Here is a 47,347-nt window from a genome sequence, read left to right on the forward strand (position 1 = left end):
GGGGTGGAGCAGCCCGGTAGCTCGTCAGGCTCATAACCTGAAGGCCGCAGGTTCAAATCCTGCCCCCGCAACCATCTTTACTTGCGATCCACCCCGCTCTCCGGCGGGGTTTTTCGTTTGCGTAGAAATCGTAAGGATTCCAGCAAGATCGCCTTGAACGTCGATCTCCACCTTGCCCTCAACAGGCGTCAGCACGATCTGATCTACCAACGAGCGAATGGTGTCCGCTGCCTCTACCCGCTTGCCCTCTTCTTCATCCTGAAGCGACTCGTAGAGCTGCTGGATGCGCTTGCGGTATTGCAGCGCCATGCTCGGGTGCAGCAGGGGCGGCGGCTCGTCAGCTTCGGCCAGGAACAGTTCCAGTTCCTTCTTCCGCTTTTCCAAGCTCACCATCTTCGCATTGAGAGCGTCGGCAGCGCCGCCTTTAAGGATCAGGTTGAGAAGGGTTTCGAGTTCCCGATCAATCTTCGCGATCTCGGCTTCCGCGGAGGCAATACCGACGCGGCCTTCCATTCGTAGGCGGTTCATCTCTTGCGTGAACACCTCGCAGAAATGGGCAAACAGCTCGGGGTCAACGAGTCTGGTGCGCAGCGCATTCAGCACGCGCGATTCCAACTCGTCGCGACGGATATTGACGCGGTTGTCGCAGGTGCCCTTGTTTCGAGCTGTAGAGCATCCGATCAGCGTTGCCGAGATCGCGGAGTACCCGCCACCACAGCATGAACATTTGGTGAGGCCCGAGAAGAGGTATTTGGGGCGCCGCCGATGATTGACGGTGCGGACATCCGTGCTTCCGTTGTCGTCGCGGGTGAGCTTGTTCTTCTCCTGCCGTGCCTTCACGGCATTCCAGAGATCGTCGTCGAGTATCCGGAGCTCTGGCGTCTCCTGGATGACCCATTCCGATTCCGGGTTGGGGCGCGCCTGCCGCTTTCCGGTGTTCGGGTCCTTTACGAAGCGCTGCCGGTTCCAGACGATCTTGCCGACATACATCTCATTATTGAGGATGCCGTTGCCACGCTTCGGGTTACCGTTGATCGTGCTGAAACCCCAGTCGCCGCCCGAAGGGGACGGAATGCCGTCCTTGTTCAGTGCAAAGGCGATGGTCTTGGCCGACTTGCCGGCGGCGTAGTCGTGGAAGATGCGGCGAACGACGGCGGCCTGGTTTTCGTTGATGGTGCGGTCGCCGCGAATGGGTTCGCCATTGGCGTCCAGCTTCTTGACCACATCGTAACCATAGGAATTGCCGCCACCCGATTTGCCAGCCTCGACACGGCCGCGCTGGCCGCGGCGGGTCTTGTCGGCAAGATCCTTGAGAAAGAGGGCATTCATTGTGCCCTTGAGGCCGACATGCAGATGGCTGACCTCGCCCTCCGACAGGGTGAACATCTTCACATCCGCATAGGACATGCGTTTGAAGATTCCGGCGATGTCTTCCTGATCACGCGAGAGGCGATCCATTGCCTCTGAGAGGATCACGTCGAAACGACCGGCCATGGCGTCGGTCATCAGAGCCTGGATACCCGGACGGATCAGCGAAGCGCCAGAGATTGCGTGGTCGGTATATTCTTCGACGACGTGCCAGCCTTGCTTTTCGGCGTGGAGGCGGCACATGCGAAGTTGGTCGGCGATGGAAGCGTCGCGTTGATTGTCGGAAGAATAACGGGCGTAGATCGCGACTTTCAAAACATGGCTCCTATCCGCATCAGGAGGTGCGCTTCCTCCTTTGCCTGGATAACGTCACTTCCTCTGCAAAGCATTCCCGTGCCGCCTGCTTTGCCAGGATGCCGACCAGACGCAGAAGGCGAGGGTCGGGAATGCCGCGCGGCGTAAACGTCAACTCCGGCTCGTCCAGCAGCAAAGATTCGAGCAGCGCTTCGCGCTCGGCTCCTGTAATCTTTGCTGTGTTTTGTGGGGCTCGCAAGGTCATAACTGACAGCATTCGTCCCATGCTCGGCATAAGCAATGGAATTTACAGGCGAACATTCGGCGGCGATCAGTATGCCGACGCGTGTCATGGCGTGCGGCGGCGTAGTCTGGCGAGCCGTGGCATAGTGAAATGACCTGTCGGAATCGATCGCTGTCGCCGTCATCTTTCGCCTCGATACTACCCCATCGGAAGCTGTTGCTTGTGGATGCGACTTTATCGTATTGTATTTAGAGATACAAGATGCCATCTTCCGACCAAGGAGAATCGCCATGGCCAACACTGCCGAACGCAAGGAATATCCGATCTCAATGCGTCTGCCCGAGGCCGATGTTGCCATGATCGATCGTGCTGCCAGCCTGCGCGGCCGCTCGCGCACCGATTTCGTGCGCGACGCCGCTGTGCGCGCGGCCGAGGAGGTCGTCATGGAGCAGGGCCTGATCCGGATGAGCCCGGAAGGCTTTGCCCAGTTCATGGATGTGCTGTCGCGTCCGGTTGCTCCTGTTCCGGAGATGGTTGAAGTGCTTAAGCGGCCTGCGCCGTGGGAGCCCGGCTACGCAGCGAAACAGTAATCCCTTGCTGCTTTCAGGACCCGAGCTGCTTTCCGCCGCCCACGATGTTTCCCAATTTTCCTGTGGCAAGCCGACGCTCGACCACTGGCTGAAGACCCGCGCGCTCTCCAATCAGCAGAAGGGCTTTACCGCCGTTCTCGTCGTGCATGAGGCAGGGCGTGTGGTGGGATATTACGGCCTTGCACCAACAGCCGTTGTGCCATCGGTGCTACCGCGCTCCATCCGGACGGGACAGCCGCCTAATCCAATTCCCTGCATGCTGCTTGGTCAGCTCGCGACCGATATCGGCTCGGCCGGGTTGGGTATCGGGACTGGCCTTGTGAAGCACGCCCTCCAACGGTGCGTTCAGGCCGCATCGCTGATCGGTGGGCGGGCATTGATGGTCAACGCCGTCGACGGGGAGGCTGCCGAATTCTGGCAGCGCCGAGGATTAGAGCCTACCAGAGATGATGAACTGGTCCTGTTTCGCTCGATCAGCGATATTGCTGCGTCGCTCCGTGAGGCTGGAAGGTGAATAGCCCCATGTTTGGTGGACGTCTTCCTTGCTAAATTGAGGCAAGGACCTGCGCCGGACATTCAAGACGGTGACCGGCAAGGCGAGGATCTCGAAGGAAATCCGCGACCGCCTCCAGAACCACGCGTTGCAGGATGCCAGCTGCGAGAAGCATGACTGCTAGGCACTACATGGTGGAAAAGCGCGCCGACATGACGAAAAGGGAAAAGTTCGTCTCCGCCACGCTTGCCAAGAAGTGCCGGAAGGGCATGCAATAGCCCGGCGTTCGACGGCACTCAGATCCTGTCTGAAAACCGATCATAAGCATCGATCCGCCGAACCGGGGGATCGACCTCATACCGATAGATTTCCGTTCTCAAGAACCGTAGTTCGGCCTCGCACTGAGCCTCGGGAACGTCAATATACCAGGCGCGCGGCTGCGGGCCGGGATCGCCGTTCCAGCGGTACCCCCGCGCTTTAAGGACATCCTTGAGGTCAAAGGGCGCGTTCTCCGCCCAGATTCGCCAAGAAACGGTACGAGCGCCGTCCAGGAGACGGCTGAGACCTGTAGCGCCAGATCGGGGCAGCCACATCGCCAACAACTCGACCGTAGCAAGACAGTCGTGCATCGCGCGGTGGCGGTCGTAGAAGAAGCCGGCGGCCTGAGCGAGATAGGCGAGTTTCGTGCCCTCGAACCCCTCTGCTGCCCAATCGATCTGGCTGAGCGAGCATGCCCACGGCTTCGTCGAGAACACGTCGTTGAATCGTTCGAGGAAGCGGCGGTCGAACGCCGCATTGTGCGCGATGACGAGCGAAGCCGGCGCTGCGAATGAGGCTACCGCTGCGGGATCAACAATCTGGCCGGCCACCATCTCGTTGGTGATGCCCGTGATCGCGGTGATTTCCGGGGCGATAGGCTTGCTCGGCTGACGCAGCCCTTGGAAGCTGTCGCCCACGCTGAAAATGGTGCCATCCAAGCCGTAGTTGAATGGTGTCATGGCGAGTTCGATGATCTCGTCGCGCTGAGGGTCGAGCCCCGTGGTCTCCACATCGACCACCAGGCCGAGGCGCAGCGGCGTGCCTGGCGGAGGAACGATGCGAGGGCGCGGTTTGAGACGCCGGATGACCCGGTAGTCTCCCGTGGCCTCCAGCGCCTGCGCCAGGGTCTCCAGATGGTCAGAAGATGTCATCGTCTGAAGCTTCGTTTACTGCCATCGGCTCCCCTCCAGCGGTATCGGCCGGAGCGAGTCGAATGTCGGCGGCTCGACCTTCTTCGTGGAACCACAAATCGACCACGGCGGTATCGTCGCTGCGCGGCCGCGGTGATGCCTCCCGCACCCTGAATGTCGTCGGGAGATTGACCGATGTTCCGAACACCAGCGCGTGCTGCCGAGGCAATGACGGCAAACGCTTCAAGACCGAATCCGAGATGAACGGCGTCATCTGCCGAATCTGAGAAAGATCGTCGGGGTTCTGGATGCGGTGAACCAGGAAATTGGAGCACTGGCTGAGAACCGTCTTGGACAGTTCACTCGGGCGTTGCGATGCCAAGAGCACGAACATGCCGTACTTGCGCCCTTCCTTGGCGATGCGCTCGAATATCTTGGTTGCGTCGATGGAAAACCGGGAGGGCGTTGAGGCAACGTACCTGTGAGCCTCTTCGAGGAGCAGATGTATCGGGAAACGGTTTCTTGGTTCCGCATGGCGAAGGAACCGAAAAAGCATGCGTGCGATGACCGCACTGACCAACTCAACGATTTCATCTTCGACGGAGTTCAGATCAATGATAATGACTTGATTGCGTTTGGTGAACGCTTCGCCAACAACCCTTCCCAGACCGACGATGTTGGTCAAGAATTCCAGATCGCTTACAGCCGCACCAACGTCAGCTCCTTCGTGACGTAAAAAGGCATATTCGGTCCTCTCCTGGAGAGATCTGAGCCGCGTGACCATGGAAGAGCAGTAATCTCGGATTTGGCGGTTGCCGTGAGCCTCCTCATAAAGGATCGCGAAATCCAGACATTCGTGCAGCTCATCGAAAGAGAACGGCGTCCGATTGTAGGCTGGTAAGGGAGCATCCTCCCGGAGCTTCTTCCTTACTTCATCCAGAAATGCCGATTGGTTGTTGCCAGAAAAATTTCCGTATTGAAAATTCGGATTGAAGCGGTTCAACAACGCCATATTCAGATCGTTCGTCGGATACTTCTGAAGAAGAGAAACGACGCGCTGAAACTTCGACACTGGGGAGTCGCCATCCGCACCTCGAAAGCACTCGATGATGCAAGTGGCGACAAAGTGCTCGCGCAGAGCCAGAGCGTCTGGCGTGTTGGCATGAAAGAGACTTGTCAGACCTAACGCCGTCCGAAGGACCGGCAGTTGCGTTCGCTCGCTCGCCTGCAAAAGCAGTTCCCACTCTGCCATTTCCAGGAACCAATGCGGCATCCGAAAGCCAGCGGTCGTCCCATCAAGGATTACGCGATGGACGCCGATGCCGCCGTCTTTTGCCAAAGGAGAAAGCGCCTCGTGATACTCGCCATTCACGTCGAAGACGATAAACGTCGCTCCGCGAGCGTGATGTTCGTCCGGTTTGCTGAAAAGGGACTGCAAGACCGAGGCGACCGTGCAGGATTTACCGCTGCCGGTATTGCCCAGGACCGCGACATGACCGCCGAAGAACTCGTTCAGACGAACTTTGACGTCGTAGTCCTCGAACACCACCGACTTGCCGATCGGTAGAACCCGATAGCGCGTGGCCCCTTCGGGTTGGCAAGCGCCGCCATCCGGGCCGACTGACGGCTCGACGGCGGTCTCGGTCTCAAAGATGCGATCGAGCTCGCCATCCAGCGCATACAGTGCGTCCGCATACAGAGACGGGAAAACCGACACACCGAAGCGGAACGCGCCGCCGCGCATCGGCAACATGCCGACGGGCACCACGTCCAGATATTTCGAGGAGCCGGCCCGGTCGAAATCGCCCCGCTCGGAAGGCGTGCTCGCATCGCGCTCACGCAGGCCAACAACCTCGACCACGACATATTCCGACTGCGACGGAATCATCAGGAATGAACCCAGTCGCGCCACATAATGCACGTCGTCGAAGCCGACGACCGTGAAGTTATCGGTGCCGACGTGCATCTCGACGACAAAGCGGTCGGCCGCAACCGAGACCACCTTGCCGATCGCCCGCTTGCGATCGTCGTGGCTCATGCTTCGCCATCCTTCGTCTCGTCGTCCCTTTTCGGCGCCAGCTCCGACAACACCTTGCGGACGGCATCATCAATCCTGTCGCTGGGGCGCTGGGGCATGAAATGCTCGACGATCATGTCGAAGTAGTGCGCCCTCGTCCCGTCGGAAGGGCCATTGCCTCCAATGATCCAAATGCGCGGATCGCGCAGCGCCCGCAGCTTGGCGATCTCTCCCTCCGTGTCGGGCGCCGCAAAGATCACCAAGCGGAAGGTCGGGATCGTCAGAGCCTGATAGATGATGTTGTTCAGGTGCTCGTCGCCGAAGGCGTAGCCGGCCGTGATGAGAACGCTCTGCTCGCGCACGATCCGGGACTGAAATTCCCGGAACAGGTCTGCGTAGGGCGAGCCGAGCGAAGAGTTCTGCTTCGCCGGCGTCGGATAGATCAGCAGCTGGTTTGAGGATTCCGGCGGCCAGACCTCCTTGATCGGGAACAGGCCATGATCGTCCTCGGTCCACGTGACCGAACCATGCAGTTTGCAGAGATAGACGAAGGCGTCGACGGCGGTCCATTTGCGGCTGGCGACGTCGAGCTGCTCGGCCAGAGCATAGCGGAAGATCGCCGGGTTGAAGCGGCGTTCCACGACGCCGGAAAAACCGTTGGCATAGGGAATGCCCAGGCGATCCATCGCCAATTCGCTGAAATGATCGTAGTTGGTCGTGAACACCCAGGGCCGGGGCAAGGACCGATCGCGTAGGACCAGTTTCTTGTAGAAACGCTCGTAGAGGTCGCGCACGGTCGTGTCGCCCTCCGTGGCGAAGGCCCCTTGGGTGACACGGGTCCATAGGAAGTCCTGGACCTTCTTGATGATGCCGTCGAGAACAGCGCGATAGGGGTGAAGATCGGGATTCTCGCTCTGGCGCAGCACGAACCGTTGCGCAAACAGGACTTCCATCAAGCGTTCCAGGTTACGGCTGTAGTCCTTCGCCAGGTCGACCCCGAGCGCATCGAGATAGTCGAGTTCGTCTTTGGTTAGCCGCCACGGCGCCGGTACAGCGCCGGCTGTTGGCGGATCGCTGTAGAATCCCGCCGCGCGTGCCTCGATGGTTTCGCCGCAAAACTCCTTGGCCAGCGGCGCCATGGTCGCAATGCCGAGTTCCTTTTTGTCCTTCATCAGGGAAGAACATCCGGCGCCGAGCAGAAATGCGATATTCTTGGCGTTCATGGCCTCGGAAATCGCCTTGCGGGCGCTCTCGATCCCCTTGTTCCAGTCTAGTTCAGATGGCTCGGCATCGCCGTCTCGCAGAAACTGGAATTTTCGCTCTTCTTCGACTTCGCTCATATACCCCCGGTCCTCCCAGTTTCTTACTTGGCTGCTCTGTTCGCGCGCGCGGCTATATCAGCGCACTGCGCCATGAGCGCTTCGAACGGCTCCTCGTCGTCGAAGAGCAGTCCATCCTCAACCATGCGGGCATAGTCATCCTCCAACGCCTTCGCGCCATCGCCGACCGGCACGAGTTGCAAGCCGCCGCTGACAGCCGCTGCATAGTCGATCGGCGTGCGGTCGGCGGCCTTCTCTGCGAAGAACATCGACTTGTGCCGAGCGACAGCGTTGGCCAGGTCGCGATCGGCAAAAGCGGCTTCCGCGAAGCCGGCTTCGTCCAGTCGGACAACATCGTGCCAATGTCGCGCGAAGCGGTCGCCGCGCAGCCGCTCCTGGAGGCAGAAGACGTGGATGGCGGTCGCCTTCTCCCAGAGCGTCCGCTCCGCGTGCATGACGCGCGGCCGCGCCGTCGGGAAGAGCAGCCCCTCGATCAGGCCGGCCGCGTCGCAGACGACGTCGCGCAAGCTCGCGGGTTCGCCCGTCGATCGCGCGCCGAACTCCAGCATGACACTTGGAGCCACATAGCCGGACCCGGCTGCGGTCGCCTCATAGTCGATGAAGAGCTTCTCATCCTCGACGCGGACGGCCGCCGCCAGACCTTCGGCGGCCAGTGCGGTCTCGATCACAGGCTGCACGGTTTCCGCGACCCATGCCGGTAACCGCCGACGGACCTCGCTGGACCAGCGCTTTTCCTCGCTTCGTGTCTTCGGCAGACCCTCGCCATTGTCCCCAACCAGATCGGGCGCAATCGCCCGAATGTCGTAGGTCAGATCCACATCCTCCGAAAACCGGCGAATGACCTGATAGGCTTTCGACAGCGACGTGCCGCCCTTGAACACCAGATGCTTGCCGAGCGGTGCCGCGTAGAGGGTCGCCAGCGCCCACACCACCCACACATCCTTTTCGAGAAGATGGGTGGGGCGACCCGAACGGTCGGCAGCGACGCCCAGTGCATCACGCCGATCCCCGGCCGAAAGCTGAAGAAAGACGTCAGCCATAGGCCGCCTTTCCGACGCTCTGTGCGAGCCATGTCGGAAACTGCGGCGCGGCGGCGACCAGTTCGCCGAACACGCCGGGCGGCATCTTCCGTTTCAATGTCGCGAGCGCGGCCTCCGCCCGTTCGGGGCCGAGCCAAGCCAGCGCCCGCACGGCCTCCCCTGCGGGGCGGTTGGCCAGGGCCAGTTGCCAGCGCGGCGCGTGCCGCAATTCGACGACCTGCTTGCCGAGGTGCATCTTTCGGCTGCGTCCGGAGGTCAGATAGACCGAGCGGACGGGCACCTGCGTCGTCAAGCCAAGCGCGTTCGCCGCGGCGGCGCCGTTCGAGACGATGATCTCCCCCTTTTGGGTCGCGAGGGCCTCGACAGCCTGCTCGACCGACGGTGCGCGCGTGCCAAACCGACTGGTGATGGGGCGCAGATAGACGCCACGACCGGCGCGGATGAGCTGCCCGCGCTCAGACAGACGCGACAATGCCTGATCCACGGCCGCCCGGTTTCCAAGGTGGAGCAGGCCCTTGGCGGACACGGGGACGCCTTCGGGCAGTCCCGTCGCATGGGCCAGAATTTGTTCGGTCAGCCGTGTCATCGTCTTTCTCCTGTCGGAAATATACGCAAGTTTCTGACAGTTTTCAAGGAAGTCCGGATAGGGGGAAGCCTTCCCCTGCGGCCGAGCCTTGGTCTCTGCCTACCCCTTCTGCGGGGAGATCCCCGCAACGCCCCCTTCAGAGTGAGAGTGCGGACGGATTTTCCGTGACGGGTTAAGGGCTGGAGGAGAGGCTTCCGGCGCCCGTCGCGGAGATCATCCCGATGGCCAGACACGATCGCAGCTCCGCGGAAGGTGGCGGACGCAGCAACTTTTACGACGACATCACCAACAAGATCATCGCCGAGTTGGAGCAAGGTCGGCTCCCCTGGGTCCAGCCCTGGGGTGCGTCGCCCGATACCGCCCCGCTGGGCCTGCCGAGAAATGCTTCAACCGGCCGGTCATACTCCGGTATCAATATTCTAATCCTCTGGGGTGCTGTCATCCAGCACGGCTTTCCCGGTCAGGCGTGGCTGACTTTCCGCCAGGCCCTTTCGCTTGGCGGCAATGTCCGGAAGGGTGAGCGCGGCACCACCGTTGTCTATGCAGATCGTTTCACCCCCGAGGACGAAAAGCGTCGTGCCCGCGAGACGGGTGAAGATGCGCATGCCATACCGTTTCTGAAGCGGTTCACAGTCTTCAATGCCGCACAATGCGATGGTCTGCCCGATGACATCACGGCAGTCGCGCCGCCACCGCCGCCGGGCCTGATCGAACCTCGGGTCGAGGCGCTGATCCGGGCCACCGGCATCGACTTTCGCATTGGCGGCGATCGCGCCTTCTACATGCCCTCGCTCGACTATGTGCAGGTGCCGCCTCCGCAAGCCTATTTCGAGCCTATCAACTGGCACCGCACAGCCCTGCACGAGCTGGGTCACGCCAGCGGCCATCACAGCCGCCTCAACCGCGATCTGACCGGCTCGTTCGGCTCTAAGAAATACGCCTTCGAGGAAATGATTGCCGAACAGACGGCAGCCTTCAGTTGCGCCGCGCTCGGGATCGTGCCGACCGTCCGCCATGCCGACTACATCGGGTCGTGGCTGGAGGTCATGCGCGAGGATTCCCGCGCCATTGTCCGCGCGGCCTCGCAGGCCAGCAAGGCGGCGGACTGGTTGCTGTCGCATCTGCCGGCCGACGACGCCGGGGAGCCCGATACGAGCGTAACCGACCGGACGGCTGCGGCATGATCCTCCTGACCACCATACAGCGCGACCGCCTGCTGGCAAATAGCCGCCAGCGCGATCAGGATCACATCCCGGTCGTGAAGTTCTTCACCCCCCTCGGCGAGGGCGTCTGGCTCGCCACCGAACTGGACGAGGACGGCGACATCATGTTCGGCTTGGCTGATCTCGGCCATCCCGAACTGGGGTCGTGGAGCCTTGGCGAGATGCAGTCAGCCCGGCTGCCCTTCGGCATGGGGATCGAGCGCGATCTGCCTTTCACCGGGGATTTCCCGATCTCGGTCTGGGCCGAGGCCGCCCATCAGACCGGCAGCATCCGCGCCGCCGAGCGTCTGCTCTACCGCGTCGGCGCGGGCCTTTCCCCTACATCCGCCGATACGGAAAACCGAAGTGCCTGATTTCCGGGTTTCAGGTTCTGCGGCTGGCGTCGCTCTCTTCAGAGGAAGAGGGCGGCGCTTCGCTTCGTGACGGGCTGATAGCCGGAGAGAGAGGCTCACCGGCGTCCGTCATGGAGTCACTGACATGGCCACTGCCGTTCAGAAGATCACCCTGTCGTCCTCGCGCGACATTCCCTTCAACAAGCTGGTGCTCAGCCAGTCCAATGTTCGGCGCGTCAAGGCCGGGATCTCGGTCGAGGAACTGGCCGAGTCCATCGCCCGTCGCGGCCTGATCCAGTCCCTGCATGTCCGCCCGGTCGTGGATGCTGAGGGCAAGGAAACCGGCATGTTCGAGGTTCCCGCCGGCGGTCGCCGTTTCCGGGCGCTGGAACTGCTGGTCAAGCAAAAGCGCCTCGCCAAAATCGCGCCGGTCCCCTGCGTCGTGTCGGAGGCCAGCGCCGATGTGCTGATCGATGAGGTTTCGCTCGCCGAGAATATCGAGCGCGCACCGCTGCATCCGCTCGACCAGTTCCGCGCCTTCCAGGCCATGCGCGAAAAGGGCATGACCGAGGAAGCCATCGCCGCTGCCTTCTTCGTGGATGCCAAGGTGGTGAAGCAACGCCTGCGTCTGGTTTCCGTCTCCCCGGCATTGCTCGACGTCTATGCCGAGGACGGCATGACGCTGGAGCAACTCATGGCCTTCAGCGTCAGTTCTGACCATGCCCGTCAGGAGCAGGTCTGGGAAGCGATCAAGGATGGCTGGCAGAAGGAACCTTACCACATCCGGCGCCTGCTGACCGAAACCACGGTCCGCGCCGCCGACAAGCGGGCAGTGTTTGTCGGTATTGCCGCCTATGAGGAGGCTGGCGGCTGCGTCTTGCGCGATCTCTTCCAGCAGGACGATGGTGGCTGGCTGCAAGATCCGGTGCTGCTCGACCGGCTGGTGGGCGAAAAGCTGAAGGCCGAGGCCGAAGCCATCGCCGCTGACGGCTGGAAGTGGATCGAGGTCGCCATCACCTTTCCCTATGGCCACGACCATGGGCTCCGCCAGATTGTCGGCACCACGGTCGATCTGAGCGAAGAGGAGCGCGCCACCCGCGAGGCATTGCGCGACGAATATGACGGGCTCGAAGCCGAATACGGCGAGGCTGATGAGCTGCCTGACGAGATCGACGGCCGCCTGGGTGAGATCGAACAGGCGCTGGAAACCTTCGAGCGCCGACCGATGACCTTCGAGCCGGAACAGATCGGCATAGCGGGTGTCTTCATCAGCATCGACGCTGATGGCTCCCTGATGGTCGAACGCGGCTATGTTCGCGCCGAGGATGAAACGCCTGCGGAGCCGGAGGTGGAGATCGTTGACCCGGAAACCGGCGAGGTGATCCAGCGCGCCGAACCGGAGGTAAGCCGCATGCGTGCGGTTATCACGCTGGGCGGCCAGCCGGTCGAAACGGAGGAGGAAGACGAGGCCGACACCATCAAGCCGCTGCCCGATCGTCTGGTCAGCGAGCTGACCGCCCATCGCACGCTGGCGCTGCGGGATGCGGTGGCGGTGAACCCGCATGTCGCCATGACGGCACTGCTGCACCGGCTGGTCATGGATTGCTTCATGCCGCATTCCAGCAAGGGATGCCTCGAAGCACAGGTCCGGGAGGTCCTTTTGCCCGCACAGGCCGAGGATCTGCGCGATAGCGCGTCGGCCAAGGCCATCGCTGACCGGCACGAACGCTGGGGCGATCATGTCCCGGCAGACGATGCCGCGCTCTGGGATTGGCTGACCGATCTGGACGATGGGTCGCGCATGGATCTGCTCGCCCATTGCGTCAGCTTCGGTGTCAACGCGCTCTATGAAAAGCCCAACCCTTACAGCGGCGCGGGCGTTAGTCAGCACGGGCTGGACATCCGCCTGTCGCAGGCTGACCGGCTCGCCCGTTCGACCGACCTTGACATGGTAGCCGTGGGCTGGCGGCCGACGGTTGGCAATTATCTCGGTCGCGTGACCAAGCCCCGTATCCTTGAAGCCGTGCGCGAAGGGGCCGGTGATCGGGCCGCCAATCTGATCGGGCATCTCAAGAAAGGCGACATGGCCAAGGAGGCCGAACGCCTGCTGGCGGAGACCGGCTGGCTGCCCGAGCCGCTGCGCATGATGGACGACGGTATCGAAGTCGATCCGGTATCGGGCGCTGCGGCGGAAGCCGACGATCTGCCCGATTTCCTTTCCGGCGATGGCGAGGACGACCCGGCTGACGACGAGGAAGATCAGCATATGGTCGCCGCAGAATAGCGCTCATGCGGGGCGGCTTCGGTCGCCTCGTTCCAACCGCCCCGTTTCCGTAACTCGCCCGGTCCTTGTGATCGGGCTTTTTCTTTGGAGAGCCGCCATGCCGATCAGCATCGACATCGATCAGATTTTTCTGGAAGACCGCGAACATCCCCCGTCGGATCGAACCTTACCGTGGACCGAAATCCGCGATGGCATCACTGTTGTCGTGGAGCCAAAGCCCCATTGGGCCGAAGACATGCGGGTTTTTCGGCTTAGTGCGCGTGAATATTGCCGCTACGCCGACTGGACGGCTCATGGCGCTCGTGCCCGTTTCTTCGGTCATGTCGACACATCAGGCGACGATCTGATGATGAATGCCCGCGTTATGATCGCGCGTGAGATCGCCGATGGGCTTTGGACCTGAAGACCCGATCGCGGGGTGTCGGGCCGTGAGGATGATAGCTGTTCACCCCACAGATCCACCTCCAGCTTCACTACAAAACCCGGCCATCCCTGCACATGGTCAAGCGACGGCCATTTCCAGCCTGATGGGAACACGATCCTGATGCCCGCATGGCGGCAAGGCTGGCGCGGCAGAGCATCTGCGGGCGGGTATCCGGCATCCTGTCAGATGCAAAGCACCACCCCCGCTTCCATTCGCAAACCTTGGTCCGATCCGTCTCTTTGACAATCAACCCGTAAAGGGTCGGCTTACGCGAGCGTGCCGCCCTCGGGGATTCGGAAAAAGTCCGAACGCCCGAGGGTGATTGCAGATCCGGTCAGACACTTCGGGCGCCTGTCGCGCGGGGGATGGTCCCCCGCCTCCAAAGACAGGAGCCGGAACCCATGTCCTATGCAGATGCCACCGCCTTCGCCGCCAGCCTCGCCGCCACGCTGATGGTCGAGATCGTCGTGTTCCAGGCCGGGGACGGCACCCACGCCGCTTGTCCCGCCGCCGAGTTCGACGGCGACGACGACATGGTGAAGCTGGAGCTGGATCCTTGGGGGTAAGGCGCGACAGCGCCTCATCCCCGACGGCCTAGCCGCGACAAGCTCGCGACCGGGCCTTCAGCGCGTCGCGGTGGTTGCCCATCGCCGACGGCGGAACCGGGCTGCCCCGGTCAGAGAGGAAGAGTGCGGGCCGTTCGGCCGTGACGGGTTGAGGGTCGGAGAGAGAGGCTCACCGGCGCCCGTCATGGAGTGATCCCGATGACCTTTGTCCGTTCCGAAACCTTCCGTTCCATCGGTCAGATTCTGGCTGTCGATGTTCTGCCCGCGCTTTATCGAGCGCAAAAGCTGCCGCTGCGCATCTCTTGCCTCGGCGTGGCCAGCTATGACGCCGCAGACGCGGCGAACAGCATTGACCGCGTGATCCCGCTTGGGGAATGCCCGTCACCGGAAGAGGCCATCCAGGCCGCAGCCTTGCGCGTCGCGCGCGGTGATATTTGCACGGGGCCGGACAGCTTCCCGTATTTTCAGCCGCGCATCATGCTCATTCAGGACCGAGATCAGCGCCTGGTCCTCGCCGGTGAAATCCGCGCCGGCATTATCCTTTGGCAACAGCCAGTCGCATCCGATGCCGAGGCACGCAGGATCGTGACCGAGGCCAGCCGCCTGCGCGGTATGGCATTCCGGGCCTCGGACCCCGGTGATGCGAGACGGCTGCGTTACCGCGCCGCTGCGCTGGAGGCCCGGTTGGTCGATCCCTTCTGGCGCGAAACCTCGGCCGATCTGCTCCGCTTGCCGCAGGCCGCCTGAGCTTCACCCTTTCCATCCCATTCGGCTCGGCCATACGCCGGGCCATGTCATGTCCGGAGACCGTCATGGCCGACTATTACACGCACTTTTCCTGCCTCCTCGACGTAGGCACCCCCGAAAACGCTGCCCGCGCGCTCAATCTCTACAACGCTCTGGCGGATGACAATGCCGCCGAAGATCCGCCCTCGGATGGCTTCCTGCTCTCCATCCAGCCAGAGCATGGCGGTACGCAACTCTGGATGCGCGATGATGTCACGGGTGACCCTGAGCATGTCATCCAATTCGTCAAACGCTGCGCTGCCGAATTTGGCCTGAGTGGATTGTGGGGTTTCCAGTACGCAAATAGCTGCTCGAAACCGCGCGTCGACGGATTTGGTGGTGGGGCGCATGCCCTTGATCTCGCCACCGGCGAGACAGTGGACTGGATCTATACCGATGGCTGGCTTTCCTCGGTTCTGGAAGGGAGAGATCCCTATGCCTGAGATCATCGAAACCACCGTGTATCGCCTGGGCGAATTGGCCGATGCGGCGAAGGAGAAGGCCCGCGCCTGGTATCGTGAGGGCGGCTTCGACTATGACTGGTACGATGCCGTCTATGAAGATTTCCAGCGTATCGCCGAAATCCTCGGGCTGAACCTCAAGACCCGCACCATCCGGTTGATGGGAGGCGGCACACGGCAAGACCCCTGCATCTGGTTCCGGGGCTTTTCTTCGCAGGGGGACGGTGCCTGCTTTGAATCCTGGTATTCCTACCGCAAACATGCACCGCGCCTGATCCGGGAATACGCCCCGCAGGACACCGAGCTGCACCGCATCGCCGATACACTTCAGGCGATCCAGCGCCGCAACTTCTACCAGCTTCGCGCCGATGCCAGCCATCGCGGCCATTATTATCACGAATACTGCATGTCGATCTCGGTCGAGCGCGATAGTCCGACATACCAGGACATGACCGGCGATGCCGAGGAGACGATCATCGAGGCGCTGCGCGATCTGGCCCGCTGGCTCTACCGCCAGCTTGAGCGCGAATATGCCTATCTGTCTTCGGACGAAGTGGTCGATGAAACCATCGCCGCCAACGAATACACTTTCACCGAAGCCGGTCGCCGCTTCGGCTGATGACGACAAGCGCCCCGCCATCCGGTCGGGGCGCTTTTTGCATGCTGCGCTTTGAGAGTCAGAGGCGGGCCGGAACGGGTTGAGTCCGGGCGGTCAAGAGAGCGCGCTGTCCCGGCTCTTCCATTTCTGCTCTCCTGAGGTTCTCGACATGAACATGGTTTTCCCCGTGACCGATCCGGTCACGCCGCTGGCGGCTGCGCCCGCGATCCTGGCTGCGGCCGATCATCTGCTCCCCTATCTCGAACGCGGTCAGCGCGTCGATGCCGTCACATTGCGCGGCGCTATGGAAACGGCCTTCGGCGCGTCCGATGCCACAGGCGCCTGGGACTGGAAGCTGGCCTATGAGGCCTGCGAAGTCGCTACCGTTCTCTTCCTGCGCAAATACGGAAAGGCGCTTTTCCGTAAAGCCGCGTCTCCGGCTACACGGGTTTCCGTGTTGGCAAAGATCGCGGGACTATTGCCCACGCAGACCCGGCGTTCCGAGGAAAGCCAGAACTTCCAGCAATTTTCGACGCCGATCCCCCTCGGCCTTGCCGCTCTGACAGCCGCCGCGATCACACCTGATGACAGGGTGCTGGAACCGTCCGCTGGCACCGGCCTTCTGGCGATCCTGGCGCAGACCATCGGCGGCTCGCTGATCCTCAACGAACTGGCCGATACCCGCGCTGAACTGCTTGCCGAGCTCTTTCCGGCCTTTGCCGTCAACCGGTTCGACGCCGCCCAGATCGACGATCATCTGGCCCCGGATGCCGTCCCGTCCGTGGTGCTGATGAACCCGCCATTCTCGGTCATGGCCAATGTCAGTGGGCGTGTCGCCGATGCCGCCTACCGCCATGTTGCCTCGGCGCTGGCCCGTCTTGCACCGGGCGGTCGGCTGGTGACGATCACCGGCGCAGGCTTTGGCCCCGAAGCTCCGGCATGGCGGGACGCCTTCATCCGCTTGCAGGCGCGTGGCCGTGTGGTGTTCAGCGCTGCCGTCGACGGCGCGGTCTATGCAAAGCACGGCACCACGATCGACACGCGGCTGACCGTTATCGACAAACTGCCCGCCGACGATCCGGGCATTTTTCCGGTATCGCTAGGGATCGCGCCCGATGTTGCCACGCTGATCGGCTGGATCGAGGCGCAGGTTCCGCCGCGCCTGCCAGTGTCATTGCCGAAGATCGTGGTTTCCGCTTCGGCCACCGCGCCGAAAACCGTGCGAGGCTATCTGGCCCGCTCGGCAGATGCGCGGCCTGCCGCTGCTCCGGCCAACGATCCCGAGGGCGTCGAACTCGCCTATGACACCGTGGACTGGGCACCGCCGGAAGGCGCTCGCCTGTCCGACGCCATCTATGAGGAATATGCGCTGCAATCGCTGCGCATCGCTGGCGCACAGCCGCATCCGACCAAACTCGTGCAATCCGCCGCCATGGCCTCGGTCGCACCGCCGAAGCCTTCCTACCGGCCCATGCTGCCCGCTGACATCTGCGCGCGTCTGTCGGACGCCCAGCTTGAAACGGTGATCTATGCCGGTGAAGCCCATGCCGATCATCTCGCGGGTGCATGGACCGTGGACGAGCATTTCGACAATGTGAGCGCTGCACCCGAGGATGCTGCCGGATCGATCCGCTTTCGCCGGGGCTTCATGCTCGGTGACGGAACCGGCGCTGGCAAAGGCCGCCAGTCCGCCGCCATCATTCTCGACAACTGGCTGCGCGGTCGGCGCAAGGCGATCTGGATCTCCAAGTCCGACAAGCTGATTGAGGACGCGCAGCGCGACTGGGCAGCGCTCGGCATGGAACGGCTGCTTGTCACGCCTTTGTCGCGCTTCCCTCAAGGCGCAAAGATCACGCTCTCGGAAGGCATCCTTTTTACCACCTATGCCACGCTGCGATCCGACGACAGGGGCGAGAAGGTTGCGCGCGTCAAACAGATCGTTGAATGGTTGGGGTCCGATTTCGATGGAGCCATCATATTCGACGAAAGCCATTCCATGCAGAATGCCGGTGGCGGAAAAGGCGAACGGGGCTATGTCGCGGCCTCACAGCAAGGACGTGCGGGCCTGCGGCTCCAGCACGCGCTGCCTGATGCCCGCGTGGTCTATGTCTCGGCGACCGGCGCCACTACCGTCCACAATCTCGCCTATGCGCAGCGCCTTGGCCTCTGGGGCGGTGAGGATTTTCCGTTCCAGACCCGCGCCGAGTTCGTCGAGGCGATCGAAGCCGGTGGCGTTGCGGCCATGGAAGTGTTGGCCCGCGACCTGCGATCACTCGGCCTCTATACCGCCCGCTCGCTCTCCTATGATGGCGTCGAATATGAACTGGTCGAACACCAGCTCACGGACGAACAGCGGCACATCTACGACTCATATGCTGCCGCCTTCGCTGTCATTCATGGGAACCTAGACGCGGCGATGGAAGCCGCCAACATCACCGGCAGCGAAGGGACGCTGAACCGGCAGGCCAAATCCGCCGCCCGCTCGGCTTTCGAGAGCACCAAGCAGCGCTTCTTCGGCCACCTCCTGACCTCCGTGAAAACCCCGACCCTGATCCGGTCCATCGAGGCCGATCTGGAAGCGGGTCATGCCGCTGTTATCCAGATCGTCTCGACCGGCGAAGCGCTGATGGAACGGCGGCTTTCCGAGATCCCGACCGAGGAATGGAACGATATTTCCGTCGACGTTACGCCGAGGGAATATGTCGGCTCGTATTTGCAGCATTCCTTCCCGGCACAGCTCTATGAGCCGTTTACCGATGGCGAAGGCAATCTCTCATCCCGCCCCGTCTTCCTCGATGGTCAGCCGGTGGAATGCCGCGAAGCTGTAGCGCGGCGCGACAAGATGCTGGAGCAGTTGGGTTCGCTTCCACCCATTCCGGGGGCGCTCGATCAGATCGTGCAGCGCTTCGGCACGGATATGGTGGCCGAGGTCACAGGACGTTCGCGCCGGATTGTGCGCAAGGGCGAAGGGGCATCGGCCCGTCTTGCGGTCGAAAACCGTGCGTCTTCTGCCAACCTTGCCGAGACGACGGCCTTCATGGATGACCAGAAGCGCATCCTGGTGTTCTCGGATGCCGGTGGCACAGGGCGCAGCTATCACGCCGAACTCTCGGCGCGAAACCAGCGGCTGCGCGTCCATTACCTGCTGGAACCGGGCTGGAAGGCCGATGCCGCGATTCAGGGGCTGGGCCGCACAAACCGGACCAATCAGGCGCAGCCGCCGCTGTTCCGGCCCGTCGCCACGGACGTCAAAGCCGAGAAGCGTTTCCTCTCGACCATCGCCCGCCGCCTCGACACGCTGGGCGCGATCACACGCGGCCAGCGCCAGACCGGCGGACAAGGGCTTTTCCGTCCCGAGGACAATCTGGAATCCGCCTTTGCCCGCGATGCGCTGCGCCAGCTCTATCTGCTGATCGTGCGCGGCAAGGTCGAGGGATGCTCGCTCGAACGGTTTGAATCCGCCACCGGACTGAAGCTGATGGACAGCAACGGTGTGAAGGATGACCCACCGCCGATCACCACCTTCCTGAACCGCCTGCTGGCACTGACCATCGAGTTGCAGGGCATCCTGTTCACCGCCTTCGAGCAGCTTCTGCAGGCCCGGATCGACGGGGCGATTGCATCGGGCACCTATGACATGGGGCTGGAAACGTTGAAGGCCGAAAGCTTCATCGTCACAGACCGGCAAGTGATCCATACCCATCCCGGCACCGGGGCGGAAACCCGGCTGCTGACGCTGACCGAGCGCAAGCGCAATCAGCCCATCACGCTCGATGCCGCCCTGGCCGAGTTGGATGATCCACGAGCAAGACTGCTCATCAACGAGCGATCCGGTCGCGCTGCCGTGCAGATCCCGACCACCAGCGTCATGCTGGATGACGGGGAGATCGAACGGCGCGTCCGGCTGATCCGGCCCATGGAGGCGATGAACATTCCGGTGCGGGCGATGGGCGAGACCCATTGGCTTGAGGCCGACCGTGCGGCCTTCACGATGGCCTGGAAGACGGAACTGGCCGAGGTGCCGGAGTTCACCGACAGCATCCTGCATATGGTGACGGGGCTGCTTCTGCCAATCTGGAAGCGCCTGCCGCAGGACTCCTCCCGCGTCTATCGCCTCCAGACCGACGAAGGCGAACGCGTCATCGGTCGCCGGGTCTCGCCGGCCTGGGCTGCCAATGCCTCGACCAGTGGCGTCACCAGCAGCCTGACACCGCATTCCGCCTATGCCGCGCTGATCGAAGGTCGCACGATCCTTGATCTCGCCGAGGGGCTTCAACTGCGCCGCGTCCGGGTCATGGGCACCAACCGGATCGAACTGACCGGTTTTACGGACGTGATGCGCGACCGGCTGCGGGCTTATGGTCTCTTCAGCGAGATCATCTCTTGGAAACTGCGCTTCTTCGTACCCGTTGATGCAACGGGACCGGCGATCATCGGCAAACTGCTTGACCGCTTCCCGGTCGAGCGGATCGGTGAGCGGGAGGCCGCGTAATGGCGCGTCTCAACGCTTCCGAACTGGCGCAGCGTCTCGGCCGACAGGCCGAGGCGGTGTGCCGCCACTATCTCTCCAATGGCCGCAAACAGGGCAATTACTGGCAGGTTGGCGATGTCCGAAACACAGCTGGCCGCTCCATGTTCGTCCGGCTGCACGACAGCGTGAAAGGCGTCGCCGGAAAGTGGCAGGACTCGGCCACGGGTGAATATGGCGATCTGCTCGATGTGATCAGGGACTCGCTTGGTCTGATCGATTTCGCAGACGTTGCCGAAGAAGCCCGGCGCTTCCTCAGCCTGCCGCATCCAGACCTTGACCTGCCACACCGTCCGCCCCGGACGCCAGCACCATCGGGTTCATCGGAGGCCGCACGCCGCCTCTGGCGCATGACGCAGCCGCTCATCGGCAGTACCGCAGAAGCGTATTTGCACGGACGCGGCATTACGGATTTACGCCAGACCGCAAATCTGCGCTTCCATCCGAACTGCTACTGGCGGCCCGACGGCGATGGGCCGACCGAAACATGGCCCGCCATGATCGCCGCCGTCACCGATCTCGATGGCAGGATTACCGGCGTGCACCGCACATGGCTGGCCCCGCACGGTTCCGGCAAGGCACCTGTCGATCCGTCAAGGAAGGCAATGGGCGACCTGCTCGGACATGCGGTTCGTTTCGGTGATGCGCAGGATGTCATGGCGGCGGGAGAAGGTATCGAAACCATCCTGTCGCTGCGGCAGGCTATGCCCACCATGCCGATGGTTTCCGCGCTCTCGGCCGGACATCTCGCCGCCATCCTGTTTCCGCCGCAACTGCGCAGGCTCTATATCGTCCGCGATAACGATCCGGCAGGGGACAGCGCGCGTGATAGTCTGGTGGACCGGGCGCATCGGGTCGGTATCGAGGCCATCGCACTCTCGCCTATGATGGGGGACTTCAACGAAGATCTCGCAGCGCGCGGGCTGGATGCCGTTCGGGCAGAAGTCCGGGTGCAAATCGCGCCCGAGGACGTCAACCGCTTCATGGCTTCGATAGCATAGGCGGTATGGGGGGCGTGATCGGGGCGTTCCGATCCTGTCATGTGCACGGGGTGCATCTGTCATCGGCAAGAGGTCCGCGCCTTGGCCTTCTGAGAGGGCGAGCGGCCCACAAACGGCCCGGTCAGGCAATGGCGGCGCCCGACTGATTTCCGTCGGCGGCAGAGCCGCCTTTACAGCGCGAAACAAATCAGCCGGGCTTTGCCATCAAGGCCTTCGCCAGGGCTCAGGCTGCCAGACCGTTCCGCCCGTGGGCTTTCGTCGCCACGAAGGCCGCGACGGTCGCGGTCCTGCCGAAGGACGCATCCCATGTACGCACATGACGATTTTGAACCCGATCACACCTCTTCACCGACCGGCCACGCCATCGAAGAGCTTCAGCTCTATGGCTATCGTCCCTCGGAAGACGAAGCCGATCCCCGGATCACGCCCGAAGATCACGTCATCCAGGGCGCAGTCTCCGATATCTTCGACGCCCTGATTTCCACCATGGTCGACACCAGCCTCGATTTCGACCTCGACGAAATCCTCTGGTCCACCGTCAACACCTTCCACCGCGCTGTAGAGCGGATCGAGACGAAACTCGACGATAACGAGCAGGTACAAAAGCGCCTTCAGCGCGAACAGGATGGCAGCGAGGTCAAATCCGTCCAGCTTGAAACCCTGATCGGCGCAGGCCAAAGCCTGATCGAGCGCCGCGACAGCATGGAAACCTTCCGCGATGCCGCCGCCGACATCTACCTGCGCACCACCGGAACGCCCTGGTCGCAACGCTCCGGTTCACGGGTCAACCATCGCCAGATGACCTCGGCCATGATCGACAGCCGCGACTTCATCGCCGCCAAACGCCGGGCTGACAACGAGGTGCTGCTGCCCGCCGGACCGAAAATCGCCTTCTCGGGCGGTGACACCACCGATCACCGGACGATCTGGGCCAAGCTCGATCAGGTCCACGCCAAGCACCCGGACATGGTGCTCATGCACGGCGGATCGCCCAAGGGTGCGGAACGCATCGCGGCCACCTGGGCCAATAACCGCAAGGTCGCACAGGTCGCCTTCAAACCCGACTGGGCAAAACATGCCAAGGCAGCACCTTTCAAGCGCAACGACCAGATGCTCGGCATTATGCCAATCGGGGTCATCATTTTCCCCGGCACGGGCATTCAGGACAACCTGGCCGATAAGGCCCGCAAGATGGGCATCCCGGTCTATCGCTTCGGGACCGGCAGCACGTAAGCGCTGCCTTCCCACCTCATCATGAGCATGACGATAGCGCCCGTCTATCATTCCGTGCCGCCCAGACAGGCATATTCATGCTATATGTCGTTCTGCGCTGTGGTGGTGGTGGAAGGCGCAACCGTCCAACTTTTTGCACGGAGACACCACCATGATCGTTCTCGGAATCCTCGTTTCCATCGCGGCCATCGGCACCATGTGCTGGTTGCTGTTCAATCTCGCCGTTTTCGTCCTGCCGTTCTTTATCGGTCTGAACGCAGGCATCTGGGCCTATGGCACAGGAGCTGGCTGGCTCGGCGGCATCGTCGTCGGTCTTCTCGCCGCCGGTTTGACACTGGCCGTCGGTCAGGGCCTGCTCATGCTGATTCGCCCGATCTGGGCGCGTCTGCTGATTGCTCTGGCCTTCGTGGCTCCGGCGGGGATGGCCGGGTTCTATGCCACGCTTGGTATCGTCAAGCACATGATGCCGTCTGAGACATGGCAGCTCATCTTCTCGGTGATCGGGGCGATTGCGGTGGGCGTGACGGCGTTCCTGCGCGTTGCAGGCACGGCGGAGATCGGGCCGGAGAACGAGGCCGTCGCGCGCGTGTAAAAATGCCTTGGGCGGTTACTTTGAGCCCAGACTCACCGATGCTGCGGGGCGCGCGAATGTCGGCTTTCGTCCGGCGCGTCGCACCATGATGGAGTTAGTCAGCTTCCACCAAGTCACTCCGGGCATCGCGGATGATCATCCACGACGAATGCAGGAAAAGCCCCGCGATCGCGAACGCGACGATCAGGTCGGGCCATGCACTGCCAAGCCACGCGACCAGCCCGGCGGCGATGACCACGGCGAGGTTGCCGATGGCGTCGTTGCGAGAGAACAGCCAGACGGCTCGCATATTGGCATCACCCTTGCGGTGCTTTAGCAGCGGCAGCACCGCGAGGATGTTTACGATCAGCGCACCTACCGCGAAGGCTCCCATCAACCCGGCTTCTGGCGTGGTCTGGTTGAGGACACGCCAGAGCGTGCTGCCGACAACGCCAAGGCCCAGAAGGCCCAGAAACACGCCTTGGATCATCGCCGCCCGCGCCCGCCATGTCAGGCTCCAGCCGATGGCGAGCAGGCCCAGAAACGTGATCGCACCATCGCCCAGAAAATCGAGCGCGTCTGCCTTCAGCGCCTGCGAACCGGACAAGAACCCGCCGAACATTTCGACCACGCCGTATCCGAGATTGAGCGCGACCACGATCCAGAGCGCGCGGCGATAGCTCGGGTCCTTGTAGGCCGGATCGGACGATGTATCGCCGTCCTCGATCTTCTCGAAACCGTAGCCGGTCGCGTCGAGCGCGGGCCGCACTTTCGGCAGATCGCCGTCCGCGATCCGCAATGTCATGATGTGGGTGGCGGCGGACACTTTCACGTCGCCTTCGGCCACGCCCGCAGACCGGGCCGCGCGCTCGATCTCGGCGGCATCTTTCGCGCAGTCCATGCCTTGCACCCGCATTCGGATCGGGGAGGAGGCTGTCGCCAACTTGCTGTTATCGGGCTGGCTCATGTGCGATCCTTTTTGTGGTGGCGGGCGAAAAGGTACGCTGCTAACGTATCAGTGGATAATGATATGACAGCGCAAACATTCAAGACGATCTTTCGGTATGATCGACACCTGTTGGAATCATTCACTGGAAGGATCGAAATCATGCCGAAGGGCTCGGACCTGTTTGTCGCTGCGTTGGAGAACGAGGGCGTCGACCGCATCTTCGGCGTGCCGGGCGAGGAGAACCTCGACCTCCTGGAGTCGCTGCGCACCTCCAGTATCGAGTTGGTCCTGACCCGTCATGAGCAGGCTGCGGCCTTCATGGCCGCGACGCATGGGCGGCTTACGGGCAAGCCCGGCGTCTGCCTGGCGACGCTCGGACCAGGCGCGCTCAATTTCTCGACCGGCGCGGCCTATGCGCATCTCGGCGCGATGCCGATGATTCTCATCACCGGCCAGAAGCCGGTGATGAGCGCCAGGCAGGCCCGCTTCCAGATCGTCGATATCGTTGCGTCGATGAAGCCGCTGACCAAGATGACGCGTCAGATCGTCAATCCGGCAGCCATCCCCGCGACGGTGCGCGACGCTTTCAGGGTCGCGATGGAAGAGCGGCCGGGGCCGGTGCATCTCGAACTGCCGGAAGATGTCGCGGGCGCGGAGGTCGAGAATGTCTCCGTCATTCCGCTCCACGCGCTGGAGCGACCGGTGCCCCATCCCGCCGCGCTCGACAGTGCAGCCGAGATGATCCGCACTGCAAAACGTCCGCTCGTCATGATCGGCGCGGCGGGAAACCGGCCTTCGCTGGTTGAGCCGCTCTCGACCTTCGTTGCACGGACCCGCCTGCCCTTTTTCAATACGCAGATGGGCAAAGGAGCCGTCACAGGCGGCTCCAACCTTTATATGGGAACCGCGGCGCTCTCGGAGGGCGACTACGTGCACGAGGCGGTCGACCGTGCTGACCTGATCGTCGCCATCGGTCACGACACTGTCGAGAAGCCGCCCTTCCTCATGAAAAGCGCGGGCGGACCGAAGGTCGTCCATGTCGGCTATCAATCCGCTACAGTCGAACAGGTCTACCATCCGGATTTTGAGGTGATCGGCGATATCGGGGCCGCGGTCGAGGCGCTTGCCGACCGGCTCGAAGGGAAACTTTCGTCCGACGACGGAATGCTCGAACTGCGTCAGCGAATTCTCGCCCGCATCAATGACCGCGCCGAGGAAGACCGCTTCCCGGTCACACCGCAGCGGCTCGTCCATGACGTTCGTAAGGTAATGCCCGAAGACGGCATCGTCTGCCTCGACAACGGAATGTACAAGATCTGGTTCGCCCGCAACTACCGCACCCATGTCGCCAACACGCTGCTTCTCGACAATGCGCTCGCCACGATGGGCGCCGGCCTGCCCTCGGCGATGATGGCGGCGATGTGCCATCCCGGTCGCCGCGTTATGGCGGTGTGCGGCGATGGCGGCTTCATGATGAACTCGCAGGAGATGGAAACCGCAGTGCGGCTTGGGCTGAACCTCGTCGTGGTCATCCTCAACGACAGCGCCTATGGCATGATCCGCTGGAAACAGGCCGTCGACGGCTTCCCGGATTTCGGCATGAGCTTCGGCAATCCCGATTTCGTGCGCTATGCCGAAGCCTATGGCGCGAAGGGTTCGCGTGTGACGGCGGTGGAGGACCTCGTGCCGACGCTCGAGGCTGCCTTCGCAGGCGGTGGCGTCCATCTGGTCGATGTGCCGATCGACTATTCCGAGAATACGCGCGTGCTGGTCGATGAGTTGCGCAACCGCACCCCCGATGTGGAATGCGCGTGATCGAGGTGGAAGGAGACCGGCAATGCTGAAGGTCGTGCAGGCATTCGATCGTGCGCCGATCGCGGAGATCGAGACCGACGACGCCACCGCACTGGAGCGCAAGCTGAAAGCCGCCGAGCGTGTCTTCAAGGATCGCGACGGCTGGCTCGAACCGCACCAGCGCATTGCGGTCCTGCGCAAGCTGGCCGCGCTGATGGAAGAAAAACGCGATCATCTCGCCATGCAGATCGCGCGCGAGGGCGGCAAGCCGCTGCCCGATGCCATCGTCGAGACGAACCGCGCCATCGACGGGGTCCACAACGCTGTCGACGAGCTGCGCAATTTCGCCGGACGCGAAATACCCATGGGCCTTTCTGCCGCAGCGGAGAACCGCTGGGCCTTCACGACCAAGGAGCCCATCGGCGTCGTCGCGGCGATCTCGGCCTTCAATCATCCACTGAACCTGATCGTCCATCAGGTCGCGCCGGCCATCGCGGTGGGCTGCCCGGTCATCGTCAAGCCGGCGATCACGACGCCGCTGTCCTGCATCGACTTCGTGGCGCTTGCCCACGAGGCAGGCCTGCCCGAACCCTGGTGCCAGAGCTTCATCACGCAGGACAACGATCTGGCCGAAAAGCTGGCGACCGACGGGCGGATCGCCTTCCTGAGCTTCATTGGTTCGACCAGGGTCGGCTGGTCGCTGCATGCCAAGCTGCCACATGGCGCGCGTTCGGCACTGGAGCATGGCGGCGCCGCGCCGGCCATCGTCGACCGCAGCGCCGATCTCGGCAAGGTGATCGAGCCGATCGTCAAGGGCGGCTACTACCATGCCGGGCAGGTCTGCGTGTCCACACAGCGCATCTTCGTCCACGACGACATCGCCGAGGATTTTACGCAGAAGCTCGTCGCCCGCGTCGAAAGACTGCGGACCGCCGACCCCATCTTGAAAGACACGGAGGTCGGGCCTCTAATTCTGCCGCGCGAGGTGGACAGGGTCGCGAGATGGATCGAGGAAGCAGTCGACGGCGGCGCCACGCTGGCGACCGGCGGCAAGCGCCTTTCCGAGACGACGTTGCAACCGGCGGTGCTGCTCGATCCCCCGGCCGAAGCGAAGATATCGACGCATGAGGTTTTCGGTCCTGTGGTCGCGGTCTATCGCTATGACGATCTCGACGACGCCATCCGTCAGGCCAACGCGTTGCCGACTGCCTTCCAGTCCAGCATCTTCGCGCAGGATATCGACATCGCAATGCGCGCGGCCAATCGGCTCGATGCCTCGGCCGTGATGATCAACGATCCCACCGCCTTCCGTACGGACTGGATGCCGTTCGCCGGCCGCAGGGAGTCCGGCTACGGCACCGGCGGAATCCCCTACACCATGCGCGACATGACGCAGGAGAAGATGATCCTGATGCGCAAAAGCTGAATACGGGGCGCTGTCGTTCAAGCCGTGAAGACGCGGCTACGCCATCCACCTCGAAACGAAGGAGGCACAGGATTTGGTTAGGCGATTTGACGTCATAGTCGTCGGAGCGGGACAAGCCGGGCCGTCGCTCGCCGAGCAAAAGCCGGACAGGTGACGGGAGCGACACGACTTCCGCTTGGGATCGAACTGACGCTCCTGAGCGCAACGGATCCAGGTGTTTATCGGTTCAGTTGCGAAAGCCACTGCGTCAGCATGGCTGCACCTGCGCGCTCGAGGCAGGGAGAGCATATCGTTGAGCATCAGCGCGCAATCAGGATGTGTTCGAGATCCTTCAGTGCGGCGGCAGCGGTGGCGCGCGGCTCGGTTCCGGATCCCATCGCAACCGTCTCGCCCATTTCCTCAATGGTGATGCGGATCGCTTTGTTCTTTCCTCGCACCCGATACACTGGAACTGCGGGCAAAGCTCTTCCGGGGCCTAAGCGATCCCAGCCGTCTGACGATCCTCGATGCGCTGGTGTCGGACGAACGCAACGTGCAGGAAATCGTCGGGCATACGGGTTTGGGTCAGCCCAACGTCTCGAACCATCTGCGCTGTCTGCTGGAATGCGGGCTGGTCAGTCGCCGCAGCAAAGGCCGCTTCGTTCGGTATCGTCTGGCGGACAGGCGGGTCGCCGATCTCATCCGTGATGCAGATCAGCTACTTGCCTCGACAGCCAACGGAGTTGATGCCTGCCAAAGCTATACGGACTAACCGGCGCGACCTGCTGCAATGTCCTATCGGTGCGCCAAACCTGAAGCAGCCATCTGCGCATCCGCAGCGAATGCACCCTTTGTCCGCAGAGCAGTCATTGCCTCTGTCATACCATAATTGCTTTCCTACCCGTAGCGGGCTTGACGGCAACCGGACCTGTGGACGGAAACTTTGCATCCACTTAAACCGCAATGATCCGTTGGTGGCGACCAGAAGCGGATGCGAATTATCTTCCATCTTCTTCAGGAAAATGGTGGCAGACAGCGACCAAGCATCGGATCAGCAAGCTTGAGGCACAGACGCGGCCCGTAAGTGCGCAGAACGGTCAGCTCCAGCGTTTGTGGACCGACCAGAATCCGGTTGGGCGATGCCGGAGGAACAGGCCAGGAAGAGAGATGCGCATGGCCTGAGACGCAGGGTGACAGGCAAGGCCGGTATTACCCGTCTAGTCATCATGATGGGCCTCAAGATTGCCACGTCTCCGTTCAGCCCCCGTGTCTCGACCGCTGCAAACGGCCTCTTCAATGGCCTGATCTGGCCGAAGAACAGCGCGATGCGCTTCGACCGCTTTAGCGCAACAGCGTCGTCACAACTTTCTTCCCCTGCCGGCAAAGCCGCCATTCCGCGCGGAACAAGAAAGTTTCTCCTGTGCTGTCCAGCCCCTTTGGGGTGCGCCAGCGTTCGTCTCCGGCCGGTCGATCGCCATAGAGGCCGCAATGGTGCGGGCTCGGAAACGGAAATCGGAGACTTAAAATGGCAACCATCGGCACCTTCAAGAAGACCGGCTCGAACGAATTCACCGGCGAAATCGTCACCCTCAGCGTCCAGGCCAAGGGCGTGCGCATCATCCCCGACCTGCGCGCCACCGGCGAGAACGCCCCCAGCCACCGCGTTCTGGTCGGTCGCGCCGAAATCGGCGCCGCCTGGTCCAAGCGCTCCAACGAGGGCCGTGACTATCTGGGCCTCAAGCTGGACGATCCAAGCTTCAACGCTCCGATCTACGCCAATCTCTTCGACGAAGAAGACGGCGAAACCTTCTCCCTCATCTGGTCCCGCCCCAACGGTCGCCGCGGCGACTGAGGCGCGGAACAAAGGCTCCGACCGCAAGGTCGGGGCCTTTCCCGTGCCCGCGGGAAAGCCGCCAGGCCCGGTGACCTGTCCGGGCTGGAACTGCTCAGCCGGTCAGGATCGGGATCATGGTTTTCACATGGGCGTCGATCCGTTCCAGCACGAGCGGGGGGATCACTTCGCGTTCCGGCAGGGTCCACCATTTTGCATCGATGCGTTTCACCGTCTCGACAACGGCCTTGAGCACGGCTGGCTCGGGAAGCCTTGCCCGATTGGCAAACGTCTTCCAGCGGGCCGGGGCCAAGCCCTTGAAGGCCCGCTCGCCGCCCAGAGACAGCGCCAGCCCATCTGCCGGAATATAGGGCACGGTCGAAAGCATGTCGTAGATCGGTGCAAGAACGGGCCTGTCGCCGTCGCCCGGATAGATCAGCGACCAGTTCTTGAGGTGCATGTCGCCATTGCCCATGACCACCGAGAAGGTCAGCCGCCGGACAAACTCCAGCGCGGCGAACGGCGAGATCGCAACATTCAGCACAGAGGCGATATCGTGGGAGGCGGCGCCATCATATTTGCGCGCCGGGTACAGGCCGAAAACCTGCGCGAAATCCTCGATATGGATGCGCTGCCCGTCTGCCCCGCGATCAAAACGCCGCACGAGCAGGACCAGCCCCTCGGCAAGTGTTTCAAACTCTTCGGGAATGCCCTCGAACTGGTCTCGGCTGACCAGCTCCCGCTCGGGCACATCCATGCCGATGGCTTCGGCAAGCGCGAGGTTCGCGAACTCGTTTTCCGACACGCCCGGAAAGGCGGTTGAGGGGAATTTCGCAATATATTGGCCCTCGTCATCCCCGAGCGGCAAGGTCAGCCCGCCGCCCTTGCCGGTGTTCTTCATCACCGAGAGCTTCATCTGCACGCCCGCCAGCGAGAAGCGGGCCTTGGGCCGCCCTTGGGATGGCGCCGCCCCGATGCCGGGTTGCCCTTCACTGGGCAGCACACGCACAGCCCCCGGCAAGTCCGCACCAAGGGTGGCCAGGAGGTCGAAATCATTCCCCGACCGTACATTGCCCGCATGGTGCTTTTCCATCGCCTCACGCAGCCGGTCTTCGGGCAGCAGGTTGGCAAAGAAGGGCGGCAGGCTGCCTGCGACAGGTCGCGGATCCTTGCGCAAGCCCCCTGATGCCGCGCGCAGTGACAGGCTCAGAACCGGAATGCCGCCGGTCGCGCGATAGGCCGGATCAAGGCTGAAGGCGTTGAAATCACCAGGCGTCCTGACGATCGTGCCAACCTTCGCACTGTTCAGGAACACGTCCAGCGCGGTGATGGTCTCAGCGGTACGGACGGCTGTCATCGTCGCTCTCCGGTTGCGGGCTGAAGGCCGGATGATCATCCTCGGCCTCGGGGCGCAAAAGCGCCTCGATGGCGGGCACCATTGCCTGCGGGACCAGCATCATTTCCAGCCCAAGCGCCCTGGCAATGTTGATCAATGTCGTGGTGCGCGCAGCCGCCGCCCCCGTCTCGATGTCGCGGTAGCGCGGGCGCGAAATGCCCGCAAGATCGGCCACCTGCTCCTGGGTCAACCCCGCTGTAAGACGCGCGCGGCGAAAATGGTCGCCGATCAGCCCCAGTGTTTCTTCTTCCGCCTTCATGTGATGCCTTTACGGATCATTTTTGCTGCATTGATCTGGATGGGTATCATGTCCAGCGCAAAACGCAAAGAAAATGATCTCCAAACATATCGAAATCATTTTCCATGAATCGTTTAAGGATCATCTTGCGCTGATCGGCGTTGCGGCCAGCACAAGTGCTGCAATTGCGGCATACAGGCGAATCAGTCGGGCTGCATGCTCAACCGTGCAGATAACGCCCTGGCCAGATTCGACGATTTCGTATGGCGTATTGGGCGAAGGCGACTAAAATAGCCGTAGTTCTGGAATGCGCGCCGGTCGCGATGGGAGGTGATCATGCATGATCACCGCTCGACAGTCGCGGGCCGCACGCGCGTTGCTGGGTTGGACGCAGGAGACGCTCGCTGACAAGGCCCGAATATCGCTGACTGCCCTGAAACGCCTTGAGTCCGAGAACCGGCTCGAGGTGTATGAGACAACGCGGGATCAGGTGCGCCGGGCGCTTGAAGCAGCAGGGATTGTTCTCCTATCCACGGATCGCGGGCAAGGAGTGTTGCTGGTACATGGCCAAGACGAGAAGAGACACCGACAGATCCATGACGCCTGACGGGCGCGGGCGGCATCATCGATCCGCTGCAGCGGCCTGTGCTCTGTGGCGACCCGCGACATGACATCTCCGCTTCCCCCCTTCGACGATATTGCACCTGTTAGCGACGAGCTGACCGAATATGACCGCGCGCATATCAAGCTCTATATGCGGCTGCTCGATGCCGCCGATGATGGGGCGGAATGGGCCGAAGCCGTCAATGTGCTGTTTGGAATTGATCCTGTTCGGGAACCTGAACGCGCCCGGCAGGTCCATGACAGCCATCTGGGACGGGCGCGCTGGATGACACAGAGCGGCTATCGTCAGCTGCTGCGTCATCCGACAAATCGGACCTGACCTCGCCGCCGTCGCACCAGTGATGCCTTCAGAGCATCACCCCATGTCTTTTTTACGGCTTCCATCTCGGTAGAGGCGCCGCAATTCTTTCACGCTCCACCTGTGCAGTTTCAACCAGGAGCGGAGCAATGAAGCCGGATACATCCCGCTGGCGAGACCAGGACCAGTATGAATTCTACGATGCGCTGCCCGTTGAGGGCGTCGCCTGGGAATGCCTGCGCCGTAACGCGTCCTATCAGGCCAGTTTCGATGACCTTGTAGCGCAAGGCGCCGGGCATCTTCCCCTTGCAGATCACGTCCAACATCGCTGGGGGTTGCGATTTCCCGGCAGACCCCGGCTTTTCCGCGCTCGACCAACCGGTCATCTGGTCGCGTGTTGCCAATCCGGACATGCTGATGCTCGGGGCAGCGCCCGATTTTCTTCCGTCTTCTCCGTCCGCTTTATCGGTCGATCTTGCTGATGCCATCTGCGGACCAGAGGGGACATATGGTGTCTGTGATGCCAGAGACGGCGTTCAATATCTGATCCTCACCGGCACCGATGCCAATTCGCAGCCGGCGATCATCCTGCCCCTTGACGAAAATCTGCCGGATCAGCTCGAAGCCATTCTCAGGCTCTGGCACATGCTGGCCGGGAAACCCGCGCGCCGCGACCCCAGGATGACGCCGTATCAGCGCCGGCGGTTCCGCCTGATGATGCAAGCCGCTGACGGAAACGCCAACCACGCGACCTATCGTGAGATTGCCATCGCCATCTACGGAGAGGCGCGCGTTCGCGCTGAGCCGTGGAAGACATCGGCTTTGCGCGCCTCTGTCATCGCCCTTGTCCGATCTGCCGCCGCGCTGATCGACGGCGGTTATCAGGACCTTTTGCGCCATCGTCGCAAACCCTGACACTGACGTCTGATCGAGGGTGAGGATTTTACCCCTTCGATCTTCCTCATCCCCCATGCCGCCGCGCCTTCGCCACCGTGCGCATGTCATGCCGTTGATCGTCAGCGGCATCCTGCACAACCACGGAGGCCACCCCATGCGACCTGATCTCGCCGCCTTGCCGCCACGCTACCTGCGCACCAAGGAAGCCGCCGATTTTCTCAGTCTGTCCGCGCGCACGCTTGAAAAGCACAGAACCTACGGAACGGGACCTGCCTATCACAAGCTCGGCGGCCGCGTTGTCTATTCGGTCGAGGATCTCGCAGCCTGGGTTGCGCGCGGATCGGTTACCTCCACGTCGGACCCACGCGGACAGGTTCTCCCGGCGAAACCTCTGCCGCCGACCGCATTCACCTCGCCCAAGCGCATTACGCGCTGAACACGGCGGTCAGCCCTTGATGGCAGCGCAGCACCCATCCGCCTCGGAACGCGGGCAACTCGATCTGTTTCGAGCGCTTCCCGGTGAACTCGCGCCACGAGACGCGCAGGATCTCATGGCCTATCCTTTCTTTTCCCTTTCCAAATCGCACCGTATCCGCCCGATTGACTTTGCCCTGGGCAACGTCTCGATCCGTGTCGAAGCTGTTCCCGATCACGGTATGGCGACGATCTGGGACGCCGATATACTGATCTGGGCGGCCAGCCAGATCGTGGAAGCGCGGGACGCCGGTCTGCGCACGTCGCGCCTGATGGCGGCAACGCCTTATGAAATCCTGACATTCACAGGGCGCGGAACCTCCCTGAGGGACTATCAGCGCCTGAAGGCGGCGCTGGACCGGCTGCAATCGACCACGGTTGCAACCTCGATCCGCCAGCGCGCGAATGGACGGCGACATCGTTTTTCGTGGATCAACGAATGGCACGAGCGGACCGATGCCAATGGCCGCCCGGACGGCATCGAGATGATCGTGCCCGACTGGTTCTACAGTGCGGTTCTGGATGACGCCCTGATCCTCACCATCGACCGGGCCTATTTCAATCTGACCGGCGGGCTGGATCGCTGGCTCTATCGCTTGGTGCGCAAGCATGGTGGGCGGCAGAAAAACGGTTGGCGGTTCGACTTCCGTCACCTGCACCAGAAATCGGGCAGTCTGTCGCCGTTCAAGCGCTTCGCCTTCGAGCTGCGCGACATTATCCGCCGCCAGCCACTGCCCGGCTACACCCTGTTCGCCGAGGTCGAAACCGGAGGCCGGATGCTGCTCGCTTTCGAGCCTGTCCCGGCCTGTGGAAAACCTGTGGATAGTCTCGTGCTATCGGGAACCCGGACTATCGTGCCATCAGGAACCGGAGGCTCGTGCTATCGGGAACCCAAACACCTCCTATCCTTCGGTAACAAAAGCGAAAATCGCGCCCTTAACTTAGAGTCTAACACAGAATCTAACTTTGAAGAGCGGCGGCGCGATGTGGAAAAGCTCATCGCGAAGGCTGGTGCGGCCCTCAGATCGGGTGCCCATAAAAGCAAGCTGACACCCCCAAAGCAAGGATCGCCTGCGTCAACAAGCACGCCTGAACTTCCTCTCGGCAAACCGGGAGGACGGCGATGATTGTTGCGCTCCTCAATCAAAAAGGCGGCGTGGGCAAGACGACGCTGGCGCTGCATCTCGCCGGAGCCTGGGCCGCGGAAGGCCAGCGCGTCATCCTGATCGATGCCGACCCGCAAGGTTCCGCACTCGACTGGTCGGAGCGGCGTAGCCATGAAGGGCTGCCAAGGCTGTTCACCGTCATCGGACTTGCCCGCGATACCCTGCACAGGGAAGCGCCGGAACTGGCGCGTGACGCCGATCATGTCGTCATTGATGGTCCGCCCCGTGTCGCTGGCCTGATGCGCTCTGCGCTGCTTGCAGCCGATCTGGTGCTGATCCCGGTGCAGCCATCCCCCTTTGACGGCTGGGCATCAGCCGAAATGCTGGTGCTTCTGAATGAAGCACGCGTCTATCGCCCGGAGCTGTCCGCCCGTTTTCTGCTGAACCGATGCGGTGCGCGCACCATCATCGCCCGCGAAACGGCCGAGACACTGGCTGACCATGATCCACCCTTGCTGGCCACAACGGTCGGCCAGCGTGTCGCCTTTGCAGACGCCGCACAGACCGGACGGCTGGTCTCCGAAACCGATGGCGGCGAACGGGCCGCACAGGAGGTCACAGCGCTGGTGGCCGAGATCGATGGCCTCGGTATCAGGAAGATCGTGCCATGACACGTCTGCCCGTCAAATCCGGCTTCGCATCGCGTCCGGGCAATCCCGATAGCTGGGTCAGGGCCGCCGATGCGCCGGTAACAGGAAAGATGGCTGCCGAGGCGTTTACCGCCCGCCTGACCATCGACATCACGCCCGAGCTACGCGGGCGCATCAAGGTCGCTGCCTTCCGGCGCGGCGTCACGGTCGCCGTGATGTTGCGCGAGCTGCTGGTCCGCGAGTTTCCACCCACCGAAGGAGATCAGCCATGACCGGCAAGACCGCGTGTGCAGTGCATGAACATCCGCGGCCGGGCGGACCAGCTCCGTTCACCACATTGGTCGAACTGACCTTCCAGAAGAAGAAGGTCGAGCGCTGGATCAGGTTCGGTCACAAGAGCTTTGAGCAGATCATCGACCGCCGCTGCAGTCTGATCGGTTTTGCGCCCGAAAGCATCTTTGCCTTCGTCCGCTGGGCCTCCAACGATTACGGCACCATCGTCTCGCGGCTCGACATCCTGCGCGCCGTTGGTCGCGGCGAACCGTACCAGACCGTGCCCTTCGTTCGTCCTGGCTGCGAGATCCTGCTGCGTATTGATGGCTGGCGACAAGTCCAGCGGGTGCTGGCCCTGATTGATGCCGTGGACGCGCTTGGCATCGATCCGGCGGATGTTGCGCGGGACCATTGGCGGCACGTCCACAACCGCTTGAGTGCCGGTCAGGAACCCAACCCCTACACCCCGGAACGCCATGCCGCGTGGCTCAACCGCCGGAGGATCTGGACATGAGCCGCCGTCATATCCTCGCCGTGTCCATGCTGGCCGTCGGCACGCTTGTCGCCACGGCGGTTGCCGATCTGCCAACCCGGCTGATCTGGAACGCGACTGCCAGCGCGCCCATCGGCTTCTACACGGTTGCTCCCGCCGATACGCTCGAAATTCCAGAACTCGTCGTCATCATGCCGCCCGAACCGCTGGAGCGGTTCATGGTCGAGCGCGGCTATATCGGACGCGGCGTGCCGCTGCTGAAGCGTGTCCTCGGCCTGCCGGGACAGCGCGTCTGCCGCAACGGTGCGACCATTACCGTCGATCATGTCGAAATGGGGGACGCGTTGGAGCGCGACCGCATGGGCCGCGATCTGCCGGTCTGGCAGGGCTGCCGCATCATCGGCGACGGTGAACTCTTCCTCATGAATTGGGACGTCCGGGACAGCCTCGACGGCCGTTACTTCGGACCTGTTCCCGCCAGTTCCGTCATCGGCCGGGCGCTTCCGCTCTGGACCGATGAGGAAGGCGATGGCCGCTACGAATGGCGGGCGGTCACGCATTGAACCCACGCCAAACCCACCAACACAGGAGACATACCATGCCACAGATCGGTCAATTTGCGCGTGACGCATCCGGCTTCGCCGGTCAGCTCGTCACGCTCACCATGAAGCGCGATCTCGTCATCGTGCCCGCTGAACATTCCGATGCGGAGAATGCGCCGGACTATCGCGTCCATTACATTGAGCATGACGGTCCCGAGGTCGGTGCTGCATGGAAACGCACCGGCGAAAAGGCTGGCGGATATCTCTCGGTGCTGCTCGACGATCCGGCCTTACCGCACCCGATCCGCGCCAACCTGTTCCGCGACGACGATGCAGGCTCGTCATGGTCGCTGCACTGGAGCCGCCCGCGGCCCCGCGAAGATCGCGACTGAGATCATGCGATCCCGCACCTTTCTTCTCTTCACGGCCCTGCTGTCGGCTGGCAGTGGCTCGATGCCGGCCATGGCGCAGGTCACGCTGCAACCTGCGCCTGTCACCGCGCATCCCCATGCTGCGTTCATTGCCGAGGCGTCACAGCGTTTCGGCATTCCAGAGCACTGGATTCGAGCCGTGCTGCGTGTGGAAAGCGCGGGCGATGTGCGCGCCATCTCATCGGCGGGTGCAATGGGACTGATGCAGGTCATGCCCGATACCTGGGCTGGCCTGCGCAGCCGCCATGGCCTCGGGCGCGATCCTTACGATCCGCGCGACAACATCCTCGCAGGTACGGCGTATCTGCGGGAGATGTGGGACCGCTATGGCAATGTCGCGGCCATGCTTGCCGCCTACAATGCCGGTCCCGGTCGCTATGACGAGCATCTGGCGACAGGTCGCACTTTGCCCGCAGAAACACGCGCCTATGTCGCCACGCTCGCACCTGTTCTCGGGCATGCGGCTGCGCCTGATGTGCCGACGATCGTGCCGCCGCTACCGCCGGATTGGCGCGAAGCTCCGCTCTTCGTCGCGCAATCCGGCGGCAATTCGGTGGCGGGCAATCAGCCGTCGAGCGACGTCCGCGCGATCGTTCCTCTGCGCGATTCCGTCGATCAGGAGCCGCAGGACGGCGGCATATTCGTGGCCCGTGCGAGCAATGGAGATGCGCCATGAGCATGGCGTCTCCACGCGCTTTCGGTCCGCTTCCGGTGTGCAGTCAGGCAAGGGATCGCCTGGCTGCATTCCCGGCAGGAAGGGCAAAAAGGGAAAGAAAGGTGGAGGGCAAGATAAAGGAAACCGGCACCCTGTCGGGGCGGTTTCTGGGCAAGCCCTTGTCTGCACACTGTTTTGGGGCGCGGCGCACGGCACCATGCTTTTGGGTCTCGCGTGCCGCGATATGGCGCAAAGCCTTGGCTTTGCTGGGTTTTGACCGGCACTCTAGCCGAATACCTGCCGTTTGCGTGCCTAAACGGAATGGGATGCGCCCATGAGCACCGACGACGAGAACCGCTTTCGCCCCAGGCCGGGTCGGATCAAATCCGACGTGCCGAAAGCGGGCAAGGCGAAGAGCTTTCTGACGCAGGCGAAGAAGCTGGCGCGTCAGCATAGCAACAGCCCCGGCAGATCATCATCATCATTCGCATCACGGACGTCCTCGTCGCCTTCATCTGGTTCGGCCGGAAAGAGCGGGAAGGCATCGCGCGCTGGCAAAGGTCCGGGCGTCAAGCGTGGCCGTGGTGCGGCCTTTGTCCGCGCCCGAACCCTGTCAGGCGGCTGGCGGCACAGTGCGGCCGGAGTGCGCCGCGTCGTCGTCAAAACCCGGTACGTTCAGAGCGCGGGGAAGAACGGCAAAGGGGCCGCCCATCTGCGCTACATCCAGCGCGATGGAACCTCGCGTGATGGCGAACGTGGCCAGCTCTATTCGGCGACCGACGATCGCGCCGATGGAGATGCCTTTCTTGATCGCGGCAAGGATGATCGCCACCAGTTCCGCTTTATCGTTTCGCCCGAAGATGCCGCCGATCTTTCCGATCTCACCGAGCACACCCGCGATCTGATGAGCCGCATTGAGGGCGATCTTGGCACGAAGCTCGATTGGGTGGCGGTCAATCACCACAATACCGGCCATCCCCATGTCCATGTCATTGTTCGGGGCAAGGACGATCTGGGCGAGAACCTGGTCATCAATGGCGATTATCTTGCAAATGGTATTCGTGAGCGGGCCAGCGAACTGGTCACGCTGGAACTTGGACCCGCCACCGAGATCGAGCAGATCCGCAAGTTGACTGCCGAAATCGACCAGGACCGCTTCACCCGGATCGACCGGGCAATGACCGAAGAAGCCGATGAACGGATCCTCGATCTGCGCCATGATCCCGACGACACGCGCCGCCAGTTCAACCGCACGCTTCGCCTGCGCCGTCTCGCCAAACTGGAAAAGATGAGGCTGGCAACGGAACATGCACCCGGCGTCTGGGAGCTTGGCGCGAAGATGGAACCAGCGCTGCGTGAACTCGGTGAGCGCGGTGACATCATCCGTAACATGCAAGAGGCGCTGAAGGCCGATGGGCAGGAACGTGATCCGATGACCTTCCAGCTTCACGATGCCGCACCCGCGGCACCCATCACCGGCCGCGTCGTCGACAAATATCTGACCGATGAGATGGGTGAAAAGCTGACCCTCGTGGTCGACGGGATCGACGGGCGCACGCACCATCTTCCCGGCATTGATCCGGCCCGCGTCGAAGATGCCCGGATCGGCAGCATCGTGGAAGTCGGTCCCGCCGATACAGCACAACGTCCCTCTGATCGCACCATCGCTGCGATCTCGGAAAATGGTATCTACCGACCGAGCCGCCACCTCGAACAGGCGAAGTTCGAGGGACGTGTGCCGGGTGGCGACTATGAGGGCTATGTCGATGCCCATGTCCGGCGATTGGAGTCGCTACGCCGGGCCGGGATTGCCGAGCGGATCGACGCCGACCAGTGGCGCATCCCCGAAGACTTCGAGAGCCGCGCCACCGCCTATGATGCCGGTCGCAACCGGCAAGCCAGCATCCGTGTCGTCTCGACCTTCGATCTGGAAAAGCAGATCGGCGCCGATGGCGCGACCTGGTTGGACCGGCGATTGGTCACACCGGACGCCTCTGACCTTACCCCGGCAGGGTTCGGCCAGCAGGTGCGCGAGGCTATGGACCAGCGGCGTGAACACCATATCGCACAGGGCGATGCCACGCGGCAGCAGAATGGACGCATCCTCTATCGGCGCAACCTGCTCGCCAATCTGCGAGAAAGGGAAGTGGCCCGCGTCGGTGCGGAAATGGCCAGCAGCAAAGGCTTGCCGTTCCGGGCGGCTGCCGATGGCGAAAATATCAGCGGCAAGTTCACCGGGACCGCACATCTATTGAGCGGCAAGTTCGCCATTGTCGAAAAGAGCCACGAGTTCACTCTTGTCCCATGGCGGCCAGTGATCGACCGCCAGCTCGGCCGCGAGGTTGCGGGCATCGTGCAGGGTGGATCGGTATCGTGGCAAATGGGGCGAACACGAGGGCTCGGGATTTGAGCCTTTGCCGATCTGGCACCTCGCAAATTGTTCTGTCGACATCGGCATCTGAAAGGGCCTGTCCGATGTGCCGCCGATAGTATCCGGCAACACGGCACCCCTGCTTTTCCTGTTGCCGCTTTCGAAAACGTCTATTCTTTGATCGGCTCCGACTCTCTTGCCGATTGGAGCCTGTATGCGTGGTGGCCGAATACTCTGGGGCCAGATCATTGTTGTATTCACCATTGTCCTGGTGATGGTCTGGACTTCGACACAATGGGTGGCCTTCCGCCTTGGCTTTCAGCCCCAGCTCGGCAATCCGTGGTTCGATGTTGCGGGATGGCCGGTCTATTATCCTCCGGCCTTCTTCTGGTGGTGGTTTTCCTATGACGCCTATGCGCCCGGTATTTTCACCGAAGGCGCGTTCATCGCCACGTCCGGGGCGTTGTTCGCTATCGCCGCCGCTTTTTTCATGTCGATCATCCGGGCGCGCGAGGCGCGCAACGTCGCCACCTACGGATCGGCCAGATGGGCCGAGGACAAGGAAATCCATGCTGCCGGACTGCTCGGTCCCGATGGCGTGGTCCTTGGCAGGCACAGCAAGGACTATCTCCGGCACGACGGCCCCGAGCATGTCCTTTGTTTCGCGCCCACCCGATCAGGCAAAGGCGTCGGTCTCGTTGTGCCGACGCTGCTGACCTGGCCGGGAAGTTGCATCGTGCACGACATCAAGGGTGAGAACTGGAATCTGACGGCCGGCTTCCGGTCCCATCACGGCCGCGTCCTGCTGTTCGATCCGACCAATGTGCATTCCGCAGCTTACAACCCGCTGCTGGAAGTCCGTCAGGGGGAGTGGGAAGTCCGCGATGTCCAGAACATCGCGGATATTCTGGTCGATCCCGAGGGCAGTCTCGACAAGCGCAACCATTGGGAAAAGACCAGCCATTCGCTACTGGTCGGCGCCATCCTGCATGTTCTCTATGCCGAGAAGGACAAGACGCTGGCGGGGGTCGCGAGCTTTCTGTCCGATCCGCGCCGTCCGGTCGAGGCGACCTTGCGCGCCATGATGGACACGCCGCATCTGGGCGAAGCCGGTGTGCATCCCGTCATCGCCTCATCGGCACGCGAGCTGTTGAACAAATCCGAGAACGAACGCTCCGGCGTGCTGTCCACGGCGATGTCCTTTCTCGGTCTCTACCGAGATCCGGTCGTGGCCCACGTGACGGCCCGCTGCGACTGGCGCATTGCTGATCTGGTCGGAGCAAAAGAACCGGTCAACCTCTACCTCGTCGTACCGCCCTCGGACATCAACCGGACCAAGCCGCTGATCCGTCTGATCCTCAATCAGGTCGGGCGGCGGCTGACCGAGGAACTGGAAACCACCGGAAAACGCCATCGTCTCCTGTTGATGCTGGACGAGTTCCCCGCGCTCGGGCGGCTTGATTTCTTTGAATCGGCGCTCGCCTTCATGGCCGGCTACGGCCTCAAAGCGTTCCTGATCGCGCAGTCGCTCAACCAGATCGAGCGGGCCTATGGACAGAACAACGCCATTCTCGACAACTGCCATGTGCGTGTCGCCTTTGCCGCAAACGATGAACGCACCGCCAAGCGGATCAGTGATGCGCTCGGCACGGCCACGGAAATGCGCGATTCCACCAACTATGCGGGCCATCGCCTCGCGCCCTGGCTCGGGCATCTCATGGTTTCGCGGCAGGAAACAGCGCGGCCGCTCCTGACACCGGGCGAGATCATGCAGCTTCCGCCAACCGACGAGATCGTCATGGTAGCGGGTGTGCCGCCCATCCGCGCCGCCAAGGCGCGCTACTATGCCGATGCGCGGCTTCAGGAACGGGTGCTGCCGCCGCCCGATCTGCACAAGCAGTCGGTGAAGATGGAAACATCGGCACCAGACGACTGGACGAGCCGTGTTGTTGCGGCCGCGGCCGGCCACGGACCCGCGTCGAACAGGTCCGACGACGATCCTGCCAATGCCGGTATCCGTCTTGAGCCGGAGCTTCCCGAACATGAGGAAATCATCCCGCCACCACCGCCGCCATCGCAGGAGTTCGATTTTCTCGATGATGAGCCCGACGTCGATGCCGCCAAAGCCCGTGCCATGCGTCAGCGGATGCGCATGGTCGCGCGGCAGGCGTCACTCGACCCAAATGACGGCATCGAGCTTTGAGAAGGAAGACAGGCATGACGAGTCGCACCCGCATGAATGTCTACTTCTCCCCGGATCTGCTGAAGCAGGTCGAGGGTCTGGCGCTGCGTCGCAATGTTTCAAAATCCGCAGTGATCGAGGCTGCGGTAGCATCCTTCCTGTCCGGTGACACGACCGAACGGCTGGAAGCCGCAATGTCGCGACGCCTGGATAAGCTTGGCCGCCAGTTCGATATGCTGGACGAAGATGTCGCCATCCTCGGCGAGACGCTTTCGCTGTTCGTACAATTCTGGCTCACCATGACGCCGCCGCTGTCAGATAGCGCGAAACAGTCGGCACGCATCAAGGGCAACGAGCGCTTCGAAGGCTTCATGCAGACGCTGGGCAAGCGCCTGGCTTCCGGCGACAGATTCCTGAAAGAGTTGTCGCGGGATATCGATTCGCTTCACGATCTTTCGTCACAAGGCCAGTCCGAAGCGGATGGAAACTAGCTCTGAACTTTCGATCCATCCTATTTGCCGCCTCGCGCCGCCGATGCCCGCACACGCGTAAACATCTGTTGAAACGGCCCTAAATCAGGTTCTTTTAATCGACCCCAATCCGGGGTCCGTCTTTTGCGCGTCCCGCCATGAATGGGGCCGCCATGACCGCATCACATCAGAAACCCGAGACGATTGCGCGCGGTGCGCGGATGCTGCGCACCGCGCTCGGTACATCGATTGCCCGCTTTCTGGAAGATCCAGCTGTGGTCGAGGTGATGCTGAATCCCGATGGCCGCATCTGGGTGGATCGGCTCTCCGAAGGTCTGGCCGATACAGGGGAGAGGCTGTCGGCGGCTGATGGCGAGCGGATCGTCAGGCTGGTCGCCCATCATGTTGGCGTCGAAGTTCATACCCGAAGTCCACGGGTCTCGGCCGAAATGCCTGAGACCGGAGAGCGTTTCGAGGGCCTGCTGCCGCCGGTGGTCGCAGCACCCGCTTTCGCCATACGCAAGCCCGCCGTCGCGGTGTTTACGCTCGACGACTATGTAAGCGCCGGAATCATGACCAGCGCTCAGGCCGAGGTGTTGCGCCTGAACGTCGCCACGCGCGCCAATATCCTTGTCGCGGGCGGCACCTCGACCGGAAAAACCACGCTGACCAACGCGCTGCTGGCAGAAGTCGCCAAGACTTCGGATCGCGTCGTGATCATTGAAGACACGCGCGAGCTGCAATGCGCCGCGCCTAATCTCGTCGCCATGCGCACCAAGGATGGCGTGGCGACCCTCTCCGACCTGGTGCGTTCGTCGCTGCGCCTGCGCCCGGATCGCATCCCGGTCGGCGAGGTGCGCGGGTCCGAAGCTCTCGACCTCCTTAAAGCCTGGGGTACCGGCCATCCGGGCGGGATCGGCACCATCCATGCCGGTTCCGGCATTGGCGCGCTGCGACGCCTCGAACAACTCATCCAGGAAGCCGTCATCACCGTCCCGCGCGCCCTGATCGCCGAGACAATCGACCTCGTCGCCGTTCTTGCCGGACGCGGCTCTTCCCGCCGGCTGGTCGAACTCGCCCGCGTCGATGGGCTGGGGCCGGACGGCGATTACGCCATCACGCATCCCATCACTTTGGCAACCACCCCGAAAGGAACCCCTTCATGATCCGCACGATTTCACGCGGCTGCCGCATCATGGCAACCGCCGCTGCCACTGTTTCCATCAGTCTGATGCTGGTGCCTGCCGCACACGCCTCCGGCTCCTCCATGCCCTGGGAGGCCCCGCTTCAGTCGATCCTCCAGTCGATCGAGGGTCCTGTCGCCAAGATCATCGCCGTCATCGTCATCATCGCCACCGGCCTCGCGCTGGCCTTCGGCGATACCTCCGGCGGCTTCCGCCGCCTGATCCAGATCGTCTTCGGCCTGTCCATCGCCTTCGCCGCGTCGAGCTTCTTCCTGTCGTTCTTCTCGTTCGGCGGCGGGGCGCTCATCTGATGGCGGGCGGGTTTGAACAGCTCGATGCGGTGCCGGGCTTCTCCATCCCGGTTCACCGGGCACTGACCGAGCATATCCTGCTAGGCGGTGCACCGCGTTCGATTGCCATCGTCAACGGCACGCTGGCCGGCGCCGTCGGCCTCGGCCTTCGTCTCTGGCTGGTTGGCATCGCCATCTGGGCGGTCGGTCATTTCCTCGCGGTATGGACTGCCAAACGCGATCCGCTTTTTGTCGAGGTGGGCCGTAGGCATCTGCGCATACCCGGTCATCTGTCGGTGTGAGGGCGCAGCCATGATGAACCTCACCGAATATCGCCGTACCGCTACCCGCCTCGCGGATTTCCTGCCCTGGGCCGCGCTGGTTGGCTCGGGCGTCGTGCTGAACAAGGACGGCAGTTTCCAGAGGACTGCGAAGTTTCGCGGGCCGGATCTGGATTCCGCTGTTGCCGCCGAACTGGTCGCGGTCGCCGGGCGTATCAACAACGCCGTGCGCCGCCTCGGCTCCGGCTGGTCGATCTTTGTTGAGGCACAACGAAGCGAAGCCGCGACCTATCCCGGCAGCCAATTTCCTGATCCGGCCTCCGCTCTGGTCGATGCCGAGCGCAAAGCTGCCTTCGAGGAAGCCGGCACGCATTTCGTGTCAGGCTACTTCCTGACCTTCCTCTGGCTGCCACCCGCCGAAGATGCGGCTCGCGCCGAGACCTGGCTCTACGAGGGCCGTGAGCAATCCGGCGTCAATCCATGGGAGCTGATGCGCGGCTTCATCGACCGCACCGACCGCGTGCTGGCGCTGCTCGACGGCTTCATGCCCGAATGCCACTGGATCGATGACGCGGGCACGCTGACCTATCTCCATTCCACGATTTCCACGAACCGCCATCGTGTTCGCATGCCCGAAGTGCCCATGCACCTCGATGCGCTGCTGGCCGATCAGCCGCTGACTGGCGGGTTGGAACCGCGCCTTGGTGACAAGCATCTGCGCGTCCTGACCATTATCGGCTTTCCGACAGCGACCACGCCCGGCCTGCTCGACGAGATGAACCGGCTAGCTTTTCCCTATCGCTGGTCCACCCGCGCCATCCTGATGGACAAGACGGACGCGACGAAACTCCTCACCAAAATCCGCCGTCAATGGTTCGCCAAGAGAAAATCCATCGCCGCGATCCTCAAGGAGGTGATGACCAACGAGCAATCGGCGCTGGTGGACACCGATGCGTCCAACAAGGCGCTCGATGCCGACATGGCCTTGCAGGAACTGGGCGCTGACGTCGCCGGCATGGCCTATGTCACAGCAACCGTCACCGTCTGGGACGCCGACCCCCGTATCGCCGACGAGAAGCTGCGTCTGGTCGAGAAGATCATTCAGGGCCGTGACTTCACGGCCATGCCGGAAACTGTCAATGCCGTCGATGCCTGGCTAGGCTCGATCCCCGGACATGCCTACGCCAATGTCCGGCAGCCGCCGATCTCGACGCTCAACCTCGCCCACATGATCCCTCTATCGGCCGTGTGGGCGGGGCCGGAACGGAACGAACATCTCGGAGCGCCCCCCTTGCTGTACGGCAAGACCGAAGGTTCGACGCCGTTCCGGCTTTCCCTTCATGTCGGCGACGTGGGCCATACCCTCGTCGTCGGCCCGACCGGCGCGGGCAAGTCCGTGCTGCTGGCGCTGATGGCGCTGCAATTTCGCCGCTATGATCGCAGCCAGATTTTCGCTTTCGATTTCGGGGGATCGATCCGGGCATCCGCGCTCGCCATGGGTGGCGACTGGCATGATCTCGGCGGTGGATTGACCGAGGGATCGGAGGTTTCCGTTTCCCTGCAACCGCTGGCGCGGATCGATGATGCCTATGAACGGTCATGGGCCGCTGACTGGATCGCCGCGATCCTGATGCGTGAAGGCATGATCATCACGCCGGAGGTGAAGGAGCACATCTGGACGGCGCTGACATCGCTGGCATCCGCCCCGGCGGGGGAACGGACCATCACCGGCCTTGCCGTGCTGCTGCAATCCAACGATCTGAAACAGGCGTTGCGCCCTTACTGCATTGGCGGCGCCTATGGCCGGTTGCTCGACGCCGAGGCCGAACATCTCGGATCAGCCGATGTACAGGCCTTCGAGATCGAGGGGCTGGTCGGCACTGGGGCTGCGCCTGCCGTCCTGTCCTATCTGTTTCATCGGATCGGCGACCGGCTCGACGGTCGGCCAACCCTGCTCATCATCGACGAAGGCTGGCTGGCGCTCGATGACGAGGGGTTCGCCAACCAGCTGCGCGAATGGCTGAAGACACTCAGGAAGAAGAACGCTTCCGTCATCTTCGCCACGCAATCGCTCTCGGACATTGACGGCAGCAATATCGCGCCCGCCATCATCGAAAGCTGCCCGACGCGGCTGCTTCTCCCGAATGAACGCGCCATCGAGCCGCAGATCACGGCAATCTACCGCCGCTTCGGCCTCAATGACCGGCAAATCGAGATCCTCGCGCGGGCCACGCCAAAGCGGGACTATTACTGCCAATCGCGGCGCGGCAATCGCCTGTTCGAGCTTGGCCTCAGCGAAGTCGGCCTCGCGCTCTGCGCCGCATCATCCAAATCCGATCAGACCCGTATCGCCGAACTCGTCGCCGAGCATGGGCAGGACGGTTTTCTCGCGGCCTGGCTGCGCCATCGCGGCGTCGAATGGGCCGTCGATCTGATCCCGAACCTCACAAATCTTGTCGAACGGACAGAGCCCGCTCGGCCGGTCGCGCCAGACCAAATCCATCCAGATGACAGCCAAGAAAAGGAGACCCTGCCATGATCCGTATCCCCGTTTCCCGATATGTCAGTGCATCCGTGCTGGCGCTGACGCTCGCCATGCCTGTTGCACTGTCGCCCATGCTGGCAAGCCCCGCTCACGCTTTTGGCTTCGGCCGCATCGTCTATGATCCGACCAACTATGCGCAGAACCTTCTGACTGCCGCACGTACGCTGGAGCAGATCAACCACCAGATCACCTCGCTTCAGAATGAAGCGCAGATGCTCATCAATCAGGCGAAGAATCTCGCCAGTCTGCCATATTCCTCGCTCCAGACTTTGCAGCAGAATGTCCAGCGCACGCAGCAGCTTCTGGCCCAGGCGCAGAACATTGCCTTCGACGTGCAGAACGTCGATCAAATGTTCCAACAGAAATACGGCAAGGTTTCGCTGTCCGCGACCGACGCCCAGCTCGTCGCCGATGCGCGGTCCCGCTGGCAGAATACGGTCGGCGGTTTGCAGGACGCCATGCGCGTGCAGGCTGGTGTCGTCGGAAATATCGACACCAACCGCGCTGAAATGTCCGCCCTTGTCGGGCAGAGCCAGAACGCCACCGGCGCGTTACAGGCGACACAGGCGGGCAATCAGCTTCTCGCGCTCCAGTCGCAGCAGCTTTCCGACCTGATCGCGCTGATGTCCGCCAATGGTCGCTCCGAAGCCCTGATCGAAGCCGAGCGTGCCACCGCCGCCGAACAAGGCCGCATCCAGCGCGAGCGCTTTCTGACGCCGGGATCGGGCTATCAGCCCGGCAATGCCCGGATGTTCGGCAACGGCAACAACTGACCGGACAAGAGGGGCGCGACATGGACGGCAAGATGCTGGCCCGGCTG

General features: G+C 62.5%; 49 protein-coding genes and 1 pseudogene. 39 read left to right on the forward strand and 11 right to left on the reverse strand.

Features of this window, described 5'->3' with window-relative positions:
* Positions 1 to 30 precede the first annotated feature (30 nt).
* Together DOU54_RS00050 and DOU54_RS00055 are read right to left on the reverse strand one after the other, a co-directional pair.
* The gene (locus DOU54_RS00050; RefSeq protein WP_113730231.1) at positions 31 to 1,683 is read right to left on the reverse strand and encodes a recombinase family protein; all 1,653 of its coding nucleotides are present in this window, start codon (positions 1,681 to 1,683) and stop codon (positions 31 to 33) included.
* A 19-nt stretch (positions 1,684 to 1,702) separates the two neighbouring features.
* Positions 1,703 to 1,939: a hypothetical protein gene (locus tag DOU54_RS00055; protein ID WP_229825708.1), complete on the reverse strand. Its 237-nt coding sequence runs from the start codon at positions 1,937 to 1,939 to the stop codon at positions 1,703 to 1,705.
* 257 nt (positions 1,940 to 2,196) lie between these two features.
* Here DOU54_RS00055 and DOU54_RS00060 point away from each other — a divergent pair, with 257 nt between their 5' ends.
* From DOU54_RS00060 to DOU54_RS28365, 3 genes and pseudogenes are all read left to right on the forward strand, one after another.
* Positions 2,197 to 2,496 (forward strand): type II toxin-antitoxin system TacA family antitoxin, encoded by a 300-nt coding sequence (locus DOU54_RS00060; protein WP_066478980.1) that lies wholly within the window; start codon positions 2,197 to 2,199, stop codon positions 2,494 to 2,496.
* A gap of 4 nt (positions 2,497 to 2,500) precedes the next feature.
* Positions 2,501 to 3,010, forward strand: coding sequence for a GNAT family N-acetyltransferase (locus tag DOU54_RS00065; protein WP_066478979.1), 510 nt, complete (start codon positions 2,501 to 2,503; stop codon positions 3,008 to 3,010).
* 43 nt (positions 3,011 to 3,053) lie between these two features.
* Positions 3,054 to 3,267: pseudogene (locus DOU54_RS28365) on the forward strand (site-specific integrase); the annotation flags it as partial.
* A gap of 18 nt (positions 3,268 to 3,285) precedes the next feature.
* On the opposite strand, the gene DOU54_RS00070 reads toward DOU54_RS28365, so the two are convergent.
* From DOU54_RS00070 to DOU54_RS00090, 5 genes are all read right to left on the reverse strand, one after another.
* Positions 3,286 to 4,179 (reverse strand): 3'-5' exonuclease, encoded by an 894-nt coding sequence (locus DOU54_RS00070; RefSeq protein ID WP_015740125.1) that lies wholly within the window; start codon positions 4,177 to 4,179, stop codon positions 3,286 to 3,288.
* Positions 4,166 to 6,196: an ATP-binding protein gene (locus tag DOU54_RS00075; RefSeq protein ID WP_066478977.1), complete on the reverse strand. Its 2,031-nt coding sequence runs from the start codon at positions 6,194 to 6,196 to the stop codon at positions 4,166 to 4,168. Before DOU54_RS00075 ends, DOU54_RS00070 begins: the two co-directional genes overlap by 14 nt.
* Positions 6,193 to 7,398 (reverse strand): SIR2 family protein, encoded by a 1,206-nt coding sequence (locus tag DOU54_RS00080; RefSeq protein ID WP_286079836.1) that lies wholly within the window; start codon positions 7,396 to 7,398, stop codon positions 6,193 to 6,195. Before DOU54_RS00080 ends, DOU54_RS00075 begins: the two co-directional genes overlap by 4 nt.
* 140 nt (positions 7,399 to 7,538) lie before the next feature.
* The gene (locus tag DOU54_RS00085) at positions 7,539 to 8,555 is read right to left on the reverse strand and encodes a nucleotidyl transferase AbiEii/AbiGii toxin family protein (RefSeq protein WP_113730183.1); all 1,017 of its coding nucleotides are present in this window, start codon (positions 8,553 to 8,555) and stop codon (positions 7,539 to 7,541) included.
* Positions 8,548 to 9,141, reverse strand: coding sequence for a DUF6088 family protein (locus tag DOU54_RS00090; RefSeq protein ID WP_113730185.1), 594 nt, complete (start codon positions 9,139 to 9,141; stop codon positions 8,548 to 8,550). Before DOU54_RS00090 ends, DOU54_RS00085 begins: the two co-directional genes overlap by 8 nt.
* Before the next feature lie 221 nt (positions 9,142 to 9,362).
* Here DOU54_RS00090 and DOU54_RS00095 point away from each other — a divergent pair, with 221 nt between their 5' ends.
* From DOU54_RS00095 to DOU54_RS00150, 12 genes are all read left to right on the forward strand, one after another.
* Positions 9,363 to 10,325 carry an ArdC family protein gene (locus DOU54_RS00095; protein WP_113730187.1) on the forward strand — a complete coding sequence of 321 codons (963 nt, stop codon included), beginning with the start codon at positions 9,363 to 9,365 and terminating at the stop codon, positions 10,323 to 10,325.
* A complete protein-coding gene (locus DOU54_RS00100; protein WP_113730188.1) occupies positions 10,322 to 10,717 on the forward strand; it encodes a DUF2958 domain-containing protein in 396 nt (131 codons plus the stop codon). The genes DOU54_RS00095 and DOU54_RS00100 overlap by 4 nt, the downstream gene beginning before the upstream one ends.
* A gap of 124 nt (positions 10,718 to 10,841) precedes the next feature.
* Positions 10,842 to 12,980: a ParB/RepB/Spo0J family partition protein gene (locus DOU54_RS00105; protein WP_113730190.1), complete on the forward strand. Its 2,139-nt coding sequence runs from the start codon at positions 10,842 to 10,844 to the stop codon at positions 12,978 to 12,980.
* Positions 12,981 to 13,077: 97 nt separating this feature from the next.
* Positions 13,078 to 13,383, forward strand: a complete 306-nt coding sequence (locus DOU54_RS00110) for a hypothetical protein (RefSeq protein ID WP_066478936.1) — start codon at positions 13,078 to 13,080, stop codon at positions 13,381 to 13,383.
* A 422-nt stretch (positions 13,384 to 13,805) separates the two neighbouring features.
* The gene (locus DOU54_RS00115) at positions 13,806 to 13,970 is read left to right on the forward strand and encodes a hypothetical protein (protein ID WP_015740132.1); all 165 of its coding nucleotides are present in this window, start codon (positions 13,806 to 13,808) and stop codon (positions 13,968 to 13,970) included.
* Positions 13,971 to 14,168: 198 nt separating this feature from the next.
* A complete protein-coding gene (locus DOU54_RS00120; protein ID WP_066478932.1) occupies positions 14,169 to 14,717 on the forward strand; it encodes a hypothetical protein in 549 nt (182 codons plus the stop codon).
* Positions 14,718 to 14,782: 65 nt separating this feature from the next.
* Positions 14,783 to 15,199 carry a hypothetical protein gene (locus DOU54_RS00125; RefSeq protein WP_082731420.1) on the forward strand — a complete coding sequence of 139 codons (417 nt, stop codon included), beginning with the start codon at positions 14,783 to 14,785 and terminating at the stop codon, positions 15,197 to 15,199.
* The gene (locus DOU54_RS00130) at positions 15,192 to 15,836 is read left to right on the forward strand and encodes a DUF8835 domain-containing pootine (protein WP_066478931.1); all 645 of its coding nucleotides are present in this window, start codon (positions 15,192 to 15,194) and stop codon (positions 15,834 to 15,836) included. Before DOU54_RS00125 ends, DOU54_RS00130 begins: the two co-directional genes overlap by 8 nt.
* Before the next feature lie 148 nt (positions 15,837 to 15,984).
* Entirely contained in the window at positions 15,985 to 20,307 is a 4,323-nt protein-coding gene (locus DOU54_RS00135; protein WP_113730193.1) for a strawberry notch-like NTP hydrolase domain-containing protein, read from the forward strand.
* Positions 20,307 to 21,344 (forward strand): DUF7146 domain-containing protein, encoded by a 1,038-nt coding sequence (locus DOU54_RS00140; RefSeq protein WP_113730195.1) that lies wholly within the window; start codon positions 20,307 to 20,309, stop codon positions 21,342 to 21,344. The genes DOU54_RS00135 and DOU54_RS00140 overlap by 1 nt, the downstream gene beginning before the upstream one ends.
* Positions 21,345 to 21,650: 306 nt before the next feature.
* Positions 21,651 to 22,577, forward strand: coding sequence for a DUF2493 domain-containing protein (locus tag DOU54_RS00145; RefSeq protein WP_113730197.1), 927 nt, complete (start codon positions 21,651 to 21,653; stop codon positions 22,575 to 22,577).
* 151 nt (positions 22,578 to 22,728) lie between these two features.
* Complete coding sequence (locus DOU54_RS00150; RefSeq protein WP_066478923.1) at positions 22,729 to 23,169, forward strand: hypothetical protein; 441 nt, start codon at positions 22,729 to 22,731, stop codon at positions 23,167 to 23,169.
* Between the two features lie 94 nt (positions 23,170 to 23,263).
* Here the strand turns inward: DOU54_RS00150 and DOU54_RS00155 are convergent, their stop codons facing one another.
* Positions 23,264 to 24,115 carry a cation diffusion facilitator family transporter gene (locus tag DOU54_RS00155; protein WP_066478922.1) on the reverse strand — a complete coding sequence of 284 codons (852 nt, stop codon included), beginning with the start codon at positions 24,113 to 24,115 and terminating at the stop codon, positions 23,264 to 23,266.
* A gap of 141 nt (positions 24,116 to 24,256) precedes the next feature.
* Between DOU54_RS00155 and DOU54_RS00160 the strand changes: the two genes are divergently transcribed.
* Positions 24,257 to 25,912 (forward strand): acetolactate synthase large subunit, encoded by a 1,656-nt coding sequence (locus DOU54_RS00160; RefSeq protein WP_066478921.1) that lies wholly within the window; start codon positions 24,257 to 24,259, stop codon positions 25,910 to 25,912.
* 22 nt (positions 25,913 to 25,934) lie between these two features.
* Positions 25,935 to 27,317: an aldehyde dehydrogenase family protein gene (locus DOU54_RS00165; protein WP_066478920.1), complete on the forward strand. Its 1,383-nt coding sequence runs from the start codon at positions 25,935 to 25,937 to the stop codon at positions 27,315 to 27,317.
* Between the two features lie 299 nt (positions 27,318 to 27,616).
* Here the strand turns inward: DOU54_RS00165 and DOU54_RS00170 are convergent, their stop codons facing one another.
* Positions 27,617 to 27,778 (reverse strand): hypothetical protein, encoded by a 162-nt coding sequence (locus DOU54_RS00170; protein WP_197417202.1) that lies wholly within the window; start codon positions 27,776 to 27,778, stop codon positions 27,617 to 27,619.
* 32 nt (positions 27,779 to 27,810) lie between these two features.
* Here DOU54_RS00170 and DOU54_RS00175 point away from each other — a divergent pair, with 32 nt between their 5' ends.
* Positions 27,811 to 28,068, forward strand: coding sequence for an ArsR/SmtB family transcription factor (locus tag DOU54_RS00175; protein ID WP_263596094.1), 258 nt, complete (start codon positions 27,811 to 27,813; stop codon positions 28,066 to 28,068).
* Between the two features lie 753 nt (positions 28,069 to 28,821).
* Positions 28,822 to 29,148, forward strand: a complete 327-nt coding sequence (locus DOU54_RS00185) for a DUF736 domain-containing protein (protein ID WP_009450558.1) — start codon at positions 28,822 to 28,824, stop codon at positions 29,146 to 29,148.
* A gap of 94 nt (positions 29,149 to 29,242) precedes the next feature.
* On the opposite strand, the gene DOU54_RS00190 is transcribed toward DOU54_RS00185, so the two are convergent.
* Both DOU54_RS00190 and DOU54_RS00195 read right to left on the reverse strand, forming a co-directional pair.
* A complete protein-coding gene (locus tag DOU54_RS00190; RefSeq protein ID WP_113730199.1) occupies positions 29,243 to 30,484 on the reverse strand; it encodes a type II toxin-antitoxin system HipA family toxin in 1,242 nt (413 codons plus the stop codon).
* A complete protein-coding gene (locus DOU54_RS00195) occupies positions 30,462 to 30,782 on the reverse strand; it encodes a helix-turn-helix domain-containing protein (RefSeq protein ID WP_113730200.1) in 321 nt (106 codons plus the stop codon). The genes DOU54_RS00190 and DOU54_RS00195 overlap by 23 nt, the downstream gene beginning before the upstream one ends.
* 319 nt (positions 30,783 to 31,101) lie before the next feature.
* On the opposite strand from DOU54_RS00195, the gene DOU54_RS00205 reads away from it, so the two are divergent.
* From DOU54_RS00205 to trbJ, 20 genes are all read left to right on the forward strand, one after another.
* Positions 31,102 to 31,368 (forward strand): helix-turn-helix domain-containing protein, encoded by a 267-nt coding sequence (locus tag DOU54_RS00205; RefSeq protein WP_020818551.1) that lies wholly within the window; start codon positions 31,102 to 31,104, stop codon positions 31,366 to 31,368.
* Between the two features lie 60 nt (positions 31,369 to 31,428).
* Positions 31,429 to 31,704, forward strand: a complete 276-nt coding sequence (locus DOU54_RS00210) for a DNA -binding domain-containing protein (protein WP_113730202.1) — start codon at positions 31,429 to 31,431, stop codon at positions 31,702 to 31,704.
* Between the two features lie 128 nt (positions 31,705 to 31,832).
* Positions 31,833 to 32,165, forward strand: coding sequence for a transcriptional regulator domain-containing protein (locus DOU54_RS27785; RefSeq protein WP_286079837.1), 333 nt, complete (start codon positions 31,833 to 31,835; stop codon positions 32,163 to 32,165).
* On the forward strand, positions 32,101 to 32,598 hold the full coding sequence (locus DOU54_RS00220; RefSeq protein ID WP_286079838.1) for a DUF2285 domain-containing protein: 498 nt from the start codon (positions 32,101 to 32,103) through the stop codon (positions 32,596 to 32,598). The genes DOU54_RS27785 and DOU54_RS00220 overlap by 65 nt, the downstream gene beginning before the upstream one ends.
* Before the next feature lie 136 nt (positions 32,599 to 32,734).
* Positions 32,735 to 33,016 (forward strand): helix-turn-helix transcriptional regulator, encoded by a 282-nt coding sequence (locus DOU54_RS00225; RefSeq protein WP_010336149.1) that lies wholly within the window; start codon positions 32,735 to 32,737, stop codon positions 33,014 to 33,016.
* A gap of 19 nt (positions 33,017 to 33,035) precedes the next feature.
* Positions 33,036 to 34,181, forward strand: coding sequence for a replication initiator protein A (locus DOU54_RS00230; RefSeq protein WP_113730206.1), 1,146 nt, complete (start codon positions 33,036 to 33,038; stop codon positions 34,179 to 34,181).
* Positions 34,178 to 34,831 (forward strand): ParA family partition ATPase, encoded by a 654-nt coding sequence (gene parA / locus DOU54_RS00235; protein WP_113730208.1) that lies wholly within the window; start codon positions 34,178 to 34,180, stop codon positions 34,829 to 34,831. Before DOU54_RS00230 ends, parA begins: the two co-directional genes overlap by 4 nt.
* Positions 34,828 to 35,082 carry a hypothetical protein gene (locus DOU54_RS00240; RefSeq protein ID WP_113730210.1) on the forward strand — a complete coding sequence of 85 codons (255 nt, stop codon included), beginning with the start codon at positions 34,828 to 34,830 and terminating at the stop codon, positions 35,080 to 35,082. The genes parA and DOU54_RS00240 overlap by 4 nt, the downstream gene beginning before the upstream one ends.
* Positions 35,079 to 35,597 (forward strand): DUF2840 domain-containing protein, encoded by a 519-nt coding sequence (locus tag DOU54_RS00245; RefSeq protein WP_113730213.1) that lies wholly within the window; start codon positions 35,079 to 35,081, stop codon positions 35,595 to 35,597. Before DOU54_RS00240 ends, DOU54_RS00245 begins: the two co-directional genes overlap by 4 nt.
* Entirely contained in the window at positions 35,594 to 36,139 is a 546-nt protein-coding gene (locus tag DOU54_RS00250; RefSeq protein ID WP_193603274.1) for a S26 family signal peptidase, read from the forward strand. The genes DOU54_RS00245 and DOU54_RS00250 overlap by 4 nt, the downstream gene beginning before the upstream one ends.
* A 35-nt stretch (positions 36,140 to 36,174) precedes the next feature.
* Complete coding sequence (locus DOU54_RS00255; protein WP_113730217.1) at positions 36,175 to 36,510, forward strand: DUF736 domain-containing protein; 336 nt, start codon at positions 36,175 to 36,177, stop codon at positions 36,508 to 36,510.
* A 4-nt stretch (positions 36,511 to 36,514) separates the two neighbouring features.
* Positions 36,515 to 37,225 (forward strand): lytic transglycosylase domain-containing protein, encoded by a 711-nt coding sequence (locus DOU54_RS00260; RefSeq protein ID WP_113730219.1) that lies wholly within the window; start codon positions 36,515 to 36,517, stop codon positions 37,223 to 37,225.
* A gap of 883 nt (positions 37,226 to 38,108) precedes the next feature.
* Entirely contained in the window at positions 38,109 to 39,614 is a 1,506-nt protein-coding gene (locus DOU54_RS27790; RefSeq protein WP_502695865.1) for a DUF3363 domain-containing protein, read from the forward strand.
* 175 nt (positions 39,615 to 39,789) lie between these two features.
* Complete coding sequence (locus DOU54_RS00270) at positions 39,790 to 41,778, forward strand: conjugal transfer protein TraG (RefSeq protein ID WP_113730223.1); 1,989 nt, start codon at positions 39,790 to 39,792, stop codon at positions 41,776 to 41,778.
* A 14-nt stretch (positions 41,779 to 41,792) separates the two neighbouring features.
* Positions 41,793 to 42,248, forward strand: coding sequence for a ribbon-helix-helix domain-containing protein (locus DOU54_RS00275; RefSeq protein WP_113730224.1), 456 nt, complete (start codon positions 41,793 to 41,795; stop codon positions 42,246 to 42,248).
* A gap of 152 nt (positions 42,249 to 42,400) precedes the next feature.
* The gene (gene trbB / locus DOU54_RS00280) at positions 42,401 to 43,393 is read left to right on the forward strand and encodes a P-type conjugative transfer ATPase TrbB (RefSeq protein WP_113730233.1); all 993 of its coding nucleotides are present in this window, start codon (positions 42,401 to 42,403) and stop codon (positions 43,391 to 43,393) included.
* Positions 43,390 to 43,722: a TrbC/VirB2 family type IV secretion system protein gene (locus DOU54_RS00285; RefSeq protein WP_113730226.1), complete on the forward strand. Its 333-nt coding sequence runs from the start codon at positions 43,390 to 43,392 to the stop codon at positions 43,720 to 43,722. The genes trbB and DOU54_RS00285 overlap by 4 nt, the downstream gene beginning before the upstream one ends.
* The gene (locus DOU54_RS00290) at positions 43,722 to 44,003 is read left to right on the forward strand and encodes a VirB3 family type IV secretion system protein (RefSeq protein ID WP_113730228.1); all 282 of its coding nucleotides are present in this window, start codon (positions 43,722 to 43,724) and stop codon (positions 44,001 to 44,003) included. The genes DOU54_RS00285 and DOU54_RS00290 overlap by 1 nt, the downstream gene beginning before the upstream one ends.
* A 10-nt stretch (positions 44,004 to 44,013) precedes the next feature.
* Positions 44,014 to 46,521 (forward strand): conjugal transfer protein TrbE, encoded by a 2,508-nt coding sequence (gene trbE / locus DOU54_RS00295; RefSeq protein ID WP_113730229.1) that lies wholly within the window; start codon positions 44,014 to 44,016, stop codon positions 46,519 to 46,521.
* The gene (gene trbJ, locus DOU54_RS00300) at positions 46,518 to 47,300 is read left to right on the forward strand and encodes a P-type conjugative transfer protein TrbJ (RefSeq protein ID WP_009450535.1); all 783 of its coding nucleotides are present in this window, start codon (positions 46,518 to 46,520) and stop codon (positions 47,298 to 47,300) included. The genes trbE and trbJ overlap by 4 nt, the downstream gene beginning before the upstream one ends.
* Positions 47,301 to 47,347: the final 47 nt, after the last annotated feature.

The sequence above is a fragment of the Agrobacterium sp. MS2 genome (genome assembly GCF_003261015.1).
Classification (GTDB): domain Bacteria; phylum Pseudomonadota; class Alphaproteobacteria; order Rhizobiales; family Rhizobiaceae; genus Agrobacterium; species Agrobacterium pusense.

Coding starts and splice junctions, on each gene's coding strand:
- DOU54_RS00055 (WP_229825708.1), bottom strand. CDS start 1,939: ATGCTGTCAGTTATGACCTTGCGAGCCCCACAAAACACAGCAAAGATT.
- DOU54_RS00060 (WP_066478980.1), top strand. CDS start 2,197: ATGGCCAACACTGCCGAACGCAAGGAATATCCGATCTCAATGCGTCTG.
- DOU54_RS00070 (WP_015740125.1), bottom strand. CDS start 4,179: ATGACATCTTCTGACCATCTGGAGACCCTGGCGCAGGCGCTGGAGGCC.
- DOU54_RS00075 (WP_066478977.1), bottom strand. CDS start 6,196: ATGAGCCACGACGATCGCAAGCGGGCGATCGGCAAGGTGGTCTCGGTT.
- DOU54_RS00080 (WP_286079836.1), bottom strand. CDS start 7,398: ATGAACGCCAAGAATATCGCATTTCTGCTCGGCGCCGGATGTTCTTCC.
- DOU54_RS00085 (WP_113730183.1), bottom strand. CDS start 8,555: ATGGCTGACGTCTTTCTTCAGCTTTCGGCCGGGGATCGGCGTGATGCA.
- DOU54_RS00090 (WP_113730185.1), bottom strand. CDS start 9,141: ATGACACGGCTGACCGAACAAATTCTGGCCCATGCGACGGGACTGCCC.
- DOU54_RS00095 (WP_113730187.1), top strand. CDS start 9,363: ATGGCCAGACACGATCGCAGCTCCGCGGAAGGTGGCGGACGCAGCAAC.
- DOU54_RS00100 (WP_113730188.1), top strand. CDS start 10,322: ATGATCCTCCTGACCACCATACAGCGCGACCGCCTGCTGGCAAATAGC.
- DOU54_RS00105 (WP_113730190.1), top strand. CDS start 10,842: ATGGCCACTGCCGTTCAGAAGATCACCCTGTCGTCCTCGCGCGACATT.
- DOU54_RS00110 (WP_066478936.1), top strand. CDS start 13,078: ATGCCGATCAGCATCGACATCGATCAGATTTTTCTGGAAGACCGCGAA.
- DOU54_RS00115 (WP_015740132.1), top strand. CDS start 13,806: ATGTCCTATGCAGATGCCACCGCCTTCGCCGCCAGCCTCGCCGCCACG.
- DOU54_RS00120 (WP_066478932.1), top strand. CDS start 14,169: ATGACCTTTGTCCGTTCCGAAACCTTCCGTTCCATCGGTCAGATTCTG.
- DOU54_RS00125 (WP_082731420.1), top strand. CDS start 14,783: ATGGCCGACTATTACACGCACTTTTCCTGCCTCCTCGACGTAGGCACC.
- DOU54_RS00130 (WP_066478931.1), top strand. CDS start 15,192: ATGCCTGAGATCATCGAAACCACCGTGTATCGCCTGGGCGAATTGGCC.
- DOU54_RS00135 (WP_113730193.1), top strand. CDS start 15,985: ATGAACATGGTTTTCCCCGTGACCGATCCGGTCACGCCGCTGGCGGCT.
- DOU54_RS00140 (WP_113730195.1), top strand. CDS start 20,307: ATGGCGCGTCTCAACGCTTCCGAACTGGCGCAGCGTCTCGGCCGACAG.
- DOU54_RS00145 (WP_113730197.1), top strand. CDS start 21,651: ATGTACGCACATGACGATTTTGAACCCGATCACACCTCTTCACCGACC.
- DOU54_RS00150 (WP_066478923.1), top strand. CDS start 22,729: ATGATCGTTCTCGGAATCCTCGTTTCCATCGCGGCCATCGGCACCATG.
- DOU54_RS00155 (WP_066478922.1), bottom strand. CDS start 24,115: ATGAGCCAGCCCGATAACAGCAAGTTGGCGACAGCCTCCTCCCCGATC.
- DOU54_RS00160 (WP_066478921.1), top strand. CDS start 24,257: ATGCCGAAGGGCTCGGACCTGTTTGTCGCTGCGTTGGAGAACGAGGGC.
- DOU54_RS00165 (WP_066478920.1), top strand. CDS start 25,935: ATGCTGAAGGTCGTGCAGGCATTCGATCGTGCGCCGATCGCGGAGATC.
- DOU54_RS00185 (WP_009450558.1), top strand. CDS start 28,822: ATGGCAACCATCGGCACCTTCAAGAAGACCGGCTCGAACGAATTCACC.
- DOU54_RS00190 (WP_113730199.1), bottom strand. CDS start 30,484: ATGACAGCCGTCCGTACCGCTGAGACCATCACCGCGCTGGACGTGTTC.
- DOU54_RS00195 (WP_113730200.1), bottom strand. CDS start 30,782: ATGAAGGCGGAAGAAGAAACACTGGGGCTGATCGGCGACCATTTTCGC.
- DOU54_RS00205 (WP_020818551.1), top strand. CDS start 31,102: ATGATCACCGCTCGACAGTCGCGGGCCGCACGCGCGTTGCTGGGTTGG.
- DOU54_RS00210 (WP_113730202.1), top strand. CDS start 31,429: ATGACATCTCCGCTTCCCCCCTTCGACGATATTGCACCTGTTAGCGAC.
- DOU54_RS27785 (WP_286079837.1), top strand. CDS start 31,833: ATGAAGCCGGATACATCCCGCTGGCGAGACCAGGACCAGTATGAATTC.
- DOU54_RS00220 (WP_286079838.1), top strand. CDS start 32,101: ATGCTCGGGGCAGCGCCCGATTTTCTTCCGTCTTCTCCGTCCGCTTTA.
- DOU54_RS00225 (WP_010336149.1), top strand. CDS start 32,735: ATGCGACCTGATCTCGCCGCCTTGCCGCCACGCTACCTGCGCACCAAG.
- DOU54_RS00230 (WP_113730206.1), top strand. CDS start 33,036: ATGGCAGCGCAGCACCCATCCGCCTCGGAACGCGGGCAACTCGATCTG.
- parA (WP_113730208.1), top strand. CDS start 34,178: ATGATTGTTGCGCTCCTCAATCAAAAAGGCGGCGTGGGCAAGACGACG.
- DOU54_RS00240 (WP_113730210.1), top strand. CDS start 34,828: ATGACACGTCTGCCCGTCAAATCCGGCTTCGCATCGCGTCCGGGCAAT.
- DOU54_RS00245 (WP_113730213.1), top strand. CDS start 35,079: ATGACCGGCAAGACCGCGTGTGCAGTGCATGAACATCCGCGGCCGGGC.
- DOU54_RS00250 (WP_193603274.1), top strand. CDS start 35,594: ATGAGCCGCCGTCATATCCTCGCCGTGTCCATGCTGGCCGTCGGCACG.
- DOU54_RS00255 (WP_113730217.1), top strand. CDS start 36,175: ATGCCACAGATCGGTCAATTTGCGCGTGACGCATCCGGCTTCGCCGGT.
- DOU54_RS00260 (WP_113730219.1), top strand. CDS start 36,515: ATGCGATCCCGCACCTTTCTTCTCTTCACGGCCCTGCTGTCGGCTGGC.
- DOU54_RS27790 (WP_502695865.1), top strand. CDS start 38,109: ATGAGCCGCATTGAGGGCGATCTTGGCACGAAGCTCGATTGGGTGGCG.
- DOU54_RS00270 (WP_113730223.1), top strand. CDS start 39,790: ATGCGTGGTGGCCGAATACTCTGGGGCCAGATCATTGTTGTATTCACC.
- DOU54_RS00275 (WP_113730224.1), top strand. CDS start 41,793: ATGACGAGTCGCACCCGCATGAATGTCTACTTCTCCCCGGATCTGCTG.
- trbB (WP_113730233.1), top strand. CDS start 42,401: ATGACCGCATCACATCAGAAACCCGAGACGATTGCGCGCGGTGCGCGG.
- DOU54_RS00285 (WP_113730226.1), top strand. CDS start 43,390: ATGATCCGCACGATTTCACGCGGCTGCCGCATCATGGCAACCGCCGCT.
- DOU54_RS00290 (WP_113730228.1), top strand. CDS start 43,722: ATGGCGGGCGGGTTTGAACAGCTCGATGCGGTGCCGGGCTTCTCCATC.
- trbE (WP_113730229.1), top strand. CDS start 44,014: ATGATGAACCTCACCGAATATCGCCGTACCGCTACCCGCCTCGCGGAT.
- trbJ (WP_009450535.1), top strand. CDS start 46,518: ATGATCCGTATCCCCGTTTCCCGATATGTCAGTGCATCCGTGCTGGCG.